At 74.5% G+C, this 54,593-nt stretch carries 53 protein-coding genes and 1 riboswitch (1 of these 54 running past the window's edge); of the genes, 30 read left to right on the top strand and 23 right to left on the bottom strand.

The annotated features are described in order from the left end of the window. Nucleotides 1-427, top strand: the 3' portion of a protein-coding gene (locus ACIP5O_RS26885) for an Ig-like domain-containing protein (RefSeq protein ID WP_401297457.1). 977 nt of this gene lie to the left of the window's left edge; 427 of the gene's 1,404 nt are visible here — the last part of the coding sequence; the start codon falls outside the window, past its left edge; it ends in the stop codon at nt 425-427. A gap of 37 nt (nt 428-464) precedes the next feature. On the opposite strand, the gene ACIP5O_RS26880 is transcribed toward ACIP5O_RS26885, so the two are convergent. Next, complete coding sequence (locus ACIP5O_RS26880; protein ID WP_401297455.1) at nt 465-2,072, bottom strand: poly(3-hydroxybutyrate) depolymerase; 1,608 nt, start codon at nt 2,070-2,072, stop codon at nt 465-467. 170 nt (nt 2,073-2,242) lie between these two features. On the opposite strand from ACIP5O_RS26880, the gene ACIP5O_RS26875 reads away from it, so the two are divergent. After that, entirely contained in the window at nt 2,243-2,752 is a 510-nt protein-coding gene (locus ACIP5O_RS26875; protein ID WP_401297454.1) for a tetratricopeptide repeat protein, read from the top strand. Nucleotides 2,753-2,773: 21 nt separating this feature from the next. On the opposite strand, the gene ACIP5O_RS26870 is transcribed toward ACIP5O_RS26875, so the two are convergent. The 5 genes from ACIP5O_RS26870 to ACIP5O_RS26850 form a co-directional block, all read right to left on the bottom strand. Further along, nucleotides 2,774-3,091: a cupin gene (locus tag ACIP5O_RS26870; RefSeq protein WP_401297787.1), complete on the bottom strand. Its 318-nt coding sequence runs from the start codon at nt 3,089-3,091 to the stop codon at nt 2,774-2,776. Between the two features lie 124 nt (nt 3,092-3,215). Next, nucleotides 3,216-4,562 carry a M20 family metallopeptidase gene (locus ACIP5O_RS26865; RefSeq protein ID WP_401297452.1) on the bottom strand — a complete coding sequence of 449 codons (1,347 nt, stop codon included), beginning with the start codon at nt 4,560-4,562 and terminating at the stop codon, nt 3,216-3,218. A 90-nt stretch (nt 4,563-4,652) separates the two neighbouring features. Then, complete coding sequence (locus tag ACIP5O_RS26860) at nt 4,653-6,302, bottom strand: acyl-CoA dehydrogenase family protein (RefSeq protein WP_401297450.1); 1,650 nt, start codon at nt 6,300-6,302, stop codon at nt 4,653-4,655. Further along, entirely contained in the window at nt 6,286-6,903 is a 618-nt protein-coding gene (locus ACIP5O_RS26855) for a TetR/AcrR family transcriptional regulator (protein WP_356545323.1), read from the bottom strand. The genes ACIP5O_RS26860 and ACIP5O_RS26855 overlap by 17 nt, the downstream gene beginning before the upstream one ends. A 123-nt stretch (nt 6,904-7,026) precedes the next feature. After that, on the bottom strand, nt 7,027-7,611 hold the full coding sequence (locus tag ACIP5O_RS26850; RefSeq protein WP_401297448.1) for a TMEM165/GDT1 family protein: 585 nt from the start codon (nt 7,609-7,611) through the stop codon (nt 7,027-7,029). A gap of 442 nt (nt 7,612-8,053) precedes the next feature. On the opposite strand from ACIP5O_RS26850, the gene ACIP5O_RS26845 reads away from it, so the two are divergent. From ACIP5O_RS26845 to ACIP5O_RS26835, 3 genes are read left to right on the top strand one after another with little or no spacing between them, the layout of a single operon-like run. After that, nucleotides 8,054-8,653 carry a TetR/AcrR family transcriptional regulator gene (locus ACIP5O_RS26845; RefSeq protein ID WP_401297784.1) on the top strand — a complete coding sequence of 200 codons (600 nt, stop codon included), beginning with the start codon at nt 8,054-8,056 and terminating at the stop codon, nt 8,651-8,653. Next, nucleotides 8,650-10,086 carry an MFS transporter gene (locus ACIP5O_RS26840; protein ID WP_401297446.1) on the top strand — a complete coding sequence of 479 codons (1,437 nt, stop codon included), beginning with the start codon at nt 8,650-8,652 and terminating at the stop codon, nt 10,084-10,086. Before ACIP5O_RS26845 ends, ACIP5O_RS26840 begins: the two co-directional genes overlap by 4 nt. Before the next feature lies 1 nt (nt 10,087). Further along, nucleotides 10,088-11,200 (top strand): PP2C family protein-serine/threonine phosphatase, encoded by a 1,113-nt coding sequence (locus ACIP5O_RS26835; RefSeq protein WP_401297444.1) that lies wholly within the window; start codon nt 10,088-10,090, stop codon nt 11,198-11,200. A gap of 28 nt (nt 11,201-11,228) precedes the next feature. Here the strand turns inward: ACIP5O_RS26835 and ACIP5O_RS26830 are convergent, their stop codons facing one another. Beyond that, nucleotides 11,229-12,593 (bottom strand): NtaA/DmoA family FMN-dependent monooxygenase, encoded by a 1,365-nt coding sequence (locus ACIP5O_RS26830; protein ID WP_401297442.1) that lies wholly within the window; start codon nt 12,591-12,593, stop codon nt 11,229-11,231. After that, complete coding sequence (locus ACIP5O_RS26825; RefSeq protein WP_401297440.1) at nt 12,590-13,714, bottom strand: LLM class flavin-dependent oxidoreductase; 1,125 nt, start codon at nt 13,712-13,714, stop codon at nt 12,590-12,592. The genes ACIP5O_RS26830 and ACIP5O_RS26825 overlap by 4 nt, the downstream gene beginning before the upstream one ends. A 767-nt stretch (nt 13,715-14,481) precedes the next feature. Here ACIP5O_RS26825 and ACIP5O_RS26820 point away from each other — a divergent pair. Then, nucleotides 14,482-15,663, top strand: coding sequence for an alpha/beta hydrolase family protein (locus tag ACIP5O_RS26820; protein ID WP_401297439.1), 1,182 nt, complete (start codon nt 14,482-14,484; stop codon nt 15,661-15,663). Between the two features lie 15 nt (nt 15,664-15,678). On the opposite strand, the gene ACIP5O_RS26815 is transcribed toward ACIP5O_RS26820, so the two are convergent. After that, complete coding sequence (locus tag ACIP5O_RS26815) at nt 15,679-16,263, bottom strand: nucleosidase (RefSeq protein ID WP_401297437.1); 585 nt, start codon at nt 16,261-16,263, stop codon at nt 15,679-15,681. Nucleotides 16,264-16,497: 234 nt separating this feature from the next. Between ACIP5O_RS26815 and ACIP5O_RS26810 the strand changes: the two genes are divergently transcribed. Next, nucleotides 16,498-16,863: a luciferase family protein gene (locus ACIP5O_RS26810; RefSeq protein ID WP_356545310.1), complete on the top strand. Its 366-nt coding sequence runs from the start codon at nt 16,498-16,500 to the stop codon at nt 16,861-16,863. Between the two features lie 40 nt (nt 16,864-16,903). On the opposite strand, the gene ACIP5O_RS26805 is transcribed toward ACIP5O_RS26810, so the two are convergent. Then, nucleotides 16,904-17,395 (bottom strand): PaaI family thioesterase, encoded by a 492-nt coding sequence (locus ACIP5O_RS26805; protein WP_401297435.1) that lies wholly within the window; start codon nt 17,393-17,395, stop codon nt 16,904-16,906. A gap of 101 nt (nt 17,396-17,496) precedes the next feature. Here ACIP5O_RS26805 and ACIP5O_RS26800 point away from each other — a divergent pair, with 101 nt between their 5' ends. The 6 genes from ACIP5O_RS26800 to ACIP5O_RS26775 all read left to right on the top strand — a co-directional run bounded on the left by ACIP5O_RS26800 (nt 17,497) and on the right by ACIP5O_RS26775 (nt 21,535). After that, nucleotides 17,497-17,970 (top strand): helix-turn-helix domain-containing protein, encoded by a 474-nt coding sequence (locus ACIP5O_RS26800; protein ID WP_365543647.1) that lies wholly within the window; start codon nt 17,497-17,499, stop codon nt 17,968-17,970. Nucleotides 17,971-18,097: 127 nt separating this feature from the next. Then, on the top strand, nt 18,098-18,967 hold the full coding sequence (locus tag ACIP5O_RS26795; RefSeq protein WP_401297433.1) for a YhjD/YihY/BrkB family envelope integrity protein: 870 nt from the start codon (nt 18,098-18,100) through the stop codon (nt 18,965-18,967). A 132-nt stretch (nt 18,968-19,099) separates the two neighbouring features. Continuing rightward, nucleotides 19,100-19,603, top strand: coding sequence for an NUDIX domain-containing protein (locus ACIP5O_RS26790; protein WP_401297431.1), 504 nt, complete (start codon nt 19,100-19,102; stop codon nt 19,601-19,603). Between the two features lie 402 nt (nt 19,604-20,005). Then, the gene (locus tag ACIP5O_RS26785) at nt 20,006-20,647 is read left to right on the top strand and encodes a DUF6629 family protein (protein WP_401297429.1); all 642 of its coding nucleotides are present in this window, start codon (nt 20,006-20,008) and stop codon (nt 20,645-20,647) included. A 30-nt stretch (nt 20,648-20,677) separates the two neighbouring features. Continuing rightward, nucleotides 20,678-20,899 carry a hypothetical protein gene (locus ACIP5O_RS26780; protein ID WP_401297427.1) on the top strand — a complete coding sequence of 74 codons (222 nt, stop codon included), beginning with the start codon at nt 20,678-20,680 and terminating at the stop codon, nt 20,897-20,899. A gap of 138 nt (nt 20,900-21,037) precedes the next feature. Beyond that, nucleotides 21,038-21,535, top strand: a complete 498-nt coding sequence (locus ACIP5O_RS26775; protein WP_401297425.1) for a peptidylprolyl isomerase — start codon at nt 21,038-21,040, stop codon at nt 21,533-21,535. Nucleotides 21,536-21,655: 120 nt separating this feature from the next. On the opposite strand, the gene ACIP5O_RS26770 is transcribed toward ACIP5O_RS26775, so the two are convergent. The 3 genes from ACIP5O_RS26770 to ACIP5O_RS26760 form a co-directional block, all read right to left on the bottom strand. After that, the gene (locus ACIP5O_RS26770) at nt 21,656-22,492 is read right to left on the bottom strand and encodes an NAD(P)H-binding protein (protein ID WP_401297423.1); all 837 of its coding nucleotides are present in this window, start codon (nt 22,490-22,492) and stop codon (nt 21,656-21,658) included. A gap of 153 nt (nt 22,493-22,645) precedes the next feature. Further along, complete coding sequence (locus tag ACIP5O_RS26765) at nt 22,646-22,906, bottom strand: type B 50S ribosomal protein L31 (RefSeq protein WP_030212502.1); 261 nt, start codon at nt 22,904-22,906, stop codon at nt 22,646-22,648. A gap of 214 nt (nt 22,907-23,120) precedes the next feature. After that, complete coding sequence (locus ACIP5O_RS26760) at nt 23,121-25,640, bottom strand: SpoIIE family protein phosphatase (RefSeq protein WP_401297421.1); 2,520 nt, start codon at nt 25,638-25,640, stop codon at nt 23,121-23,123. 152 nt (nt 25,641-25,792) lie between these two features. Here ACIP5O_RS26760 and ACIP5O_RS26755 point away from each other — a divergent pair, with 152 nt between their 5' ends. Together ACIP5O_RS26755 and ACIP5O_RS26750 are read left to right on the top strand one after the other, a co-directional pair. Next, entirely contained in the window at nt 25,793-26,557 is a 765-nt protein-coding gene (locus ACIP5O_RS26755; RefSeq protein ID WP_401297419.1) for an alpha/beta fold hydrolase, read from the top strand. Nucleotides 26,558-26,678: 121 nt separating this feature from the next. Beyond that, a complete protein-coding gene (locus tag ACIP5O_RS26750; protein WP_401297417.1) occupies nt 26,679-27,992 on the top strand; it encodes a phosphoribosyltransferase family protein in 1,314 nt (437 codons plus the stop codon). Here the strand turns inward: ACIP5O_RS26750 and ACIP5O_RS26745 are convergent. Continuing rightward, on the bottom strand, nt 27,989-28,909 hold the full coding sequence (locus tag ACIP5O_RS26745) for a transglycosylase SLT domain-containing protein (RefSeq protein WP_401297415.1): 921 nt from the start codon (nt 28,907-28,909) through the stop codon (nt 27,989-27,991). The genes ACIP5O_RS26750 and ACIP5O_RS26745 overlap by 4 nt on opposite strands. Nucleotides 28,910-28,914: 5 nt before the next feature. Beyond that, nucleotides 28,915-29,098, bottom strand: a riboswitch (cyclic di-AMP (ydaO/yuaA leader). 373 nt (nt 29,099-29,471) lie between these two features. Between ACIP5O_RS26745 and ACIP5O_RS26740 the strand changes: the two genes are divergently transcribed. Further along, nucleotides 29,472-30,128, top strand: coding sequence for a hypothetical protein (locus ACIP5O_RS26740; RefSeq protein ID WP_401297413.1), 657 nt, complete (start codon nt 29,472-29,474; stop codon nt 30,126-30,128). A 54-nt stretch (nt 30,129-30,182) separates the two neighbouring features. Here the strand turns inward: ACIP5O_RS26740 and ACIP5O_RS26735 are convergent, their stop codons facing one another. Then, a complete protein-coding gene (locus ACIP5O_RS26735; RefSeq protein WP_401297411.1) occupies nt 30,183-32,207 on the bottom strand; it encodes a phosphocholine-specific phospholipase C in 2,025 nt (674 codons plus the stop codon). Nucleotides 32,208-32,375: 168 nt separating this feature from the next. Then, nucleotides 32,376-33,185, bottom strand: coding sequence for a DeoR/GlpR family DNA-binding transcription regulator (locus tag ACIP5O_RS26730; protein ID WP_401297409.1), 810 nt, complete (start codon nt 33,183-33,185; stop codon nt 32,376-32,378). Between the two features lie 149 nt (nt 33,186-33,334). On the opposite strand from ACIP5O_RS26730, the gene ACIP5O_RS26725 reads away from it, so the two are divergent. Both ACIP5O_RS26725 and ACIP5O_RS26720 read left to right on the top strand, forming a co-directional pair. Continuing rightward, on the top strand, nt 33,335-34,258 hold the full coding sequence (locus ACIP5O_RS26725; protein WP_401297407.1) for an SIS domain-containing protein: 924 nt from the start codon (nt 33,335-33,337) through the stop codon (nt 34,256-34,258). Nucleotides 34,259-34,330: 72 nt separating this feature from the next. Continuing rightward, nucleotides 34,331-35,167: a class II fructose-bisphosphate aldolase gene (locus ACIP5O_RS26720; RefSeq protein ID WP_125663195.1), complete on the top strand. Its 837-nt coding sequence runs from the start codon at nt 34,331-34,333 to the stop codon at nt 35,165-35,167. 19 nt (nt 35,168-35,186) lie between these two features. On the opposite strand, the gene ACIP5O_RS26715 is transcribed toward ACIP5O_RS26720, so the two are convergent. Then, nucleotides 35,187-36,062, bottom strand: coding sequence for a LysR substrate-binding domain-containing protein (locus ACIP5O_RS26715; protein ID WP_401297406.1), 876 nt, complete (start codon nt 36,060-36,062; stop codon nt 35,187-35,189). 72 nt (nt 36,063-36,134) lie between these two features. Here ACIP5O_RS26715 and ACIP5O_RS26710 point away from each other — a divergent pair, with 72 nt between their 5' ends. Both ACIP5O_RS26710 and ACIP5O_RS26705 read left to right on the top strand, forming a co-directional pair. Continuing rightward, on the top strand, nt 36,135-37,052 hold the full coding sequence (locus ACIP5O_RS26710; protein WP_401297404.1) for a DMT family transporter: 918 nt from the start codon (nt 36,135-36,137) through the stop codon (nt 37,050-37,052). Nucleotides 37,053-37,235: 183 nt separating this feature from the next. Beyond that, on the top strand, nt 37,236-38,348 hold the full coding sequence (locus ACIP5O_RS26705) for an ABC transporter substrate-binding protein (protein ID WP_401297402.1): 1,113 nt from the start codon (nt 37,236-37,238) through the stop codon (nt 38,346-38,348). A gap of 40 nt (nt 38,349-38,388) precedes the next feature. Here the strand turns inward: ACIP5O_RS26705 and ACIP5O_RS26700 are convergent, their stop codons facing one another. Beyond that, nucleotides 38,389-38,826: a nitroreductase family deazaflavin-dependent oxidoreductase gene (locus ACIP5O_RS26700; RefSeq protein WP_356545274.1), complete on the bottom strand. Its 438-nt coding sequence runs from the start codon at nt 38,824-38,826 to the stop codon at nt 38,389-38,391. A 212-nt stretch (nt 38,827-39,038) separates the two neighbouring features. On the opposite strand from ACIP5O_RS26700, the gene ACIP5O_RS26695 reads away from it, so the two are divergent. From ACIP5O_RS26695 to ACIP5O_RS26685, 3 genes are all read left to right on the top strand, one after another. Continuing rightward, nucleotides 39,039-39,905: an alpha/beta fold hydrolase gene (locus tag ACIP5O_RS26695; protein WP_401297400.1), complete on the top strand. Its 867-nt coding sequence runs from the start codon at nt 39,039-39,041 to the stop codon at nt 39,903-39,905. 228 nt (nt 39,906-40,133) lie between these two features. After that, nucleotides 40,134-41,348: a S8 family peptidase gene (locus tag ACIP5O_RS26690; protein WP_401297398.1), complete on the top strand. Its 1,215-nt coding sequence runs from the start codon at nt 40,134-40,136 to the stop codon at nt 41,346-41,348. Between the two features lie 182 nt (nt 41,349-41,530). Further along, complete coding sequence (locus ACIP5O_RS26685; RefSeq protein ID WP_401297396.1) at nt 41,531-42,064, top strand: GNAT family N-acetyltransferase; 534 nt, start codon at nt 41,531-41,533, stop codon at nt 42,062-42,064. A gap of 52 nt (nt 42,065-42,116) precedes the next feature. On the opposite strand, the gene ACIP5O_RS26680 is transcribed toward ACIP5O_RS26685, so the two are convergent. Beyond that, complete coding sequence (locus tag ACIP5O_RS26680; protein WP_401297394.1) at nt 42,117-43,415, bottom strand: serine hydrolase domain-containing protein; 1,299 nt, start codon at nt 43,413-43,415, stop codon at nt 42,117-42,119. 286 nt (nt 43,416-43,701) lie between these two features. On the opposite strand from ACIP5O_RS26680, the gene ACIP5O_RS26675 reads away from it, so the two are divergent. Both ACIP5O_RS26675 and gap read left to right on the top strand, forming a co-directional pair. Next, a complete protein-coding gene (locus tag ACIP5O_RS26675; protein ID WP_356545266.1) occupies nt 43,702-44,658 on the top strand; it encodes a helix-turn-helix domain-containing protein in 957 nt (318 codons plus the stop codon). Nucleotides 44,659-44,768: 110 nt separating this feature from the next. Further along, nucleotides 44,769-45,764, top strand: coding sequence for a type I glyceraldehyde-3-phosphate dehydrogenase (gene gap / locus ACIP5O_RS26670; RefSeq protein WP_356545264.1), 996 nt, complete (start codon nt 44,769-44,771; stop codon nt 45,762-45,764). 161 nt (nt 45,765-45,925) lie between these two features. Here gap and ACIP5O_RS26665 read toward each other — a convergent pair whose 3' ends face one another. Beyond that, the gene (locus ACIP5O_RS26665; protein WP_356545262.1) at nt 45,926-46,657 is read right to left on the bottom strand and encodes a TetR/AcrR family transcriptional regulator; all 732 of its coding nucleotides are present in this window, start codon (nt 46,655-46,657) and stop codon (nt 45,926-45,928) included. A gap of 185 nt (nt 46,658-46,842) precedes the next feature. Here ACIP5O_RS26665 and ACIP5O_RS26660 point away from each other — a divergent pair, with 185 nt between their 5' ends. The 4 genes from ACIP5O_RS26660 to ACIP5O_RS26645 all read left to right on the top strand — a co-directional run bounded on the left by ACIP5O_RS26660 (nt 46,843) and on the right by ACIP5O_RS26645 (nt 51,697). After that, nucleotides 46,843-48,357: a flavin-containing monooxygenase gene (locus ACIP5O_RS26660; protein WP_401297391.1), complete on the top strand. Its 1,515-nt coding sequence runs from the start codon at nt 46,843-46,845 to the stop codon at nt 48,355-48,357. Between the two features lie 50 nt (nt 48,358-48,407). Next, nucleotides 48,408-49,370 (top strand): diiron oxygenase, encoded by a 963-nt coding sequence (locus ACIP5O_RS26655; protein WP_401297389.1) that lies wholly within the window; start codon nt 48,408-48,410, stop codon nt 49,368-49,370. 128 nt (nt 49,371-49,498) lie between these two features. Further along, nucleotides 49,499-51,106: an FAD-dependent oxidoreductase gene (locus ACIP5O_RS26650; protein WP_401297387.1), complete on the top strand. Its 1,608-nt coding sequence runs from the start codon at nt 49,499-49,501 to the stop codon at nt 51,104-51,106. A gap of 90 nt (nt 51,107-51,196) precedes the next feature. Next, on the top strand, nt 51,197-51,697 hold the full coding sequence (locus ACIP5O_RS26645) for a hemerythrin domain-containing protein (RefSeq protein WP_401297385.1): 501 nt from the start codon (nt 51,197-51,199) through the stop codon (nt 51,695-51,697). A 55-nt stretch (nt 51,698-51,752) separates the two neighbouring features. On the opposite strand, the gene ACIP5O_RS26640 is transcribed toward ACIP5O_RS26645, so the two are convergent. After that, on the bottom strand, nt 51,753-52,775 hold the full coding sequence (locus ACIP5O_RS26640; RefSeq protein WP_401297384.1) for an NAD-dependent epimerase/dehydratase family protein: 1,023 nt from the start codon (nt 52,773-52,775) through the stop codon (nt 51,753-51,755). Between the two features lie 125 nt (nt 52,776-52,900). Further along, entirely contained in the window at nt 52,901-53,338 is a 438-nt protein-coding gene (locus ACIP5O_RS26635; protein ID WP_401297383.1) for an ATP-binding protein, read from the bottom strand. A gap of 390 nt (nt 53,339-53,728) precedes the next feature. On the opposite strand from ACIP5O_RS26635, the gene ACIP5O_RS26630 reads away from it, so the two are divergent. Beyond that, nucleotides 53,729-54,127, top strand: coding sequence for an ATP-binding protein (locus ACIP5O_RS26630; RefSeq protein WP_401297381.1), 399 nt, complete (start codon nt 53,729-53,731; stop codon nt 54,125-54,127). On the opposite strand, the gene ACIP5O_RS26625 is transcribed toward ACIP5O_RS26630, so the two are convergent. Next, nucleotides 54,105-54,593: sigma-70 family RNA polymerase sigma factor (locus ACIP5O_RS26625; protein WP_401297380.1), on the bottom strand; the 489-nt coding region annotated here is incomplete at its 5' end. The genes ACIP5O_RS26630 and ACIP5O_RS26625 overlap by 23 nt on opposite strands.

Raw genomic sequence — 54,593 nt, 5'->3', positions numbered from 1 at the left:
CGGCACCAAGGTCGTCCTGGGCAAGGAGCCGGTGGTCCGCATGCGGGGCGACTCCATCGGCATCGACCGGGGCAGCGACGACTTCTACGACCTGAAGGTCCGCTGGGCCACCCGGGTGACCTGGAGCGGCGAGTACCTGCACGCCGCCCCCTGGTCCCTCGACGCGCAGGGCAGCGAGGACGTCAGCCACGGCTGCACCGGCATGAGCACCGAGGACGCCGCCTGGCTGTTCCGCACCGTCCGCGAGGGTGACCTCGTCCGGGTGGTCAACGGCCGCGGGGAGCCCATGACCCCCTTCGGCAACGGCTTCGGCGACTGGAACCTGGACTGGTCCGAGTGGCTGCGGGGCAGCGCCTTCGGGCCGGGCCCCTCCCGCCCCGCCGCGGATCCCGGACCCGCGGCGGGCGGTCTCGATCCGGCCCTCTGAACGAACCGGCACACTCCCGTCCGTCACCGGTGCCCGGTCACCGGTACTCGACCGTCAGCGTCACCGGCGCGTCCCGGTTCGCGAAGAGGTACGCCGTGCCGGTCGGCGCCGACGCGAACCCGAGGCGGAACTGCGTGGTCCCGCCCCGGTTCAGGGCCGCGACCGCCTCCGCCGACAGGTCCGTCGACACCGCGCTCCCGGACGAGAACGCGTCGATCCGCGCGCCGCCCGCCACCGTGGCAGGCGCCGACCAGTCCGCCGGCTCGACCGCGCACCCGCCGAAGCAGCCCGTCCGCACGTCCACCAGGAGCCGGTTCCCGGCGGGCGAGGCCCAGGGGTCGCCCGAGCCGCTCGACCGCGTGACGGTCAGCCAGGCCCGGGAGACCTCCTTGCCGGCCGGGATCCGCGAGGTGTCGAAGGAGACCACCGTACGGTTCACCTTCCCGTCCGTCCCCCGGCCGAGCGCCAGCCCGGACACGTCCTCCAGGGTGCCGACCGCCGCCCCCGAACCGTCCGCCGCCTTGACGTAACCGTCCTCGGCGTCCGTGCTGCTCAGGACCGTCCGGTCGGACGAGGGCGGCGGCGTGCCGGTGCCGCGCAGCGCCCGCACCATGCCCATGATCGCCTCGATCTGCTTCCCGCCGTGCCGGGCGTAGGCCGTGTCACCGAGGTAACCCCACCAGTTCCAGCAGCCGTTCGGGTTCTCCAGGGTCCCCGTGGCCGCCGCCTGCGGGTACAGCACGATCATGTCGTTGGTGTCGGCGTACTCGTTGAGGTACGCGCCCTCGACGAACCGGGTCCCGAAGCCCTGGTACGCGTACCCCTGCTTGCAGCCGTGCAGCGCCACGAGCAGACGGCAGCGCGCCCCGTCGGAGCAGGACTTCGGCACGTACGCGAAGCCCTCCGCCCCCATCGAGATCGCCGAGGCCGAACCGCCGGGCGCGTACGCGTTCTGGTCGAAGCGGATCAGCGAACCGCCCGTCCCCGAACCGGGCGCCGCGACCGACCCGAGGAGGTGCCCGAGCAGCGCCCCCTCCGCGTCGGTCCCGCACCTGTTCAGGAACGGGGTCTGCGTCACCCCGCAGGAGTTGGGGCCGAGCGGGGTGATCCAGGCGTGCCCCGCCGCCGTGGACCGGTCGTAGAGGACCCGGGCGCCGAACCGCCCGTAGTAGTCGGAGAGCGCGTTCACCACCGGCCGCTTCACCGTGCTGTCCGCCGACCCGCTGAAGACGTACACCGGGTCGCCGGACAGGTTCGCCACCGGGTCGACCTGCCCCTGCGCCGACCGGTCGCGGGTGGCCTGCTCCAGGGTGGCGAGCTGGAGGTCCTGGATGGTGTCCATACAGGCGTTGAGCGCCGTGGCGAGCTGGCCCCGGGCACAGTCGTACGGCCCCGAGGCGAACACCGCGGAGCCCTCGAACGTCCCCGAGTACGCCACGTGCAACTGCGTGGCCATGTACCCGCCGGACGAGACGCCCGCGCTGAACACGGAACCGATGTCGTACCCCTGGAGCGTGCCGGGCACGGGCGGGGGAGCGGCGGCCCCGGCGGGGCTCGCGGTCGGGAAGAGGCTCGCGGCGGCGCACAGCAGCAGCGCCGCGAGACGGCGCGGCCCGCGCAAGCGGGTGGGACGGGGTGAACGCATGGGGGGCTCCCGGGCGGCTCGTTCCTGACGGGGGATCGGCCGGGACGCTACGGCCTTTCCGGAGCGGTCCTCCATGGGTGAGGACGCCACAATCCGGCCCGCCCGCTATGGCGCCCCGTCACCTGGCAGCCGGAGCACGGGCGTCCGGCGCGAGCTGCGAGGATGGCGCCATGGAGCACCACGAGGAGAGGGACGGCCTGCTGGCCGAGGCGGTCGCGCTGCGCGAAGGGGGCCGGAGGGAGGAGGCCCGCGAGCGGCTCGCCGGGCTCGCCGCCCGGTGGCCGGACGATCCCGAGGTCGCCTACCAGACGGCCTGGGCGCACGACGTCCTGGGCCTGGAGGCGGAGGCCGTGCCGCACTACGAACGGGCCCTCGCCGACGCCACCGGCCGGCTCGCGCCCGACGACCGGCGCGGCGCCCTCCTCGGCCTCGGCAGCACCTACCGGGTGCTCGGCCGGTACGAGGAGGCGGTCGCCCTCCTGACCCGCGCGGTCGGGGAGTTCCCCGAGGACGGCTCCCTGCGCGCCTTCCTCGCGATGGCCCTCTACAACACGGGCCGGCACCACGAGTCGGTCGCCCTGCTGCTGCGCCTGCTCGCCGCGACCAGCGAGGACCCGTCCGTCCGCGCGTACAGGGCGGCCGTCGAGCACTACGCGGAGGACCTCGACGCGACCGGGTGACCGGGTGCGGGGAGGGGCGGGTCAGTCGTTCACGGCGGTCAGGAGGACCACCGCGTCCTCCAGGGCGGTGAGCCCGTGCCGCTCCTTGGGGATCATGCGGAGCGTGCCCGCCCGCAGCTCCTCCGTCCGGTCGGCCGCCGTCAGGTTCACCCGGCCCCGCAGCACCTGGAGGCTCGCGGCCGGCGGCGCGTTGTGCTCGTCCAGGGACGTGCCCGCCGTCAGGGCGATGACGGTCTGCCGGAGCACTCCGTCGTGCATCACCAGATGGGCGCTCCGCCCGTGCGGCGCGGTGCGGGCCGCGGCCAGGTGCTCGTCGGCGAGGGCGGTGAGGTCCAGCATCATGTCTCTCCCTGCGGGGTGCGCGGGCGGATACCCCCAGCCTCCCGTGTGACGACGGGGACGCAAGTCGGGGCCGCCGGTCGCGCCCGCACCACCACCGGGACGTCCGCCGGCTCCGCCCCGCTCAGGGCCTTCGTGACGGCGGTCGCCGCGCCGGAAGCCGCCCGCCCGCGTCGGGACTCTCCTCCCGGGGCACGAGGGCTCCCCTCAGATGGTCGTACGCCACGTGCGCGTGCAGCCGGACGCCGGTGACGAGGGCGGAGTCGTCGGCGTAGAAGCCGGGGTTGTGGTTGGTCACCAGACCGCGCCCGCCCTCCACGGGGACCGGCCGGCCCGACGCGTCCAGGGCCGCGTCCTGGACGCCGAGCGTCACGTACAGGCCGCCGAACCGCCGCACGAACTCGGAGACGTCGTCGTACCCGAGCGTCCCGCCCGTCTCCACCACGCGGCCCTCGCCGGCCACCCGGCGGAAGGTCGGGAGCCCGGCCGCCACCCACGGCCCGCTGTTGTGCACGGGCGGCACGGGCTGGAGGTACTCCGCCGTGGCCGTCGCCCCGTACGCCGCCGCCGAGTGCTCCACGAGCGTCGTGAGCCGCCGCCGCACCTCCGCCATGTCCGACTCGACGGCGGTGCGGATCGTGCCCCACAGCGTCACCGTCTCCCCGACGATGTTGAAGCGGCCGACGTCCTCCACGTGCCCGATGGACACCGTGACCGGGTCGAAGGCCGAGACCTGCCGGTACAACTGCCCGATGCCCGTCAGGATCGCGCCGGCCGCCGGCATCGGATCGACGCCCTGCCAGGGCGTGGAGCCGTGCGTCTGCCGGCCGGTGACGACGATCCGGACGAGCGTGGACGCGCCGTACTGGTTGCCGATCCTGTACCCCACGTATCCCACCGGGGACGGCGTCACGTGCATCCCGAAGACCATCGTCGGCACCGGATCGGCGAAGGCGCCCGCCTCGACCATCGCCCGCGCCCCGCCCTCCTCGGTCACCGGCGGGCCCTCCTCGGCGGGCTGGAAGACGAACAGGACGGTCCCCGGCAGCCGGTCGCGGACCTCCGAGAGGACCGTCGCCGCGCCGAGCAGCATCGCCGTGTGGCAGTCGTGGCCGCAGGCGTGCGACACCGGGAACGGGCCGCCCGGATAGTCGGCGTCCACCACCTCGGAGGCGAAGTCCGCCCCGCACAGGTCCCGCACCGGCAGCGCGTCCGTGTCCGCCCGCAGCGCCACGACCCGTTCGCCCGCCGCGCCGCCGCGCAGGACCCCCACGACCCCGTGGCCCGCGATGCCCGTACGGACCTCGTCGAGCCCGAGGCCGCGCAGGTGGTCCGCCACCAGACGGGCCGTGTCCACCTCGCGGTTGGACAGCTCCGGATGCCGGTGCAGACGGCGCCGCCAGGCCACCACCCGCTCCGCGACCCCGGCCGCCCGCGCGTCCAGCTCCTCGTGCGTCGCCTCGCCGTCCAACGGGACTCCTCCCTCGTGCTCCGACGTGCCCCTCAGCCTGCCACCGGAAGGCGGAGGGGGCACAGCAGGGAGCCGGGGGAGGAGGTTCCGTCAGACCGCCGCCTCCGGGCCGCTCCGCTCGATGATCGACGCCGTGTCCACGCCCGCCGGAAGCGTGCCGAAGGCCAGGCCCCGGTCGCCGTCGAGCCGTGAGGCGCAGAACGCGTCCGCCACCGCCGGGTTCCCGTGCCGGACCAGCAGCGAGCCCTGGAGCACGAGCGCGAGCCGCTCCACGAGCCGTCGCGCCCCGTACGCCACCGCGTCCGGGTCGCCGAGCCCCGCGATCTCCTTGCGGAGCCCGGCGACCGCCGCGTCCAGGCGCCGGTCGGCGCCCGCGCCCCGGTCGACCTCCGCGAAGTACGCCTCCACCGCCTGCGGCTGGCGCGCCATCGCCCGCAGCACGTCGAGCGCGGCCACGTTCCCCGAGCCCTCCCAGATCGAGGGCAGCGGCGACTCCCGGTAGAGCCTGGGCAGGCCGGAGTCCTCCACGTAGCCGTTGCCGCCCAGGCACTCCAGGGCCTCGGCCGCGTGCGCGGGCGCCCGCTTGCACACCCAGTACTTGGTGACCGCGAGCCCGAGCCGCCGCAGCTGCTCCTCCTCCGCGTCGCCGCGCGCCGCCCGGTCCACCGCCCCGGCGAGCCGCAGCGCCGCCAGCGTGGCCGCCTCCGCCTCCACCGCCAGGTCGGCCAGGACGTTCCGCATCAGCGGCTGGTCGACGAGCCGCGCCCCGAACGCGCTCCGGTGCGTGGCGTGGTGGACGGCGTGCACGAGCCCGAGGCGCATCCCGGACGCCGAGCTGACGGCGCAGTCGAGCCGCGTCATGTTGACCATCCGGATGATGGTCGCCACCCCGCGCCCCTCCTCGCCGACCAGCCGGCCGAGGGCGCCCTCGTACTCGATCTCGGAGGAGGCGTTCGACCGGTTGCCCAGCTTGTCCTTCAGGCGCTGGAGGCGGATCGCGTTGCGGGTGCCGTCCGGCAGGACGCGCGGCACCAGGAAGCAGGAGAGCCCGCCGGGCGCCTGCGCGAGGGTGAGGAAGACGTCGGACATGGGGGCCGAGGTGAACCACTTGTGACCGGTCAGCGCGTACAGACCGGGCTCGCCCGCCGGGACCGCCCGCGTCGTGTTCGCCCGGACGTCCGAACCGCCCTGCTTCTCGGTCATCGACATCCCGGCGATGATCCCGCGCTTCTCCGTCGGCACCCGCAGCCCGAAGTCGTACGACCGGGAGGTGAGCAGCGGCTCGTACACCTCGGCGAGGTCCGGCTGGGCGCGCAGCGCGGGCACGGCGGCGTACGTCATCGAGACCGGGCACAGATGACCGGCGTCGGCCTGACCCCACACGAACACCTTGGCCGCGCGCGCCACGTGGGCGCCGGGCCGCTCGTCGGCCCAGGGCGCGCCGTGCAGCCCGTGCCGCACGGCCACGTCCATCAGGGAGTGCCAGTAAGGGTGGAACTCGACCTCGTCGATCCGGTGGCCGTACCGGTCGTGGGTGTGCAGGACGGGGGAGTGGCGCTCGGCGAGCCGCCCCCACTCCTGGGCCTCGGCGCCGCCGGCCCGTACGCCCAGCTCGCGGACCTCCGCCTCGGCCCAGCCGGCGCCCTCCCGGCGCAGCGCCTCCAGGAGGGCGGGGTCGGCGGAGACGTCGTGGCCGGTCAGCGGGGGGACCTGGTTGGTGACCTCATGCGTGGTCGGCATCGGGGACTCCCAGTGCTCGCAGGGTGAAGGTGACGAGTGCGGGTACGGTGCCGGGCCCGACGGACCCCTCCGCCAGCGGGCCGACGAGCGCCTCGGCGCCCGCCCCGACCAGCGCCGAGGCCGTCAGGACGGGGTCCTGGGGCGGCAGTTCGCCCGAACGGACGCCCTCCTCGACGCGGGCGGCGAACACGTCCCGGAACGCGCGCCGGAAGACGAGCCGCTCGGCGTCCACGGCCGGGTCGACGGGCTCGGCGAGCAGCGCGTAGGCGAGGCGGGGCGACTTCAGGGCGCGCAGGGCGAAGGTCTCGACGACGGCGACCACCCGCTCGGCGGCCGAACGGTGTCCGGGGTGCCCGGCCGCCTCGGAGACGGCCGCGACCTCCCTTCCCACCACGGTCCGGAAGAGCTCGACGGCGAGTTCGGACTTGCCGTCGAAGTGGCGGTACACGCTGCCCGTGGCGATCCCGGCCCGGGCGGCGACGGCCGCCACGGTGCACCCCGCGTACCCCTGCTCGGCGAGCAGCCCGAGGGCCGCCTCGACGACGGAGGCGCGCTGGGCGTCGAGCCGGGCCTGGACGGCGGGGGTGCGACGGTAGGGCATGGAAGGAGTGAAGCAGTGATTCACTGCTTCATCAAGGGTCCGGACGGGCGCGGGCGAACGGACTGCCCCGCCGTCCTCCGGAGGGCGGCGGGGCAGGGGGCGACGGGAGCGACGAGGAGGGCGTCAGCCGGTGAAGACCTCGATCAGGGACCAGATCGCGAGGCCCGCCATGCACACACCGCCGACGCGCTGGACGGTCTTGAGGGGGACGCGCTTCGCGATGAAGCGGCCCGCGACCAGGGCGAGGGCGGAGACGCTCGTCAGGGCGGCGAACGAACCGATCGCCGTCGACCAGGTGCCGTTGGCGGCGGCCAGGTTGGCGGTGGTGATCTGGGTCAGGTCGCCCCATTCGCTGATGAACACGGCCGTGAAGGCGGTCGAGAACACGGGCCAGAAGCCGGTGACCGTCCGGCCGCCCGTGTCGTCGCCCTCGTCGTCGTCCCCGCCGCGCAGCAGCATGAAGGCGCCGAAGCCGAACAGGAGCGCCGAGACGAGCGTGACGATCCAGCCCGGGAGCAGCCCGAGCAGGCTGCCGGCGCCCACCGCGATGGCGACGTGGGCCAGGAAGGCGGTGGAGGTGCCGATCCACACGTACAGGGGACGCATGCGCGTGCCCATGGCGAGGGACGCGAACATCGTCTTGTCGGGAAGCTCGGCGAGGAAGATCAGCCCGAAGGCGGTGAGGATCGCCAAGGGGTCGAGGTGCATACCGGGGCTCTCTGCTCGGTCCGGGCCTCCGGGCCCCGCACGGCACCTCGGTGGGCGACGGGAGGACCACTCGGCCCGGCATGACGGACCGCGCCCACGGATGCGCGGACGCGGTTGATGCCTGGCCGAAGGTCTCGCCCGTCCACGTCGTCCGTGGACCCGGTCACCGGGAACCCGGGGGTTCCAGTGTGTCGACGACCGGTTCGCAGGGCTACTCCCCTTCGCTGCCACCCAGTGTAACGGATCGGGGCGCGAGAGCGGGTAGACAGTGTCTACTCGGGCTTGGTAGACAGTGTCCATGAGTGAAGATCACGAGGGTGGCGAGGGACGCGGTCGGGAAGACGGCGGGTCGCGCGACGGGCACGCGGACGCCGGAACGTACGACGGCCGTACGGGTGGCGGGTCGCGCGACGGCGACACCGGTGACGGTGGTACGGGCGGCATGAGCGACGGGTCGCGCGACGACCACGCGGGTGACGGGCTGCGCGGGCGGCTCGTCCGGGTCGGCGTCGCGCTCGTCGACGCCGAGGGCGCCCAGGCCCTCTCGCTGCGCGAGATCGCCCGTCGCGCCGGCGTCTCCCACGGCGCCCCCCGCCGCCACTTCCCCACCCACCTCGACCTCCTGTCGGCCATCGCCCGGCAGGGCTTCGCCGAACTGGCCGCCCGCGTCGCCGCCGAGGACCGCGAGAGCGCCGGGCCGCGCGAGCGGATCGAGCTCCTCGCCCGCGTCTACCTCGCCTACGCCGGGTCGCGGCGCGGCATGTACGAACTGATGTTCCGGCACGACCTGCTGGAGAGCGGGCGGCTCGGACTGCGCGAGACGAGCCTCCCGCTCTTCGCCCGGCTCGCCGAGCTGGTCGCCCGCGTCCGCCCCGGCGCCGACCCCGTCGTCGTCGCGGGCGCCCTCTGGGCCAATCTGCATGGCATCGCCCAGCTCTGGCACTGGGGCAGCCTCCCGCTCGCGACCGGCGGCACCGATCCCGCCCCGCTGCTCGCGGCCGCCCTCGACGCCCACCTCGGGCCCGCGGAGCCCGCCCCGTGAACCGGAGCCGCACCCCCGTCCTCGCGTGCAGCGTCGTCGGGGCCGCCGTCGTCGCCCTCGACGGCACGGTCCTGACCGTCGCCCAGCCCGCCCTCCAGCGCGACCTGCACGCCGACGTCGGCCAGGTCCAGTGGACCGGCACCGGCTACCTCGTGGCCGTCGCGAGCCTCCTGGTCTTCGCGGGCCGTCTCGGCGACCGCCACGGCCACCGCCGGATCTTCGCCGTCGGCGCCCTCGGCTTCGCCCTCGCCTCCGCCGGTGTCGCCCTGGCCCCCGGCATCGGAGCCGTGGTCGCGCTGCGCGTGCTCCAGGGGGTGTGCGGAGCCCTGCTCCAGCCCGCCACCCTCGGCATGCTGCGCACCGCCTTCCCGCCCGACCGGCTCGCGACCCCGATCGCCGTCCGCACCGCCGTCATCGGCCTCGCGGCCGCCGCCGGACCGCTCGTGGGCGGCGCCCTTGTCTCCGCGTACGGCTGGCGCTCCGTCTTCCTCCTGAGCGTCCCGCCGACCCTCGCCATCGGCCTCCTGGCCCTCACGACCCGGGAACCGGGAGCCGGAGAAACCGGCACCCCCGGCCGCCGGACCGCCCCCGGCCTCGCCGCCCTCGACCCGGCCGGTGCCCTGCTGCTCGCCGTGACCCTGGGGCTGCTGGTCCACGGGCTCGTCGAGACGGCCCGCCCCGGCGGCGCCGGATCCGGCGCGCTCGCGTGCGCCGGGGCGGCCGCCGCCGCAGTCGTCCTCGCCCGGCACGAACGCCGCGCGGCACACCCCCTGCTGCCCCCGGAGCTGCTCCGGAGCGTGCCCGTCGTCGCGGGGGTCGCCGCGCTCCTCGCCGCCTCGGCGGCCCTCTTCGGCTCGCTGTTCGTGGCGACGTACTTCCTCCAGGACGTCCAGCGGCTCGACCCCCTCGCCTGTGCGCTGCGCGTCCTGCCGCTCGCCCTCCTCATGGTGCTCGGCGCGCCCCTCTGCCCGCCCCTCCAGCGCCGCTTCGGCCCCCGCCGCACGGCGACGGCCGGCGCCGCCCTGCTCACGCTCGGCGTCCTGCTGCTCTCCCGCCTGGACGCCACGGCCGGTGCCCTCCCCGTCGGCGGTTGCGCCGCCCTCCTCGGCGCCGGCTTCGTCACGCTCATGGTCACCGCCACCTCCGTCGTCGTGCACCGCGCCCCCGAGGCCCACGCCGGGGTCGCCGGAGGCCTCCAGCAGACCGCGATGAACGTCGGTCCGGCGCTCGGCGTCGCCACCGCGACCCTCCTGCTCACCCTCGTACCGGACGGAGGGTTCGTCCCGGCCCGGGGCGCCGCGCTCCCGGTCCTGGCGGCGATCGCCGCCCTCGCGCTGCCCGCCGCCCTCGCCCTGCCCGGCGCCGCCCGCCGGGGGACACGCCCGGATCCGGCGGCGCCCCGGCCCGGCCGACGGTTCTGCGTACGATCATGAAATGCCCACAGCCGGTTCCCGAAGCCGCGCAGGCGCGGCGGCACGCGCCCAGCTGGTCATCGGCCGGACCCTGCCCTTCCTGGTCGTGCTCCTGACGGCCCTCGCCGATGTGTTCACCCCCGACCGGGAGCGCTTCGACCGCCTCCTCGTCGCCGCGCCCCCGCTCGCCGCCGTCACCTGGGGCGTGCGCGGGACGATCGGCATCGGACTGCTCGCGATGGCGGTCCGCGTGCTGCTCAGTTTCAACCGGGGCGGGGACCCCCTGCCGGAGCCCTTCGCGAGCGAGACCGTCCTCGCGATCGTGACCGCCGCCTCGGCCTGGGCCAGCAGGGTCCGCACCCGCCGCGAACAGGAGCTGCGGGACCTCACCGCCGTCGCCGAGGTCGTCCAGCGGGTCGTGCTGCGCCCCCTGCCCCACCGCCTCGGCCGGTTCGAACTCCACCTGCTGTACGTCGCGGCCGCGGCCAAGGCGCAGGTCGGCGGCGACTTCTACGAGGCCGTCAGGATCCCCGGCGCCGTGCGCGTCATGCTCGGCGACGTCCAGGGCATGGGCCTCGGCGCCGTCGAGACCGCCTCCGTCCTGCTCGGCGCGTTCCGCGCAGCCGTCCACGACGCCCCGGACCTGGCCGCCCTCGCGGACCGGCTCGACGCGGGCCTCGCCCGCCACGACCCTCGCGACCCCGGCTCCGACGCGGCGGAACGCTTCGCCACCGTCGTCCTCGTGGAACTCCCCGACGACCGGGACGTCGCACGGTTCCTCAGCCTCGGGCACCCCACCCCGTTCCTCCAGCACGGGAACGAGGTGGAGGCCGTGCGCTTCGCCGCCCCCTCGCTCCCCGTCAACCTCACGGGCCTCGCCGACAGCCGCCACCGGATCGAGGAGGTCCCCTTCGGCCCGGGGGACCGGATGCTCCTCTACACCGACGGCGTCAGCGAGGCCCGCGACCGGAACGGCGTCTTCTACCCGGTGGAGACCCGCATGCGGGAAGGGAGCCGCGAGCCCGCCCCGGAGTTCCTGGCCCGTCTCCACCGCGACCTCGTCGCCCACAGCGCCGGGGGCCTCGGCGACGACGTGGCCGCCCTCCTGGTGGTCCGCCCCGCCGACGCCCCCTGAGCGCCGAACGGGCCCCGGGGGCCCGGCGTCACGCCACCGGGGCGAGTCCCAGGTGCTCCCGGAGCGTCGTCCCCGTGTACGCGGTCCGGTACACGCCCCGCTCCTGGAGCTCCGGGACGAGCAGCTCCACGATGTCGTCGAGCCCGTCCGGCACCAGGTACGGCGAGACGTTGAAACCGTCCAGCGCCCCGTGCCGCACGAACCGCGCGAACTTCTCGGCGAGCCCGGCCGGGGTGCCGACGTGCCCGCGCTGCGGACCCAGCTCGATCACCGTCTCGCGCAGCGACCAGCCGTTGGCGTCGGCCTTCGCCCGCCACTCGGCCACCACCGCCCGGGGGTCGTCCACCCAGCGCGTGCCGAACTTCCCCTGGTACTCGGCGACCACCGGGTCCTCGGCGGGCAGCGGCCCGTCGGCGTCCCGCCCGGCCAGGTCGAAGCCCCACAGCCGGCTCGCGATGCCGAGCGCCACCGCGGGCGTGACCTGTTCGAGCCGCACCCAGCGGGCCTTCTCCTCCGCCTCCTTCTCGGTCGCCCCGACGACGATCTCCGTGCCCGGCAGGATCCGCAGCGCGTCCTCGGCCCGGCCGACCGCCCGCAGCCGCCGCCGGATGTCCCCGGCGAAGGCGAGGGCGTCGTCGAAGTCCGTACCGTGGGCGGAGAAGATGACGTCCGCGTTGCGGGCCGCGAAGTCCCGGCCGTCCCCCGAGTCGCCCGCCTGGAAGATCACCGGACGGCCCTGGGCGCTGCGCGGCAGGGTCGGCGCCAGGTCGACGTCGAAGTGGGCGCCCTCCGCCCGTACGCGCCCCACCGCCCCCGGGACCGACCAGGAGCGGGCCTCGGTGGAGTCCGCCACCGCTTCCTGTGCCCAGCCGTTCCACACGGCCCGCGCGACGGACAGGAACTCCTCGGCGCGCCGGTAGCGGTCGGCGTGGTCGAGGAACCCGCCGCGCCGGAAGTTCTCGCCGGTCCAGGCGTTGTGCGTGGTCACCACGTTCCAGCCGGCCCGGCCGCCGGAGAGCAGGTCGAGACCGGCGAGCCGCCGGGCGAGGTCGCCCGGCTCGTTGAAGGTGGTGTTGGAGGTGGAGACGAGCCCGATCCGCTCGGTCGCGGCGGCGAGCGCCGACAGCTGGGTGATCGAGTCGGGCCGGCCCGCCACGTCCAGCTCGTGGACGCCTCCCTCCGACTCGCGCAGCCGCAGGCCGTCGCCGAGGAAGAAGGCGTCGAAGAGGCCGCGTTCGGCGGTCCTGGCCACCCGCAGGAAGGAGGCGGGGTCGATCTGCGAGCCGCTGGACGGGTCCGACCAGATCGTCCAGTGGTTGACCCCCTGGAAGAACACCCCGAAGTGCAGCCGCGCGTCCGGGCGCGGGACGTCGTTCGGGTCGGTGCGGGTCATCGGGTTTCCTCCGGGACGGGCGTGGCGGCGGCGCCGGTGGTCGTGAAGCGGCTGAGGGGCCGGGGGAGGCCCAGGGAGGTGCGGAGGGTGGTGCCCGGCAGGGGCCGGGCCGCGAGCCGCCGCACGAACAGCTCGGGCAGGACGAGCCGGGAGAGCACGGCGAGGTCCTCGTCCAGGACGAGCGGACGCAGCCGAACCCCGTCGACGTACCGGCCGAGCTCCGTGAGCAGTTCCACCAGACCGGCTGCCGGACCGGTGTACCGCAGCCGGTCGGGGCGGCCCTCCCACGGCGCGTGCCGCTCCAGGTCGGCGATCCGCTCCCGCGCCGTCTCGCGCGGGGTGTCGAGGGCCACCTCGACCTCGGCGAAGGCGAGCGGCGCGCCGGCCGCCGAGGCCGCCGCGCCCGCCTCGGCCGGGGTCGAACCGCCGACGAGCGCCACGTCGGTCAGTTCCGCCGGGACGAGACCGGCGGGGGCCAGGACCACGGGCCGGCCCTGCGGCGGACGCGGCACGATCGCGGGCCCCTTCACGGAGTACGTCTCGCCCGCGAAGTCCACGTAGTGCAGCCGCGACCGGTCCAGGTAGCGGCTGGTGGCCACCGACCGGATCACCGCGTCGTCCTCCCACGAGTCCCACAGGTCCCGTACGACCCGGAGGCCGTCACGGGCCTCGCGGGCGATCGCGTCGGCACCCTCGACGACCGGCCGTCCCCAGGCGCGCGCGGCGGCCGGGTCCTCCTCGGTCCCCACCACCCAGCCGGCCCGGCCGGCCGAGACGTGGTCGAGCGAGGCGATCTGCGAGGAGACGTGGAACGGCTCGGCGTACGTGGTCGCCAGGACGGGGGCGACGCCGAGGACGCTCGTCGACGCGGCCGCGAACGCGGCCCGTTCCACCGCCCCGATCCGGCCCACCGGCCCGGTGCCGTCGGCGGAACCGGGCGGCAGGATCGAGTCCTCCAAGGTGATCAGGGTGAACCCGGCGTTCTCGGCGGCGGCAGCGGTCCGGGCGAGCCGGCGCGGGCTCAGCAGCTCTCCGGGGGCGTGCGCGGCGCGGCGCCACGCGGCGGGATGGGCACCGTCGCCGTCGATCTCGACGGCCAGGTGCAGGGCGGGGCGGGGCATGGGAGTCCTTCCGAACGGCGGGGGCGCACGGCGGCACGGCAGCGGCACGGGGGCACGGCTGCGCGGGGCCGGGCGGCGGGGCGTCACGGGACGCGCGGACCCGGGCGCGGCGGGATCGCCGCGGCGTCCCGCGCCGGGTGGGCGACGGGAGGCGCGGGCCCGCGGGGCGGGGTCAGACGCGCGGGGAAGGACAGATGGCCGACGCGGTGCGGCAGAAGTCGACGTGCCGACGGCAGACGAGCCGGGCACCCGTCCGGGCCGGGGCGTGCGGCGCCGTGGTCGCTGTGAGCACGTGCGCCTCCCCCGGGTCCCGGTCCCGCCCGGACGCGGGCGGGGACTCCTCACCATAGGCAGGCGTCCTTCCACGCTGTCAAGGTCGTCTCGCCGCACGGATCCCCTGGTCGTCCGGTACGTCAGGACGCGGACGGGGGCGGGGAGTTGAAGGACCGCCGGAGACCGGAACCCGCGGTCACCGGACGCCGGCACTCACGGACGGCGGCACGGGCGCCCGCGGGCACCGGACGGGGGTAGTCACGGGCGGCGACACGGGCACCCGCAGGGATCGGACAGGGGGTACGCACAGGCGGCGGCACGGGCACCCGCGGGCGGCGGACAGGAGTACTCACGGGCGGCGGACAGGAGTACTAGCGGGCGGCGGGCCGGATCCCGTCTCAGACCCGAGGTTGATCGGACTCAGACCCGAGGTTGATCGAAAGTGGGCCCACGGGCGGACGCACGGCGCCGTCCCCGGCGCCTAGCGTGCCCGCATGACCCAATTCACCAGGGCCGTCGCGGCCACCGTCCTCACCTGTTCCCTCGCCTTGACGACCGGAGTCGCCACCGCGGCCGTCCCCGGTGCCCCCGTCCCCGGCGCGCGCACGGCGGCCGAGCAGCCGGCGCGGCCCGCCGTCCTCCCCGCGCCCACCGGACCGCACGCCGTCGGCAGCACGGTCCTGCCGCTGGTCGACCGGTCCCGCACCGACCCCTGGGTGCCCACCGCCGACGGGCGGGCGCTCATGGTCACGCTCCACTACCCGGCCGCGCGCTCCGGCGGCGGCGACCCCGCCCCGTACGCCACCCGGGAGGAGGCGCGGCTGCTCGCCGAGCAGCTCGGGCCCGGCGTCTCCGGCGACGTGCTCGCCCGGACCCGCACCCACAGCGGGACCGACGCGCGGCCCGCGCCGGGCCGCCACCCCCTGGTGCTCCTGTCCCCGGGCTTCAGCGTCTCCCGCTGGACGCTCACCTCCCTCGCCGAGGACCTCGCCTCGCGCGGCTACGTCGTCGCCTCCGTCGACCACGCCTACGAGTCGTACGGCATCAGCCTCCCCGGCGGCCGCACCCTCACCTGCGTCGCCTGCACGGCCCTCGACGAGGGCGGGGTGCACGGGAGCGTGGTCACCTCGACCCGCGCCGCCGACATGACGTACGTCCTGGACCGGCTCGTCGGCCCCCGGTCCGTCTGGCGGCACGCCGACGTCATCGACGCGCGCCGGATCGGCATGGCGGGCCACTCCATCGGAGGGGCGAGCGCGGCCACCGCGATGGCGGCCGACCGGCGCATCGACGCCGGGATCAACATGGACGGCGCCTTCTGGGAGAACCTTCCGGCGGAGGGCCTGCGGGGCCGTCCGTTCATGATGCTCGGGACCCACGACGAGACGCACCTGCCCGGCGGGGCCGACGCCAGCTGGGACCGGACGTGGTCCGCGCTCGACGGCTGGAAGCGCTGGATCACGCTGGCCGGGTCGGACCACTTCTCCTTCTCGGACGGCCCCGTGATCTCGCGTCACTTCGGCCTGCCCGAGACGGAGCTGCCCGCCGACCGGGCCGTCGCCCTCACCCGGACGTACGTCGCCGCCTTCTTCGACCGGCACCTGCGCGGACTCGCGCGACCGGTCCTGGACGGCCCGTCCGCGGCGAACCCGGAGGCGCACTTCCAGAACCCCTGACCGGGGCCGTGGCCCTCAGGAGCGGTACGGAACGTTCGCCGCCGCCCAGTCGGCCAGCACCCGCGCGCACCCGGCGACCGATTCGCGCCAGGTGCGCGCGGCGCCCTCGCCGGCCTCGTCGCTGACGTGCTTCACGATGCGCAGCGGCACCCCGGTGACCGCGGCGACGTGCGCGAGGGCGTACCCCTCCATGTCGACGAGGGCGGCCTGCTCCGCGAGCCGGGCGCGGGCGACCTCGTCCGAGATGAAGGTGTCGCCGGTGGCCAGGACCACGTCACCGCCGTCCGGCAGCGTCAGCGGCGCCCCGTAGGACTCGCCCGTCAGCATCGCGAGCAGCCGGCCGTCGAAGTCGTGCTGCACCACGGTGCCGACGACGTGCGTCCCGGTCAGTCCCGGCCGCAGTGCCCCGGCGGTTCCCAGGTTCACGATCCCGGACGGCCGGGGCCCCCGGCCGAGCACGGTCGCCAGTGCGGCCGAGGCGTTCACCTTGCCCATGCCGGTGAGCAGCACCGGCAGCCCCTTGTCGAGGAACTGCGCCTCTTCCTTGACGGCGAGTACCAGCAGGGGGCGGTCGCCCGTGATCTCTCCCAAGAGTTCCATGGGGGCCACGCTAGTTCGACGACCCGCCCGCCGTACAACCGGGAGGGGCCCCGGAACCGCCCGCCGGACAGGCACCGATCGCGCCCCGCGGGCCGTGACACAGGGTCACCTCCCTCCCACGCGCCGCCGTGACGCACGGTCGCGAGGACCCTCCCGGTGGCTTGTTCCGCGTGTCGGCCGGATTCTTTCCGCAGGACGCTTGTGCGCGGCCCCGGCGCCCGGCACGCTCCTCGTATGAACACGGCCAGGCATGCCAGTGAACGTCTGATGAGCTGGCCCTCGCTGACCCCCGGCCGTGCCCACTGCGGCGCCGAGGTCGGACTGGGCACCGCGACGCAGGAGATCGTGCACTTCCACGGTGAACACGAGGCCGACGTCCACCTGACCCGCGCCATGATCGCCAGACTGCGCCCGGCCCTCCTCGGATCGAGCGCCGTCCGGCTGCGCGCCGGATCCGGGTGGGTGACGGTCCGTCTGGACATGGGGTCCGACATCGACCTCCTCGCCACCCTGGTGAGCGCCGCCCTCCAGGCCAGCGGCTTCCCCGACGCCGTCCCGGACGGCTGCACCCGCACCCGCCCGGTCCCCGGCGTCCGCTGAGCCCCGGCCCCGCGTCACGCCCGCGCGACGCGGACAGGCCCTACGCCGGGACCGGGAACAGCAGGCACGTGCTGGTCGCGTGACCGAGCAGCCGGTCCTCCGCGTCGTACAGCCCCGCCTCCGCGAGCGCCGTGCGGCGCCCCCGGGTCAGCACCGTGCCGACCGCCCTGACCTTGCCGGTGGCGATCGTGACCGGACGGAGGAAACGGGTCGACAGGTCGAGCGAGGTGTACGCCGTGCCCCGGGGGAGCGTGGAGTGCACCGCGCACCCGGCCGCCGAGTCGAGCAGCGTCGCGTACACGCCGCCGTGCACGCTCCCGATCGGGTTGTAGTGCTCCTCGGCCGGCTCGAAGGAGAACACCACCCGCCCGTCCTCCACCTCTTCGAGGTCGAAGCCGAGGAGCGAGGCGATCGGCGGCCCCGGCAGCCGCCCGGCGGCGATCTCCCGCAGGAAGTCCAGCCCCGCCATCGTCCCCGCGGCCCGCGCGGAAGCCGCGGGGTCCTCCCACTCGACCGTGCGCGTCCGCCCCATGACCACTCTCCGCCCGACTCGACCTGCTGACTCTTTCCGGCGAAGCTAGCCGTCCTGAAAGCTGACTGTCAACGACGCAGTCAGGTGGCTAGAGTGTGACGATGAAGTGGCTGGAGACGGACACGGAGAACTGCTCGGTCCGGCGCACCCTGGACCTGGTCGGCGAGAAGTGGACCCTGCTGATCCTGCGGGACGCCTTCAACGGCGTACGCCGGTACGACGAGTTCCGCCGGCACCTCGGCCTCTCCGAGGCCGTCCTCGCCGACCGCCTCCGCAAGCTGGTCGCGGCGGAGGTCCTGCGCGCCGAGCCCTACCGCGAACCCGGCGCCCGCACGCGGTACGAGTACCGGCTCACCCCCAAGGGCGTCGACCTCTGGCCCGTGCTCCTCGCGCTCAAGCAGTGGGGCGACACCCACGCGGAGGTTCCCGAGGGCCCCGTCCTCGACATCCGCCACACCGACTGCGGAGCCCCCGTCCGCGTGGTCGTCCAGTGCGAGGGCGAGGAGCGGGCCGCCCTCTCCGTCCGCGACGTCACCGTCCGCCCCGGCCCCGGCGCCCGCCCCCTCCGCACCTGACCCCGCTCCGGGAACCCGGCGCCCGCGCCCCCCGCTCCACGAGTCCGCCCCGGCGCCCATACCCCGCGCCCACCCGTTCGGCCGTACTCCGCGATGCCGCGCCGCCGGGCCGGGTACCTCACGAGGCATGCCCTCCACATCCGGTCCGCCGCACGACGGTGCCCCCACCGAACACGGCCACTGGTTCCGGCGGCTCCACGACCGCGTCGCCGCCTCCTCCGTCGGCCTCGCGTGGAACCGCGGCCGCGCCATGGAACTCATGCACCGCGCCATGGGCTTCGCGGCGCTCAGCCTGCTCACCCTCGTGCCCCTCCTCATCGTCGTCGCGGCGGCCGACCTCGCCAGGGGACAGGGCTTCGCCCGCTGGCTCGTCCAGGGCCTCGGCGTCACCGAGGTCTCCCAGGAGGAGGTCGAGCAGCTCTTCGGCCGGCCGGGGCAGGCCCTGCAACGCACCACCGCCTTCGGCCTCGCCGCCCTCGCCGCCTTCGGCGTCACCTTCGGATCCGCCGTGCAGACCGGGTACGAACGGGTCTGGGACCTCCCCACGGCCCGCTGGCACACCATGTGGCGGCACGTCGTCTGGCTCGCCGTCCTCGTCGCGGCCCTCCTCGTCTTCGTCGCCTTCCCCGCCCCCGAGAACGCCCCGGCCCTCACCACCGCCGTCATCGCCCTCGGCGACACCCTGGGCACCTTCCTCTTCTTCTGGTGGTCCCAGCGCTTCCTGCTCTGCGGACGCATCCGCTGGCGCGCCCTCCTCCCCGGGGCCGTCCTCACCGCGCTCGGCCTCCTCGGGCTGCGGATCTTCTCCCAGCTCGTCTTCTCCCCCCTCATCGCCTCGAACGCGGTGACCTACGGCCAGTTCGGCACCGTCCTCGTCCTCCAGTCCTGGCTCGTCGGCGTCGGCTTCGTCGTCTACGGGGGCGCCCTCGTCGGCCGCCTCGTCCACGAACACCTCGTCCGCCGCCGTCTGCGCCGTCTCCGACCGAACGGCGTCTGACCCCGTGCCCCCCCGCCCGCGCGAAGGACGTGGTCACACGATCCGGTGATCCACCGGCGAGCGGCCGGGCCGCGCCTCCCGGGCCGCTTGGATGGAGGCGATCCCATCGGCCCGTCGAGAGAGAGCCGCCCCATGGCGAACACCTGGCTGCCGCCCGCCGAGTACGTAACGACCCTCCCGAGAGCGACGGCCTACGCCTGCCTCTACTTCACCGACACCGGGGGCCGCCCCTTCCAGATGCGCGCCACCTACCACTCCGGGACGTGGCAGTGGCCCGGCGGCAACATGGACCCGGGGGAGACCCCCTGGGAGACGGCGGTGCGCGAGTGCCACGAGGAGACCGGGATCGTCTTCACCGGAGAGCCCCGGCTGCTCGGCACCCACTTCACGACCGACCGGGGCGACGACTGGCCCGCCAACCACATCGGCTTCGTCTTCGACGGCGGCGAACTGACGGACGAGCAGATCGCCGCCGTCGTCCTCGACCCCGAGGAGCACAGCGAGTACGCCCTGCGCACGCTGGAGGAGTGGGGGCGGGAGATGGACCCGGCCGAGTTCGGCCGCCTCGCGGCGGTCGACCGCGCCCGCAGGACCGGGATCCCCGTGTACCTGGAGGCCGCCCCGGGGGAGCACTGACCGCGCCCCCGCGGGACCGCCCGGACGGGCGGTCCCGCGGGCGGCACGTCTCAGGGCCGGGGCCCACCGGGTGGGGGATGTCGGCCACGAGGCGCTCCGGAGTGTGCAGACGGAAGGTCTTGGGGACGGGCTTGGCGCCGAAGGCGGCTCCGACGGTGACCACGCCCTCGAAGTCACCGGTCAGCGCGCCCCCTCGAGCGCGGGCGGCGAGACCTCGACCGGCCGGGGCCCCGGTACAGGGACCTCCCGGCGCCGTCGTGGGCGGCGGCGGGGGGAGAGCCCGATCTCCGGGAAACACCTCCCCGCCGGGGGGACCTTCCGGCCCGGCCCGCTCCGGGACGGAGCGCCGGCCGCGCCCGCCACGACCGTACGGTTCCAACCGATGTGCGGTAAAAGTGCGCTATGTGCTGGAGTGCGACGGCCGACCTCTGGGCGGGCCTCGGGATCGGCGCCGTGGGCGTGGCCTGCCTCGCCTCCGTACGCCGCCCCGGGGACGCGCCGCTCGCCGCCCTGCCCCTGCTCCTGGGCGCCCACCAGGTCGTCGAGGCCGCCGTCTGGCACACCGGCGGCGGAGCCGGGCCCGCCACCCTCGCCTGGGCCGTCATCGCCCTGACCCTGCTGCCCCTCTGGCTGCCCGTCGGCGTCCTGACCGCCGCCCGCCCCGCCGACCGGCCGCGCCTGCTCGTCCCGCTCGCCGCCGGCCTCGCGACCGCCGGCGTCCTCGCCCACCGGCTCGCCACCCGCCCCGTCACCGCCGAGGTCCGCGGCCGCACCCTCGGCTACGTCGTCGACCTGCCGCACGCGCCGCTGGTCCTCGTCGCGTACCTCCTCGCCACCGTCGGCGCCCTGCTCCTCGCCCGCGACCGGCTCCTGCGGCTCCTCGGGCTCCTGACCGGGGCCGGAGCCGTCGTCTGCGCCCTCCTGTGGAGCACCGAGTTCGTCTCCACCTGGTGCGCCCTCGCTGCCGTCGCCTCCCTGCTACTGCTCGTCCGGGTGCGCGCCCGGGCGGGGCCCGATCCGCGTCCGATCCGGGGAAGCCCGTAACCCCCCGGCCGTTCAGCAGTTGACCAGGGCATGAAGAAGCGCAGCATGCTCGCCATCGCCTCCCTCGCCGCCGGTGTCGTCACCGCCCTCGTCACGCCTCCGCCGCAGGCGAACGCCGTCGTCGGGGACAACCCCATCGGCAGCCCCCTCGGCCTCCTCCAGCCGGACCACGGCGTCGGGAGCATCGTCCAGGACACCGTCCAGGGCGCCGGGGGCGGCCTCCAGTCCCCGGAGACCGGCGGACTGCTCTAGCCGGCCCCGTCCGTCCCCCGTGTCCGACGGCACGAACCGTGCCCCGCACCCCTACGGGCGGCGGGGCACCGGCGTGCCGAGACACGGCCGGAGGCAGCCCGTGCGCACCCGGTGCGCGAGTAATGACAGGATGTCCCCATGAGCGACAACGTTTACTTCGACATCACCATCAACGACGAGCCCGCGGGCCGCATCGTCTTCCAGCTGTTCGACGACGTCGTGCCGAAGACCGCGCAGAACTTCCGCGAGCTCGCCACCGGCCAGCACGGCTTCGGCTACGCCGGTTCCCCGTTCCACCGCGTCATCCCGAACTTCATGCTCCAGGGCGGTGACTTCACCAACGGCAACGGCACCGGCGGCAAGAGCATCTACGGCGAGAAGTTCGCGGACGAGAACTTCCAGCTGAAGCACGACCGCCCGTTCCTGCTCTCGATGGCCAACGCCGGCAAGAACACCAACGGCTCGCAGTTCTTCATCACCACGATCGTCACCGACTGGCTCGACGGCAAGCACGTCGTCTTCGGCGAGGTCGTCGAGGGCCAGGACCTGGTCAAGAAGATCGAGGGCCTCGGCTCCGGCTCCGGCGCCACCAAGGCCTCCATCAAGGTCGCCGACTCCGGCGTCGTGAAGGCCTGATCGCCTTCCGGAGCTGAGCGGAGGGCCCCGGGCCCCGCTCACAGACCCCGGCCGGGGCGGGAACGCGGTCCCACGGACCCGCGTCCCCGCCCCGCCGCGTGCGCCGGCCCGGTCCCGGGCTCAGGCGAACGCGCCCGCGTGGCGCTCCGCCCACGCCGAGAACGGCCGCGGCGCGCGCCCGAGGACCCGCTCCACGTCCGGGCTCACCCGCCGCTCCTCCTCGCCGGGATCGCCCATCACCGACAGCATCCCGTCGACGGCCTCCTCCGGCAGGAACCGCACCATCCGCTCCCGGGCCTCGCCCGCGCCCAGCGCCACGAACCCCACCGGAGCACCCACCGCCTCCGCCAGCGCCCGCACCTGCTCACGCGGCGTCACCGCGACCGGACCCGTGAGCACGTACGTCCGCCCCGCGTGCGCCGGACCGCGCAGCGCGGCGGCCGCGACCTCCGCGATGTCCGCCGGATCCACGACGGGCAGGGCCACGTCGGCGAAGGGGGCCGCCACCGTACGGGCCGAGCGCACCCGTTCGGCCCAGAGGAAGGCGTTGGAGGCGAAGCCGCCCGGACGCAGGACCGTCCACTCCAGGCCCGACCCCCGTACCGCCTCCTCGCACGCGCGCAGCGGCGCGTGCGACACCGATTCGGGTCGCGTCCCCACCAGTTGCGAGGACTGGAGCACGATCCGCCGCACCCCGCGGGCCACCGCCGCCGCCACGATCTCGCGCGGACGCAGGTCGTGTCCGAGCCCCGCGACGAGCAGGTACACCGCCCCGGCCCCCTCGAACAACCCCTCGAGACCGTCGACATCCGCCAGGTCGCCCCGCCGGTGCGTCACCCCGGCGGGCAGCTCCCCGGCCTCGCGGCGGCTCACCGCCACGACCTCCTCGCCGGCCGCGGCCAGCGCCTCCACCAGCGGTCGCCCGACGTTCCCGGTCGCTCCGGTCACCACGATCACGACTGTTCCCCTCCAGGAAGTCCGCGGCGGGGCGTGGGCGCCCCGCCGTCCTCGTGACCCCATCCTGGAAGTCGAACAGGCCATCTTCCGGCCGGTTCGGGAAGCCGGTTCCGCAAGCCGTTCCGACAGGTCCGGAACGGCCCGGGGGAGGGCTCAGCCCTCGGAGGAGCCCTGCTCGCCGAAACGCCGTTCGAACCGGGCGATCCGGCCCTCGGTGTCCACGGTCCGCGCCTTGCCCGTGTAGAAGGGGTGGCTCTCGGAGGAGATCTCGACGTCGATCACGGGGTACGTGTTGCCGTCGTCCCACTCGATGGTCCGGTCGCTGGTCGCGGTGGAGCGGGTCAGAAACGCGTACCCGGCCGAGCGGTCGCGGAAGACCACCGGGCCGTACTCGGGCTGCTTGTCCTGCTGCACGTGTCCTCCTCGGGCTGCCGCCCTGACTCGTCCGGCCTGATCGGCACGGCACTCCCAGCCTCCCCGGGGCCGCGGCCGCCGACCAGTGCCACGGGCCCGACCGGGTGACGGGCCCCACGCGCGCGTACCCCTCGACAGGGGGCGCCAACCGATGCCGACGGGCAACGCGGCCACCCCTTGCGGCCGTCCGACCGACAAGGAACCTCCGTACGGCTCAGCCGCCCTCCGGCCACCGTGCCGCGAGCAGCAGGGCGATGTCGTCCGGCCGGGACGTGGCCTGCCGGGCCTCCCTGGTCAGCCGGTCGGCCGTCTCCGAGAGCGGCAGGGAGGCCGTCGCGGCGAGCGCCCGGCGCAGCCGCTCGATCCCCTCGTCGATGTCCCTCCCCGGCCGCTCCACGAGACCGTCCGTGAACAGCGCGAGGACCGCCCCCGGGGCCAGTCGCAGCCGGGACACCGGGTACGAGGCCCCGTCGTCGATCCCCAGGACCATCCCGCCCGCCAGCTCCACCTGCTCGGCCGTCCCGTCCGGCCGCAGCAGCAGCGGCTGCGGATGCCCCGCCCGCACCGCCCGCGCCTCGCCCGTCTCCGGATCGAGCAGGACGTAGCAGCAGCTCGCGAACTGCCCCGGGTCCAGGTCGATCAGCAGCCGGTTGGTGCCCCGCATGACGTCCTGCGGCCGGTGGCCCCCGAGCGCGAACGCGCGCACCGCGCTGCGCAGCTGACCCATCGTGGCGGCGGCCGCCACCCCGTGGCCCTGCACGTCGCCGATGACCAGGGCGAGCCGCCCCTGACCCGTCTCGATCACGTCGTACCAGTCCCCGCCCACGTCCATGCCCTGTGTGCCCGGCAGGTAGCGGCCCACCGTGTCCACCCCGACCCGGACCGGCAGCCGGTGCGGCAGCAGCGCGTCCTGGAGCCCCCGCGCGACCGCCGACTCCGTGTCGTACCGCTGCGCCCGCTCCAGGGCCTGCGCGATCAGCCCCGCGAGCGCCGTGAGCACGGTCCGCTCCTCCGGGCCGAAGCCGCGGGGCTGGTCGAAGCCGAGGATGCAGGAGCCCACCGGCCGGCCCGAGGCGATCAGCGGCAGGAACGCCCGGGCCCCCGACTCCGCGTCCAGCGGAAGGTCCGGATAGGCCCGGCCCAACTGCTCCATCGACTCGAAGAAAAGCGGTCTGCCCGTCGTCAGCGTCTCCACCCCCGGCACCCGCGCGTCGAGCCCCACCCCGTCGAAGGGTTCGAGGAAGCCCTGCGGGAAACCCGTCTCCCACGCCAGGTAGAGGCGCCGGTCGCTCAGCAGGTAGATCGCGAGCTGCCGCCCGCCGAACGCCGGCAGCAGCTCCTCCGTCACCACCGCCGACACCTGGCGCGCCGTCACCGCCTCGGTGAGCGCGATCGCGAGCGCCACCGGCCGGTACAGGTCCGCCGCCCGGTCCCCGGGCGAGGCGAGGCCGTCCGTGAAGCGCCGGCCCGTCCCGGCCCTGTGCGCGAGGCCCGCCGGACCCTCCTCGGGGAGGAGCACCATCGTCACCCCGTCCCGCCCCGGGTGCAGGGAGACGGACAGCCACGTGCCCCCCTCCGGGCGGGCCAGGAAGCGCACCGGCTCCCCGGAGAGGAGGGCGGCCCGCATCTGCTCCTTGTGGAAGGTGTGTCCGAACCAGGGCAGCGCCTCCCACAGCGGCCGCCCGGCCAGGTCCCTGCGCGGCCGGCCGAGGAGCTGTTCCGTGCGCTCGTTGACGTACGTGACGCGGCCGAGCCGGTCGACGGCCAGGATCGCCTGCGGCAGCCGGTCGGTGGCGCCCGAGCCGATCAGACCGGTGCCGAGGTCGACGAGGGTGCCCACGAGCCGGGACCCGTTCTCGGTGCCGGTCCGCCGCGCGCGTGCGGACACCTCCAGGAGGTGCAGCCCGCCGTCCGGGCCCTTCAGCCGGAGCCTGCGCACCAGGGGGCGCCCGCCGGCGCCCGCCGCGTGCCGGGCCGCCGCCCACAGCGCGTACCCGTCCTCCGGCTCCAGGAGGGACGTGAGGAGTTCGATCGTGCAGGGCGAGGTCACGCCCGCCCCGAGGATCCTCAGGAGCCCGTCGTCCATCGTGACGGTGCCCGAGAGCAGGTCCCAGTCGAAGGAGCCGAACCGCACCGGGGGCCCCGAACCGGTCGGCAGCTGCACGCACACGGGATCGCCCGCCCACTCGACCGCCGTCCCCTGGCGGGACAGCTCGGTCAGGGCCTCGCCGAGCCGGAGCGCGCCCCGTGTCATCCGGCTCCGGTCCCGCGCGTCCACCGGTATGCCCGGGGTGGGCGCGCGCAGCGCCACGAGCACGCCGAAGCGCTCGCGGCCCGCGAGGACCGGCGCGTACAGCGAGGCGAAGGGGAACGGCAGGCTCGCCACCAGTTGGGGGAAGCGCCGCATCGCCTCCTCGACGTCGGCGAGGTGGACGGCCTGGCCCGAACGATGGACCTCGGCCACCGGGAACGGGCGGTTGGCGTGCATCCGCCACCACGGACGGAACAACGGCCCCGGCAGCCCCACGAGGATCGCGAGCCGCAGCAACCCCGGTGTCTCGGAGCGCAGGTACACCCCGCCCGCGTAGCCGCCGACCTCCTCCACGGCCCCGAGCGCCGCCTCCGCGAGCGCCCACGTCAGGGCGCCGGAAGCGGGCTCGTCGCCGGCTCCGCTCCCGGACGGACGCCCGGTACCGCCCGCCGGGCCGGGGCCGGAAGCGTCGCGCGAGGTCACACAGCCAGCATGCCCCCGGGGCCGAAGCCCCCGCATCCCGGAAGGCTCCCCGCCGAATGGAGTCGTTGACCGTTCGCGTCCGGGCCGTCACACTCGGTGGTCGACCGCCGCCGTCGACGCGCGGCGGCGCCACCGCGCGACCAGGGGGCACGATGACCGGCCGGGTTCTTCCGTACGACGTCCACGGCGAAGGGCCGGGCAGGGCCCTCGTCCTCCACGGCTGGTTCGGCGACCGCACCGGCTTCGTCCCGCTCCGCGCCCACCTGGACGCCTCCGTCGGCACCTACGCCTTCGTCGACTGCCGGGGCTACGGCGAGGCCCTCGACCACGAGGGCGCCTACACGATGGAGGAGGTGGCGGCCGACGCCCTGGCGGTCGCCGACGACCTCGGCTGGGACTCCTTCTCCGTCATCGGCCACTCGATGGGCGGCAAGGCGGCCCAGCTGGTGCTCCTCGAAGCCCCCGACCGGGTCCGCTCGCTCATCGGCGTCTCGCCGGTCTCCGCCGCCGGGTTCCCCCTCGACGAGGCGTCCTGGGACCTCTTCGCCGGGGCCGCGGGGGAGCCGGCCAACCGGCGCGCGATCATCGACCGCACCACCGGCGGCCGGTACGACGACGCCTGGCTGGGCGCGCTCGTCGACCGCTCCCTCAACCGCTCCTCCGCCACGGCCTTCCGCGCCTACCTGGACTCCTGGTCCCGCGCCGACTTCCACGAGCGCGTCCGCGACAACCCCACGCCCGTCCTCCTCGTCGTCGGCGCGCACGACCCGGCGCTCGGCACCGAGGCGATGGAGGGCACCTGGCTGCGCTGGTACCCCAACGCGCGCCTCGAAGTCATCGAGGACGCCGGGCACTACGCCCCCGAGGAGACCCCGCGGGCCCTCGCCGAGGCCATCGAGGCCTTCCTCGCCGCCTGAAGCGGGGGACGCCCGGGGCCCGCTCGCCTCGCCGAGCGGGCCTGCGTGCCTACCCTGGAGGGACGTGGTCGTCCGTCCCGGGCCCGCCCGGACGGGCGCACAGGCGGAAGGGCGTCGGACCATGGTCTTCAGCGATCGCAGCGACGCGGGACGGCGGCTCGCCGCCCGGCTCGCCCACCTCGAGGGCCAGGACGTCGTGGTCCTCGGTCTTCCGCGCGGCGGCGTGCCGGTGGCCGTCGAGGTCGCCGACGCCCTCGACGCCCCCCTCGACATCTGTCTCGTCCGGAAGCTGGGCGTGCCCCACCGGCCGGAGGTCGCGATGGGCGCGATCGGCGAGGGCGGGGTCCGGGTGCTCAACGAGCAGGTGCTCCACGAGGCCGGTGTGGACGCCCGGGCGCTCGCCGCCGTGGAGGAGCGCGAGCTGGCCGAGCTGGAGCAGCGCGCCCGCCGCTACCGGGGCAGCCGGACGCCCGTACCCCTGGAAGGGCGGACGGTCCTCGTCGTCGACGACGGGCTCGCCACCGGCGCCACGGCCCTGGCGGCCTGCCGGGTGGTCCGCGCCCGGGGCGCGGCCCGGATCGTCCTCGCGGTGCCGGTCGCGCCGCCCGGCTGGACGGCCCGGCTCGGCGGCGAGGCCGACGAGACCGTCGGCGTCGACACCCCGGAGGGGTTCTACGCGGTCGGCCAGTTCTACCGGGACTTCCCGCAGACGCCGGACGACGAGGTGATCGCCTGTCTGGACCGGAGCCGGGCCGCGCGCGACCCCGTCGTCCGGGACGAGGAGGTGCGGATCCCGGTCGAGGGCGCCACCCTCGCGGGGAGGCTCGCCGTGCCCGAGGGGGCCGCCGGCCTCGTCCTGTTCGCCCACGGCAGCGGCAGCAGCCGCCACAGCCCCCGGAACCGGGCGGTCGCCGCGGAGCTGAACCGGGCCGGACTCGGGACCCTGCTGTTCGACCTGCTGAGCGAGGCGGAGGCGACCGACCGGGCGCACGTCTTCGACACCCCGCTCCTCGCGGGCCGGCTCGCCGGGGTCACGAAGCGGCTGGCCGGGCGGCCCGGCGTCGCGGGGCTCCCGCTCGGCTACTTCGGGGCGAGCACGGGAGCGGCGGCCGCGCTGTGGGCGGCGGGCGACCCCGCGTCCCCCGTCGCCGCCGTCGTCTCGCGCGGCGGCCGGCCGGACCTCGCGGCCGACCGGCTCGCCGGGGTGCGGGCCCCGACCCTCTTGGTGGTGGGCGGCGACGACCCGCTGGTCCTGGACCTCAACCGGCGGGCCGGGGCGCTGCTGCGCTGCGAGAACCGGCTGGCCGTGGTGGAGGGCGCCACCCACCTCTTCGAGGAGCCCGGCGCCCTGGAGGAGGTGGCGGAGCTCGCCACCTCCTGGTTCACCGCGCACTTCCGGGGCCGGGGCGCCCCGGAAGCGTCCGGTGCGGACTAGTACGCGCTGTCGACGTTGTCGATGGAGCCGTAGCGGTCGGCCGCGTAGTTGCAGGCGGCGGTGATGTTGGCGACCGGGTCGTACATGTCCATCGACGTGCCGGGCACGTGGTAGGCCAGGAAGGTCGGCTCGATGACCTGGAGGAGGCCCTTCGAGGGGGTGCCATTGACGGCGTTGATGTCCCAGTTGTTGATGGCCAGCGGGTTCCCGGAGGACTCGCGCATGATGTTGCGGTGGATGCCCTCGTAGGAACCGGGGATGCCGTGCTGGGCCATGACGTCCAGCGACTGCCGGATCCAGCCGTCCAGGTTGTCGGCGTACTGGGTGGCGGCGACCGGGGCGGCCTCGACCGGGGTGGCCGGAGCGGCGACGGCCGGGGCGGCGGCGGAGGCCCCCGTGCCGGTGTCGGCGGACGGGGCGGCCGCGCGGCGCTCGGAGCGGTTCGCCCGGTCGGTCGAAGTGGACTTCTCCGCCTTCGCGGTGGCCTTCCGCTCCGCCTTTTCCTGCGTCTTCGGCTGCGCCGGGGCAGCCTTGGCGGCGCCCCGATGAATCGTCAGTTCCAGACCCGGGTGGATGAGTGACGGATTGTCACCCACGGCGCTCTGGTTGGCACGGTAAAGGCTCTTCCAGCCCCCCTGAATTCCCTTCTTGTGGGCGATCAGGGAAAGCGAGTCACCGCTCACGACGGTGTACGTGCGCGTGGCCTCCGGAGCGGCCGGAGCCTTGGCGGCGGCCGGGGCGGCGGGGGCGGTGAAGGCCTTGGCGGCGATCTCCGGGGCCGGGGCGGCGGGCGCGGCGCCGGCCGTGGCGGGGGCGATCAGGGGCAGGGACAGCGCGGCCCCACCCGTGCCGACCAGGGCGAGTCCACGGGAGATGTGGTTGCGGCGGGGGCGGCGGTGCTTACCGTGTGCAGGCATGACGGGATTCCTCTCCGGCGCCTACGAGGTGAGCTGTCGGGTTCGGACGGGAGATGTCCGGCCGCGCGCACGCGGCTGCACCCCGAGCCGTTCCGGATTCCGGACCGGCGTATTCGTGGGTCCCCCGCTCCTGCCGTCGGGTGAAAAGGGAGGTTTCCGAGCGGTGGCAGGATTAGGCGTTCCGCTCGAATGGGGGTGACCGTAGGCCAGTAATACGGCGAATAACAAGAGGATCAGAGCGGCGGCCCCGGTAAATGGATCACCGAATTCGGGGAATTCAAGATCGGCCGGGCTCCGGAAGCGCCGAACTTCCTTGTGCGGTACGGGGTGGGGGAGGGCGGCGCCGTGCGGCGGGCCGTGCGGAGTGAGTCGCGTCACCCGGTGAGTTATGTCCGAATATGCGACGTAATTCCATTGATGGGGAAATAAGGCGAAAATCGATGGAGTGGGGCCTCTGGGGCATGAAGAGCCGTTGTAGCGGCATTCGGGGGCACTCAAGGGCAAAGCAGGCAAAGCCGACATTCTTCTTGAAGGATGGAGTGACCGACCCAGGAGCCGCCCGATGCCCCCCGCCGCCCCCCAGCTCACCCCCGCCGCCCCCGCCGCCCCCGACGTCCTCGACCGTGAGGCGGCCGCCCTCTACGAGAGCGCCGTCTGGCAGCGGATCGTCACCGACTGGCCCGCCCCCGCCCCCGTACCGCTCGCGCCCGCGCCCGCCCCCGCCCCGCTGCCGCCGGGCGAGGAGGGGAGCTGGCGGGACCTGCTCAGCGTGCCCGTCGAGCGGCTCGTGGCCGAGGCGCTCGACGCGCTCCCGGCGCCGGGCCCCGCCGAGCGCCGCCTCCCCGGCCGGATCGGAGCCGTCCTGCCGGACCGCCTCCACGTCTGGCGCCGCGTCGGCCGGGCCGAGCTGCGCCCCTCGGTCCACCTCGGCTACGCGCGCCTCGTCCTGACCGAGTGGGGCTGGCAGAACGCCCCGTACAAGCTGCGCGACAGGCGGGGGGCCCGCTGTGTCTGCGGGGCGCTCCTCGCCGCCCACCGCCTCGGCTACGGCGGCGCGGACACCATGAACGAGGCGGCCGCCTGGATCATGACCGAGCTGCGGTCGCGGGGGTGGCGGGACCTCATCGGGCCGTGGAACCGGGCCCCCGGGCGCACGGCCGACGACGCCCTCGCCCTCCTCGACGCCACGATCCACCGCGCCGCGCACGCCGGCCGCTGACGGCGCCGCCCGGGCGCGGGGCCCCCGTACGCCCCCGCGCCCGGGCCGCCGTGATCAGCCGCTGACGCTCGGGGCGCCGTTCTCGATGTGGCCGGTGTACCGGCGCGACCAGGTCCCGTCGACGCCGGTGGTGATCGTGAAGTCGTACCAGCCCTTGTGGTAGGCCACGGCGTTGAAGAAGTCCTCGGTGCCGGAGTTCGCCGGCACCGTGTACGTCCACGGTCCGTCCGTCCGGTAGGCGTTGGAGCGGATCGTGAAGGTGACGGGCCCGCCGGAGGCGTTGGTCATCCTGAACCAGAGGGCCGTCTTGCCCGTCCCCGGCTCGGTCGCGAACCGGGCCGCCACCTCGACGTCCTTGCCCGCCTTGGAGGCGTCGCCGATGAACCGGCGCAGGAAGCGGTTGGGCCCCATCATCGAGATGTCGTACTTCCCGGACCCCGAGCCGGTGCCGATGTTGAAGAAGTCGGTGGCCGTGCCGCCGGGGTCCACGGTGTACTGCCAGGCGGCCGTGTCGCGGTGCTGGTGCGGGTGGATCGAGAAGTGCGCGGCCCGCCTGGCCTCCGCCCCCTGGTTCGTCATCGAGAACCAGGCCAGGATCTTGCCGCCGGAGCCGAACTCGAAGCGGTCCAGGTTGCCGTTCACCTGGTACGGCAGGGCGCGCGCCGGCCGGGTGCCGGACTCCTGCGCGGGCAGGGCGTTGTTCTGCGGGACCGGGTTCGGCAGCGGCCCGCAGGTGCTCTGGCCGATGACCTTCGCCGTGGACGGAAGCCCGGCGGGCACTCCGTACACCGGGTGGGCGAAGTCGAAGACGCCGGTCAGGTCGCCCGTCACCCTCCGCCGCCAGGCGCTGATGTTCGGGCAGGCGGCCGGGGTGCCGAGGGCCGTCGTCCAGGTCTCCAGGAAGCGCAGCACGGAGGTGTGGTCGAAGACCTCGGAGCTCACCCAGCCGCCCCGGGTCCACGGGGACATGACGAGCATGGGGACGCGGAAGCCCAGGCCGATCGGCACGCCGTCGAGGTACTCGCCCGGGGTGCCCGGCGGGGCGACCGGCGGCGGCACGTGGTCGAAGAAGCCGTCGTTCTCGTCGTAGTTGAGGAACAGCACCGTCGAGTCGAACACCTCGGCGTCGGCGGCGAGCGCGCGGTGGACGAGGTCGACGAAGTGCGCGCCGTCGCCGGGCGGGGCGTAGGGGTGCTCGGAGAACGCCTCGCTCGCGACCACCCACGACACCTGCGGCAGGGTCCCCGCGAGCACGTCCGCGCGGATCGCCGCCGCGATGTCGTCCGGGGTCGAGCCGGTCACCTTCGGGACCGAGCCCATGCCCCGGTCGTACAGCGGGTCGCCGGGCCGCGCGTCGGTGAACCTCTTGAAGTACGCGAGGCCGTTGTCGCCGTAGTTGTCCTGGGCGTTCTGGTAGACCTTCCAGCTCACCCCGGCGCGCTGGAGCGCCTCCGCGTACGTCTCCCAGGTCAGGCCCCGCTCCTCGCCGCCGTCCTTGCTGGAGGCGTCGATCTTCCCGCTCCACAGGAAGGTGCGGTTGGGGCCGGTGGCGCTGAGCGCCGAGCAGAAGTACGCGTCGCAGATCGTGTAGTGGTCGGCGAGCGCGTGGTGGAAGGGGATGTCCTCGCGGTCGAGGTGGCCGAGGGTGCGGACGTTGCCCACGCCCGTCACCCAGTTGTCGAGGCGTCCCTTGTTCCAGGCCGCGTGCTGCGAGGTCCAGCTGTGCGGCAGGTCGCCGCTGCACTGTGCGAGGGTCTCCCCGTCCGCTCCGCCGGCCGGCGGGGTGTCGCTGAGCTTCCACGGGTACTGACGGCCGCCCAGATGGGGCTGGTTGAACGTCCCCCAGCCGCCGGGCAGGTTGCCCGCCGCGCGGTCGGCGAAGCCCCGCACCCCGCGCAGGGTGCCGAAGTAGTGGTCGAAGCTGCGGTTCTCCTGCATGAGGATCACCACGTGGCGGACGTCGGTGAGGGTGCCGGTCGCGGCCCGCGCGGCGGCCGACGCGGGTGCCGGCGGCAGCGCCGCCCCCGCCACGAGCCCCGCGCCGATGCCGACGAACCCCCTGCGGCTGATGGGAATCATGCCCCGCCTCTCGTGTCACGGTGTGCCCCGGCGGCACGTCGGACACATGATGGAGGCGGGGGCGGCCAAAGGTATACGCCCGTGCGGTAATTACTGGGTTAACAGCCGGGATTCCCGGGATCCTGGACCGATGATTGGTCCGACTGCGTACCAATGGCGACGGGTGGGTCAGACGGTGACGACCTTCACCCCGGCCTCGGTGAGCTGGGCGGCCGTCTCCGGCGCGATGCCCGTGTCGGTCACCAGGGTGTCGATCCGGTCCAGACCACAGATCCGCGCGAACGCCCGGCGGCCCATCTTCGAGGAGTCGGTCACCACGACGACCCGGCTCGCCCGCTCCGCGAAGAGGCGGCTGATGCTCGCCTCGTCCTCGTGGTGCGCCATCACGCCCAGCTCGGCGTCGACCCCGTCGACCCCGAGCACCACCACGTCGAGCACCACCTCGCTGAGCACCCCGACCGTCAGCGGGCCGACCAGTTCGTAGGTCTGGGGACGGGCGACGCCGCCCGTCGTGACGATCTTGATCTGCGGGCGCACCGCCAACTCGCCCGCGATGTTCAGCGCGTTGGTGACCACGGTCAGCGCCGGCCCCGCGGACGCCGTCACCGGCCCCGGGACCTCGGCGCGCCCGCTCGCGAACCGCAGCGCCAGCGCCCGCGCCACCTCCGTCGTCGTCGTGCCGCCGTTGAGTCCGACGACCTCGCCGGGCGCGACCAGATCGGCCGCGGCCTCCGCGATCCGCTTCTTCTCCGGCGCGTGCCGCGTCGACTTGTACCGCAGGGGGAGTTCGTACGACACGCCGTGTGCGACCGCGCCGCCCCGCGTCCGTACGAGAAGCTGCTGCTCGGCGAGTTCGTCGAGGTCCCGGCGGATCGTGGCCGCGGAGACGTCGAGCGTCGTCGCCGCCTCCTCCACCTCGATCTTTCCCGAGGCCGCCAGTAGTTCGAGGAGCGTGTTCCACCGCTCGTGCTTGGACATGGGTCCCTCCCTCCCGGTCGTGCGAGCGTCCGATTCTAGCCTCCGACGGGCGGGGGATCTGGAAACAGCGTGCATGTTTCTGCTTGAATGGCTTCGAATTCAAGCATGTTCATTCAATATCGCGCAGTCTTTCTTGCAAGGAGATCGGGATGAGCACCACTCGCACCGCCGTGGAGATCGCCTCTCAGCCGGCGACCTGGCGCCAGGCGGCCCGCACCCTGCCCCGGCACGTCGCCGCCCTGCCCCGCCGGGGCGAGCGGGTCGCGGTCGTCGGCTGCGGCACCTCCTGGTTCATGGCCCTGGCCTACGCCGAGCTGCGCGAGTCCGGCGGCCACGGCGAGACCGACGCCTTCGCGGCCTCCGAGTTCCCCCACGGACGCCGCTACGACCGGGTCGTGGCGATCACCCGCTCCGGCACCACCAGCGAGGTCCTCGCCGTGCTCTCCCGGCTGCGCGGCACCGTGCCCACGGGCGCGGTCACGGCCGACCCCGCCACCCCGGTGATGGACCTCGCCGACGAGGTCGCCGTCCTCGACTTCGCGGACGAGGAGTCGGTCGTCCAGACCCGCTTCGCCACCACCGCGCTCGCCCTCTTCCGCGCGCACCTGGAGGCCGAGGACGCCCTCCCCGAGGGCACGGCCACCGTCGAGGACGCGGCGCGGGACGCCGAACAGGCCCTCTCCTCCCCGCTGGACGAGAACGTCCTCACGGCCGAACAGTTCACCTTCCTCGGCAGCGGCTGGACCTACGGACTCGCCCTGGAGGCCGGACTCAAGATGCGCGAGGCGGCGGGCGCGTGGACGGAGGCGTACCCCGCGATGGAGTACCGCCACGGCCCGATCAGCATCACCGGCCCCGGCCGGGTCGCCTGGGGCTTCGGCGCCCTGCCCGCCGGACTCGCGGACGACGTGCGGAAGGTCGGCGGCATCCTCTCCGAGAGCGGCCTCGACCCCCTCGCGGACCTGGTCCGCGCCCAGCGCCTCGCCGTCGCCGTCGCCGAGGCCCAGGGACTGAACCCGGACACCCCCCGCAACCTGACCCGCTCCGTGGTCCTCTCCGACGTCCATGCCTGACGAGCCGGTGTCCATGCCCGACCGCCGCCTCGACCGCCGCCCCGTTCGCCGCACCCCGGAAGAAGACGTGCCATGCCGCTGACGCCGACCGACGAGATCGCCCGCCGCGCCCGCGCGGCGGGCACCGGAGTGGGGGCCTTCAACGTCCTCCAGCTCGAACACGCCCAGGCCATCGTGGCCGGCGCCGAGAACGCCGACCGGCCGGTCGTCCTCCAGATCAGCGAGAACACCGTCCGCTACCACGGCGCCCTGGAGCCGGTCGCCCTCGCCTCCCTGGCGGTCGCCCGCGCCGCCAAGGTGCCCGTCGCCGTCCACCTCGACCACGCCGAGAACCCCGACCTCGTCCGCGAGGCCGTCGGACTCGGCCTGGGCTCGGTCATGTTCGACGCCTCGAAGCTCCCCTACGACGAGAACGTCGCCGCGACCCGGGAGGTCGTGGAGGAGTGCCACCGCCACGGCGTCTGGGTCGAGGCCGAACTCGGCGAGGTCGGCGGCAAGGGCGGCGCCCACACCCCGGGCGTGCGCACGGACCCGGAGGAGGCCCGCGCCTTCGTCGCCGCCACCGGCGTCGACGCCCTCGCCGTCGCCGTCGGCAGCTCCCACCAGATGCTGACCCGGGACGCGGTCCTCGACTTCGACCTGATCGCCCGGCTGCGCGTCGCGGTCGACGTCCCCCTGGTCCTGCACGGCTCCTCGGGGGTCTCGAACGCGGACCTCGCCACCGCCGTCACCGCCGGCATGACCAAGGTGAACGTCTCCACCCACCTGAACAAGGCCTTCACCCGGGCGGTCCGCGACCACCTCGCCGACCACCCCGACGCGGTCGACCCCCGCCACTACCTGACCCCGGCCCGCGCGGCCGTGGCCCGGGAGGTCGCCCACCTCCTGACGGTCCTGGCCCCGGCCTGACCGGCGCGGGCGCGGCCCCTCACACCTCCCGGAGCGCGGTGAGGAGGCCGCGCACGGCGGGCAGGGCGAGCGAGGACTCCCGCACCGCCGCGTGGATCGCGCGCACCGGCTCCGGACCGCGGACCCTGCGGACGACCACGCCCGGGTGGCGGCTGCCCAGACCCATCAGCGGAACCAGGCTGACGCCGAGACCGGCCGCGACGAAACCCTGCGCGGTGGCGTACTCCTCGCACTCCACCGCCACGTCCGGACTGAACCCGGCCGCCGCGCAGGCCTCCAGGACCGCGTCGAGGCAGGGCCCCGGACGCTCGCTGCCGACCCACGGTTCGGTGGCGAGCTCCGCCAGCTCGACCGCGGCGCGGCGGCCGGCGAGCGGATGCCCCTTCGGCAGCACGGCCCGGTACGGGTCGTCGACCAGATGGACGAGCCGGAGTCCCTCGCCGTACGCGTCCGGGCCGCCCCGGGGCCGTACGACGAGGGTGAGGTCCGCGTCCGGGTCGGGCGCGCCCTCCGCGATCCTCAGATCGACCCGCACACCGGGGTGTTCGGCACGGAAGCGGGCCAGGGCGGGGGCGACGAGGTCGGCGCCCGCCGTGGCGAAGTAGCGGACCGAGATCCGCCCCGTACGTCCCGCCCGCAGGTCCGCGAGGGCGGTCTCGGCCTCCGCCACCCGGCGGCCGATGGCGGCGGCGTGCTCGGTGAGCAGCCGCCCGGCGGCGGTCGGCCGCACGCCCCGGCCGAAGCGTTCGAGCAGCGCGATGCCCGCCTCCTTCTCCAGGACGGCGATCTGCTGACTCACGGCGGAAGGGGTGTAACCCAGGTGCGCGGCGGCGCCCGTGACGGAGCCGCTGGCGACGACGGCCCGGAGCACCTGCATGCGTCTCACGTCCAGCATGTAGCAGAGCTTAACGCCGGGTGCACGATTCTTCGCTTGTCCTGCACGGCGGGGACGGGAGAGCGTGAGGGCATGACTTCGGCGATACGCATGGGCGTCCTCGCCCTGCTCTGGGGCTCGGGCTTCCTCTGGATCAAGATCTCCCTCAACGAGGGCCTCACTCCGGGGTGGATCACCTTCGTACGGTGCCTCCTCGGCGCGGCGGTGCTCCTGGCGCTCGCGCTCGGGGCCGGGCAGCGGCTGCCGCGCGACCGGGGCACCTGGGGGCGCCTCGCCGTCGCCGCCCTCTTCTGCAACGCGCTGCCGTTCCTGCTCTTCTCGGTCGGCGAGCAGACCGTCGACAGCGGAGTGGCGGGCGTCCTGAACGCCACCACCCCGCTCTGGTCCCTCCTCATCGGTCTGGGCCTGGGCACGGAACGCCCGCTCCGCGCCGCCCGCCTCGGCGGCCTCGTCCTCGGCTTCGCCGGCGTCCTGCTGATCTTCGCGCCCTGGAGCGCGGGCTCCGGCCTCCTGAGCGGAGGCGCGCTCGCCCTGCTCGGCGCGTCCGCGAGCTACGCGGTGGCCTTCGCGTACATGGCCCGCCGGCTCACCGGCCGGGGCACCGCCCCGCTGGCCCTCTCCGCCGCACAGCTCCTGGCGGCGGCCGTCCTGAGCGCGCCGGCCCCGGCGGCCGGCGGTCCGGCGACGGTGACCTGGACCGGAGTGCTCGCGGTCGGCGTCCTCGGCGTCCTCGCGACCGGGGTCACCTTCCACCTGAACTACCGCATGATCGCGGAGGAGGGACCCACCAGCGCCGCGACGGTCGGCTACCTGCTGCCGGTGGTGTCCGTGGCCCTGGGCGCCCTCGTCCTCGACGAGCCGCTGACCGTACGGGTGGTGACGGGCATGGCGGTCGTCCTGGCGGGGGTCGGACTGACCCGCGTGCCGATGGCGTCGACCCCCGGCGCGAAGACCGGTGGCGAGCGGCCGAAGGCGGGCGACCGGCGGTGAGACCCGGCGCTCGGGCGAAGAGATAATCGCTTGCCCACCGGCCCCGGCGCCGGATCCCATGACCGGAGCGAGCGTCCAAGCGCGCCCGTCGGGACGGGACACGGAGCGCACGGACCGCCGGTTCCGGTCGGCGCGCGACCCGGACGGACCGCGACCGCATCGCCCCAGGGAGGACACCACCCGATGAACACGTCACCGCCCTCGTCCGGAACGGACCGCGCGGACGGGCGGCCCGTCCGCCTGGGCGCGCTCGCCCCGCTGACCCGGCCCGGCTGGACCGAGGCGGGCCGGCACCTGCTCGCGGGACTCGACCTGGCCGTCCACGAGGTCAACGCCACCGGCGGGATCGACGGCCGGCCGCTGGAACTCCTCGTCCGGGACACCGCGGCCGACCCGGAGCGGGCCGCGGCGGCCGTGGACGAACTGGCGGGTCTGGGCGTGACCGCCGTGGTCGGCGAGTACCACAGCGTCGTCGCCCGCGCCGCCGCCGCCCGGGCCGACGCCCTCGGCGTGCCGTTCCTCTGCTCGTCCGCCGTGCTCGACGCGCTCACCGGGGAACCGACGGAGTGGGTCGCGCGCCTGGCCCCGGCCCAGTCCCACGGCTGGCGGCTCTACGCGGACTTCCTCCTCGACGCGGGTCACGGCCGCGTCGCCGTGGCGACCCAGCCGAGCGTCTACTGGGCGTCGGGGACCCGGATCCTGCGGGACCACCTCACCCCCCGCGGCGGCACCGTCGTCGAACTCGACGCGAACGCGCTCGCCCCCGGGGCCCTGTGCGACGCGCTCGTCGAGCACGGCGCGACGGCGCTCCTCCTCCTGGTCGGCCATCCGGAGCCGGCGGTGCCGATCGTCCGGGCCGTCCGGGGCGACCGGCGGCTCGCGGAGATCCTGATCGGCGCCCCGGCGGGACAGCCGGAGTTCGCCGAATGGGCCGCGGAGCTGGGCGGGGCCGGGGCCGGGATCCCGTTCCTGCGCTACCTGCCCGAGCGGCTCGGCCCGCTCGGCGAACGCGTCGGGAAGGAGCTCCGCGAACGGCTGGGCGGAGCGCCCTCCTTCGTCGCCTTCGAGGGCTGGGACGCCGTCACCTTCCTCGCCGCCGCCCTGCGTTCCCACGGCACGGACCGGGCGGCCGTCGCCGCCTCGTGGCCGCGCGTGGAGGCCGAGGGCACCCGGGGGCCGATCCGGTTCTCCCGCGCGCCGGGCATCGGCGTACGGCAGTGGACCTGGGCGCCGGTCCAGGTCGCCGACCGGGACCCGGCGCGGCCCGGCCGCTTCCGGGTCCTCCGCACCGGCTGAGGGGCGGCGCGGGGGCCGGGCCCCCGGCGGGCCGCGCCGGTCAGCCGGTCCGCTCCACCACGAACACGGGGATCTCCCGGTCCGTCCTGCGCTGGTAGTCGGCGTAGTCCGGGAAGGCGGCGACGGCCCGCTCCCACCACTCCCGGCGCTCCTCGCCGGTGACGACGCGGGCCCTCATGTCCCACACCTCGGTGCCGTCGCGCAGTTCGACCTCCGGCGAGGCGACGAGGTTGTGGTACCAGACGGGGTGCTTCACGGCGCCGCCGTTCGACGCCACGAGCGCGTACGCCCCGTCGTGCTCGACCCGCATCAGAGGGGTCTTGCGGAGCTTGCCGCTCTTCGCGCCGCGGTTGGTCACCAGGACCACCGGCAGGCCGCGCATGGTCGTGCCCTTCGTGCCGCCGGACGACTCGTAGAGCTCGACCTGGTTCCGCACCCACGCCTCCGGGCTGGGCTCGTACTCACCTTCGAGGGGCATGCGTGTCCTTCCGGGTCGGATCGGGCCGGCACCGGCACCGTCGGCCCGGTGCCGGAGCCGGCGCTCGTCGGACCCGACGCTATCCGACCGCCCGCGCGCCCGGCGACAGGCCGCTCCGGCGGGCGTTGTCAGTGGCGGCTCGTAGGGTGGCGCCCGACGACACGACGGCGCGACGGCGGCACGGCGGTGGCACGGCCCAGGGGAGTGGTGGCATGCGGGAGTTGTTCCTGACGGGGGAGCGGGCGCACATCCGGTGGATCGACCTGCCGGGCGAAGGGTCCGTACGGGTCTTCCTCCACGGCCTCGGGTGCACGGCCGCCTCGGACTTCGCCCACATCGCCACCCGTCCCGCGTTCCGCGGCGGCCGGGCGCTCCTGGTGGACCTCCTCGGCCACGGACTCAGCGACCGGCCCGCGGACTTCGACTACCGGATGGAGTCCCAGGCGGCGGCGGTGGCCGCCGTCCTCGACCACCTCGGCGTGACGGGAGCGGACCTCGTCGGGCACTCGATGGGCGGCGCCGTGGCGATCCACCTGGCGGCGGCCCGCCCCGACCTGATCGCCCGGCTCGTGGTGGCGGAGCCCAACCTGTACGCGGGCGGGGGCGCGTTCAGCTCGCCGGTGGCCGCCCAGAGCGAGGAGGCGTTCGTGACGAGGGGGTTCTCCCGCATGCTCGCCCTCGCCGGCCGCGCCGACTACGCCGCCCGGCTGCGCCTGGCCGATCCGCTGGCGGTGCACCGCAGCGCGGTGGCGCTGGTCGGGGGCAGCACGCCCGCCGCGGGGGACCTGCTGGCCGGGCTCGCGATGCCCCGCACCTTCCTGGTCGGGGAGTCGAGCCTGCCGGACGCCGACGCGGAGAAGGCCGCCGCGTTCGGGATCCCGGTGATCGAGGTCCCCGGCGCGGGACACAACCTCATGCTGGACAACCCGGACGGCTTCACCGCGGCGCTCGCCCGCTCCCTCGCGGAAGCCCCGGGGGAGCGGGCGGATCCGACGGAGCCGGCCGACTCCACGCGCCCGGCGAACCCGGCGGGCCGGGCGGGCCGGGCAGACCCGGTTTCCGGCCACCGGCACGCCTGATCAGGCCACCCCAGGAGGCTTCCGAGGGAGTTCGATTGCAGGCGTGTGGCAGATGCATGACAAGGCGTCAAGTCGCTTGAGCCGCACCCGTGGAAGCCGCCAGGCTGCTGATCACGCCGGGACCGGACACACCCGGTCCCGACCGTGTACGTGGCCCCGCGTGCACCCCCCCACGGTCGTGCCGCCCCACCCCCCGGGCACGACGTCGACGAGGAGGACTCCCTCGCAATGGCACTCCCGAAGAGCACCAGGACCCGCTTCGCCGTGACGGCCTCCGCCGCCACCGCGGCCGCCCTGCTCGGCACCTTCGCCGCCGTCCCCGCGCAGGCGGCCCCGGCCGAGGGCACCGTCCTCGCGGCGGGCTCGGCCGACGCCGTTCCCGGCAGCTATATCGTCACCCTGAAGCAGGGCGCGGGCTTCAAGGCAGGCTCCGACAAGGGCCGGAAGCTGATATCCGCCTACGGCGGCACCGTCCGCAAGACGTTCGGCTCCGCCCTCAACGGCTACGCGGCCTCCCTCGACGCGACGGCGGCCCGCCGCCTCGCCGCCGACCCGGCCGTCGCCTCCGTCGAGCAGAACCAGGTGGTCCGCTCCGACGCGACGCAGACCAACGCCCCCTGGGGCCTGGACCGCATCGACCAGGCGAACCTGCCGCTCTCCGGCACGTACACCTACCCCGACGGCGCGGGCGGCGGCGTCACGGCCTACGTCATCGACACCGGGGTCCGCATCAGCCACTCCGAGCTCGCCGGACGCGCCGTGAACGGCTACGACGCGGTCGAGGGCGACACGGTCGCCCAGGACGGCAACGGACACGGCACCCACGTCGCCACGACCATCGCCGGAACCACCTACGGCGTCGCCAAGAAGGCGAAGGTCGTCGCCGTCCGCGTCCTCGACAACAACGGCTCCGGCACCACCGCCGGCGTCATCGCGGGCATCGACTGGGTCACCTCCCACCACACCGCCGGCACCCCGGCCGTGGCCAACCTCTCCCTCGGCGGCGGCGCCTCCACCACCCTCGACAACGCGGTGAAGCGGTCCATCGCCGACGGCGTCACCTACGCCGTCGCGGCCGGCAACTCCGGGGTCAACGCCTCCTCCTCGTCCCCCGCCCGGGTCACCGAGGCCCTCACGGTCGGCGCCACGAGCAACACCGACGCCAAGGCGAGCTGGTCCAACTACGGCTCGGTCCTCGACCTCTTCGCCCCCGGCGTGTCGATCACGGCGGGCTGGAACACCGGCGACAGCGCCACCAACACCATCTCGGGCACCTCGATGGCCACCCCGCACGTGGCGGGCGCCGCCGCGGTCCACCTCGCCGGGCACCCCTCCGCCACCCCGGCCCAGGTCGCCACGGCCCTCGTCAACGGCGCCACGCCCAACAAGGTCACCAGCCCGGGCAGCGGCTCCCCGAACCGCCTCCTGCGGATCGTCCCGTAACGAGGCCGTCGGCGAGGTCCGTCACGAGATCCGTGCCGCGGGCCCCCGCACGGCCCGCGGCACCACGAGACCGTCCGGCCGCGCGCGGCCGGTACGGAACCGCCCCGGAGGCGGCCGGCGCCTCCGGGGCGGCCCCGTGCCCGGTGGCGCGGACGGTCCGCCGCGTGCGTCAGGATGGGGACATGACCGAGATCCGCACCCCCCGCCTCGTCCTCCGCCGCTGGAGCGACGACGACCTCGTCCCGCTGTCCGAGATCAACGCCGACCCCGAGGTCATGCGCTGGACCGGCGACGGCTCGGTCCGCGACCTGGAGGAGACCGCCGAGGACATCGAGCGGTACGAGGAGGAGTGGGACGAGGAGGGCTTCGGCCCCTTCGCCGTGGAGCTCATCGGCTCCGGCGAGCTGATCGGCTTCGCGGGGCTCTCCGTGACGGAGTTCCTGTCGGAGCCGACCCACGACATCGGGATCGGCTGGCGCCTCGGCCGGCAGTTCTGGGGCCAGGGCTACGCCTCCGAGGCCGCCCACGCGGTCCTGGAGTGGGCCCTCCAGGACCGTGGACTCGACCGGGTCGTCGCCGTCACGCACCTCGCCGACCACGCGTCCGGGAACGTCGCCGCCAAGCTCGGCATGGAGCCCGAGCGGGAAGTGGAGCACCCGGCCCTCGGCGTGCCCCTGCGCGTCCACGCCATCGACCTCACCGAGTACCAGGCGTGAACCCGGGGGGCGTCCGGCCGGTGGAGACCCCGGACGCCCCCCGGGAAACCGGTCAGTGCCGCTCGGGCAGGTCCCGCTCCGCCGGCAGCGACGAGAAGTCGCGGGCCGCGGGTGAGGCGGAGCGTGCGGCCGGGGCCGGCTTCTTGCCGCAGAACGCCGCTTCGAGCGTTCCGCCGAGCGCCGTGTTGACCGCGCCGCGGTTCGTGGAGTTGGCCACGGCCGAGAGGCTGCGGCGGCCGTCGCGCGTCGAGAAGGCGTACGTGTAGAAGCCCTGCACGGTGCCGGTGTGCCCGTACACCCGGGTGCCGCACGACAGGTCGTAGCGGCGCAGGCCGAGCCCGTAGAACCGGGTGTTCGTGGTGTCCGTCGGCGTCACCGTCGTCATCTCCGCCATCATCGCCGGGGACAGCAGACGGCCCCGCACGAGCGCCCTGGTGAAGGTGTTCAGGTCGGCGGCGTCGGAGATGACGGCCCCGGCGGACTGCGCCCAGGACACGGTCTGCTCCGTGGAGTCCACCAGCGGCTCGCCGGCCGCGTCGGGGTACAGGTAGCCGCGCACGTGCCGGCCCGCGATGCGGGTGCCGGGGTGCACGTACGAGGTGTGGCGCAGCCCCAGCGGCCTGAAGATCCGGCGCTGGTACGCGTCCGCCACCGGCCTGCCCGTGAGCTTCTCGATGAGCATCCCGACCACCACGAAGTTGGCGTTCGAGTACTTGTAGGACACGCCGGGCTCGGTGGTCCGGGGCAGCGCCAGGGAGAGGTCCACGAGCTCCTGGTAGCCGAACACCTTGTTCCGCACGGACTCGAAGCCCGGCACCGTGTGGGCGAACATCGGGTCGGTGTAGTCGGCGAGCCCGCTGCGGTGGGTGAGCAGGTGACGGACCGTGATGCGGTCGTCGGGGAGCAGACCGGGCAGGTACGTGTCGACCGGCGCGTCCAGCGTCAGCCGTCCCTCCTGCACCAACTGGAGGAGCACGACGGTGGAGAACGTCTTGCTGACGCTGCCGATCCGGAACCGCGACCCGATGTTCATGGGCGTGCCGTTCACCCGGTCCTGGACGCCGACCGTACGGCTCCGGACGCCGCCGGGTCCGGAGAAGCGGGCCATCGCCCCCGGCGCGCCGTTGGCCACGGCGGCGTTCAGCGCGGCGACCACGCCCTCCATGTCGGGGGCGGGAACGGCGGTCGTCGCCGCCCGGGCGGCGGGACCCTCGGGGACGGCGGCCGAGGCCTGCCGGGCGGCGGTGGGGGCGTCGGCGGCGGACGCACCGGTGGCGGGGGCGACCCCCGCGGCGAGTGCGGCGATCATGGTGGCGCTCACGACCAGGCGTCGGTGCGACGTCAGGGGCACGGTGGTTTCCTCGACTTCGTCGGAATCGTCCGGCGCGGCGCACGACAGCGGTGCGCCGCGGGGCACGGGGGGACGCCACCGTCACGGCGCGGCCCCGGGCCCATTGATCATGAGTGTCAACGTCCGGGAAGGGTTCCTGACACGGGCCGCGTGATGCGGACGACGCGATTCCGGACCCCGGCGGCCGGGCCCGCGCCACCGCTTCCGGGCGCCCGTTCCCCGAGGCCCGGGCCCGCCGTCGGGCGCCCGTGCCCGCCGGCCGAAGCGCCCCGCGTACCCTCGTGACGTGCCCGTTTCCCGTCTGCATCGCGTCGCCGTCCTCGTCCTCGAAGGGGCGAAGCCCCTCGACGTCGGCATCCCCGCGCAGGTGTTCACGACCCGCGCGAGCATGCCGTACGACGTACGGGTGTGCGGCGCCGAACCCGGTGTCGTCGCCGGTGGTGACGGCCTGTCGTACCAGGTCGCCCACGGCCTGGACGCGCTCGCGTGGGCCGACATCGTCTTCGTCCCCGGCTACCGCTTCCCCGACCGCGAGGACCCGCCCGGGGCCGTCGTCGACGCGCTGGTCGCCGCCCACGACCGGGGCGCGCGGCTCGCCGCGATCTCGACGGGCGCCTTCGCGCTGGCCGCCACGGGACTCCTCGACGGCAAGCGCGCCACCACGCACTGGCACTACGCGCGGGCGCTGGCCGCGAAGCGCCCCCTGATCCGGGTCGACGAGAACGTGCTCTTCGTCGACGAGGGCAGCGTCCTGACCTCCGCCGGCGCCGCCTCGGGCATCGACCTGTGCCTGCACATCCTGCGCGGGGACCTCGGGGTGGCCGCGTCCAACCACGCGGCCCGGCGCCTGGTCGCCGCCCCGTACCGCAGCGGCGGCCAGGCGCAGTACGTGCCGCGCAGCGTGCCCGAACCGCTCGGCGAGCGGTTCGCCGCCACCCGCGAGTGGGCGCTGCACCGGCTCGGCGAGCCCCTCACCCTCGACGTCCTGGCCCGGCACGCGGCGGTGTCGGCGCGCACGTTCTCGCGCCGGTTCGTCGAGGACACCGGGTACACCCCCATGCAGTGGGTCATGCGGGCCCGCGTCGACCGGGCCCGTGAACTGCTCGAACGCTCCGAGCGGGGCGTCGAGCAGATCGCCGCCGACGTGGGGCTCGGCACCGGGGCCAATCTGCGGCTGCACTTCCAGCGGATCCTGGGGACCACGCCGAGCGAGTACCGGCGCACCTTCGCCCAGGGCGAGTGAACCGGCCCCGGTGGCGCTCTGGCGCGATACTTGCGGACCGTGGCGATCACGCCGCTGTCACGGGCGTCCGCCGCGCACGAGCATGGGGGGCGAACCGAAGGGACATCGCCATGACTCGTATCGCCATCAACGGATTCGGCCGCATCGGACGCAACGTGCTGCGCGCGCTGCTCGAGCGCGACAGCAGCCTCGAGATCGTCGCCGTCAACGACCTCACCGAGCCCACCGCGCTCGCGCGGCTCCTCGCCTTCGACTCGACCTCCGGCCGTCTCGGCCGCCCGGTGAGCGTGGACGGCGACGTCCTGGTGGTCGACGGGCAGCGCATCAAGGTGCTCGCCGAGCGCGAGCCCGCGCAGCTTCCCTGGGCCGAGCTGGAGGTCGACATCGTCCTGGAGGCGACCGGTCGCTTCACGTCGGCCAAGGCGGCCCGCGCCCACATCGACGCGGGTGCCAAGAAGGTGCTCGTCAGCGCGCCCGCCGACGGCGCCGACGTCACCCTCGCGTACGGCGTCAACACCGACGCGTACGACGCGGAGCTGCACACGATCGTCTCGAACGCCTCGTGCACGACGAACGCGCTCGCTCCCCTGGCCAAGGTCCTCGACGACCTCGCCGGCATCGAGCACGGCTTCATGACGACGGTCCACGCCTACACGCAGGAGCAGAACCTGCAGGACGGCCCGCACCGCGACCCGCGCCGTGCCCGCGCCGCCGGCGTCAACATCGTCCCGACCTCGACGGGCGCCGCCAAGGCCATCGGCCTCGTGCTGCCCAACCTGGACGGCAAGCTGTCGGGCGACTCGATCCGCGTCCCGGTCCCGGTCGGCTCGATCGTCGAGCTGAACACGACCGTCTCCCGCGACGTGACCCGCGAGGACGTCCTGGAGGCCTACCGCGCCGCCGCCGGGGGCCCGCTCAAGGGCGTCCTGGAGTACTCGGAGGACGCGCTGGTCTCCTCCGACATCACGGGCAACCCGGCCTCCTCGATCTTCGACTCGGAGCTCACCCGCGTCGAGGGCCGTCACGTCAAGGTCGTCGCCTGGTACGACAACGAGTGGGGCTTCTCGAACCGTGTGATCGACACGCTCGAACTCCTCGCCGGCTGACGGGGAACACCGACGGTCCACGCGGCCGCCGTCCCCGGCAAGCGGACCTCCACGCGCCGATCCCGCCTCCGCGGGGTCGGCGCGTGCGCGTTCTGGGACCGTGCGGCGATCGACGGGCCTCCTGCCGGGCGCGCTCCGTCGACCGGACCGGCCCCACCGGGTCAGGGCCGGGGCCGCGCCGGCGGTTCCGGGGCCGTACCGATCGGCTGGTCCGGGTCGAGCGCGAGCCCGAGGCGCAGGGTGGACTGCGAGAGGACGCCCCACAGGGCGTCGCTCAGGAAATGGGTCAGGTCGTCGAGGGAGCTCCTCGACTCGGGGTGGGCGGCCCACTGGTTGACCACGCCGTCCACCAGGCCGACCATGCCGAACGCCAGGTTGAGGGTGAAGCCCGCGGGCGCCTTCCCGCCGTCGACCAGCTGCTCGGCGTACGCGTCGAGCAACTGCGCCAGGTGCAGGGCGATGGCCGTGCGGGTGCCCGCGACCACCCGGGAGCCGGCGGTGTGCTGCTCGGGCGAGCCGGCGCCGAGGAACCGGTAGAGCCGGGGGTGCTCCGCGACCCAGCCGACGTAGGTGGCGGCGGCGAGCTCGACGGCCTCCCGGACGGTGCCCTTCGGGTCGAGGGCCGGATACAGCGCGGCCATCAGGTCGTCGGCGATGCGCGCGCGGATCCGCTCGTCCAGGTCCTCGCGGCTGCGGAAGATCCGGTAGACCACCGAACGGGGCATCCCGGCCTCGGCGCCGATCGCCGCCACGCTGACCGAGGGGCCCTCCCGGCCGATGACGGCGAGGGCCGCGGCGAGGACCTGGTCGCGGCGCTCGGCCCGGTGGCCCGACCAGCGCGTGTCCCGGCCGTCGGGGCGTCCGTCACCGCGTGCATCTCTGTCCTCCGCCACGGCCTGGATCGTACCCGTCCCGATCAAGGGGCCGCGCGCGGTCGTCTCCCGGGGGTGGCGCACCACGTGTTACCGCCGGTACCTTGGACGCGGTGACACAGGTAAATTCCCGTACCGGCCGACGGCGTTCGGCGTCCGGTGCACCGGTGCGGAAGCACGCGGGACGGCGACAGAGGGGTATCGAGATGGAGCACCAGCACGTCGACGTGCTGATCATCGGCGCGGGGCTGTCCGGCATCAGTGCCGCCTGCCACCTGGCCGACGGCAACCCCGGCACCACGTACGCGATCCTCGAACGGCGCGCACGGGTCGGCGGCACCTGGGACCTGTTCCGCTACCCGGGCGTCCGCTCGGACTCGGACATGTACACCTTCGGCTACGGCTTCCGCGCCTGGCACGGCACCAGGATCCTCGCCGAGGGCACGGACATCCGCCGCTACGTCCAGGAGACCGCCGAGGAACGCGGCGTCACCGAGCACATCCGCTTCGGCCGCAAGGCCGTCCGCGCCGACTGGTCGAGCGACGAGGGGCGGTGGACCGTCGAGACCCTGGACGAGACCACCGGCGCGACCGAGGTCTGGAAGGCCCGCTTCCTCGTGGGCGCCACCGGCTACTACGACTACGACGCCGGCCACCGGCCGGAGTTCCCCGGCGAGGAGCGCTTCGGCGGCACCCTCGTGCACCCGCAGCACTGGCCCGAGGACCTCGACCACACCGGCAAGCGCGTGGTCGTCATCGGCAGCGGCGCCACCGCCATCACCCTGGTCCCCTCGATGGCCGACACCGCCGCCCACGTCACCATGCTCCAGCGCTCTCCCACGTACATCCTGGCGCTGCCCGCCGAGGACCCCGTCTCCACCGTCCTGCGCAAGCTCCACGTCCCCGCCGGACTCGTCCACCACGTGGGCCGCGCCCGCAACATCGCGCTCCAGCGCGGCCTGTACGCCCTGTGCCGCAAGGCCCCCCGGCTCATGCGCAAGGTGCTGCTCGGCGCCGTACGGGCCCGCCTCGGCAAGGGCGTCGACATGCGCCACTTCACCCCGGCGTACAAACCCTGGGACCAGCGGCTCTGCGTCGTCCCCGGCGGCGACCTCTTCAAGACCCTCAAGAGCGGCAGGGCCTCCGTGGTCACCGACCGCATCGAGACCTTCACCGAGAACGGGATCAGGGTGAAGTCCGGCGAGGAGATCCCGGCCGACATCGTCATCACGGCCACCGGCCTGAAGCTCCAGCTCGCCGGAGGCATGGAGATCGCGGTCGACGGCAAGCCCCTCGTCACCCGCGACCACCTCCTCTACAAGGGCGTGATGCTCGACGGCGTCCCCAACCTGGCGATGATCATCGGCTACACCAACGCCTCCTGGACGCTCAAGGCCGACCTCGCCTGCGCGTACGTCAGCCGCCTGATCGCCCACATGGACCGGCACGGCCTCACCAGCGCCACCCCCGTCGCCGCCGCGTCCGACCGCTCCGACGTGTCCGTCATGGGCGAGTCGCTCACCTCCGGCTACATCGCGCGCGGCGACGCGATCATGCCCCGCCAGGGAGTCCGGGACCCCTGGCGGATCTGGAACGACTACTACCGGGACCGCCGGGCCCTGCGGAGCTCCCCGATCGAGGACCCCGCCCTCCGCTTCGGACGGACCGCTCCCGGCACGCGGCCCGCCACCGACCGGCAGGACCACGCCCCGGCGGTCTGACGCCGCCCCCTTCCGCAACCGGACGCGAGAGCGAGAGAACGAGGACGACGATGACCATCAGCCAGGAGAGCTACCACGAAAGGCTCCGGACCCTGTCCGAGGCGTCGGTGCACATCCACTTCGACGCCTTCACCGACATCGACTGGGACAACCCGGACTTCGCCATCGACCCGAAGGACCCCCGCTGGGTGCTCCCCGCGGCCGACCCGCTCGGCGGCCACCCGTGGTACCAGGAGCAGCCGCTGGAGGTCCGGACGAAGATCGGCCTGTGGCGGTACGCCAACATCGTCAAGGTCGGCATGCAGTTCGAGAACGTCCTGATCCGCGGGGTGATGGACTACCTCTTCTCGCTGCCGAACCAGAACCCCGAGTTCCGCTACCTCACCCACGAGGCGACGGAGGAGTGCCACCACACCCAGATGTTCCAGGAGTTCGTCAACCGCGCGGGCGCCGACGTGCCCGGCGGCCGGCGCTCCTTCCGGGTGGTCAGCCGCTTCCTGCCGCTGGCCGGCTCCCTCATCCCCGAGTCGTTCTTCACCGGCGTCCTCGCCGGCGAGGAGCCCATCGACCACCTCCAGAAGGCGATCCTGCGCGGCGGCGAGGACATCCACCCGCTGATGCGGCGGCTCATGCAGATCCACGTCGCCGAGGAGGCCCGCCACATCTCCTTCGCCCACGAGTTCCTCCGCGTCAAGGTCCCCGGCTACGGGAAGTTCCGCAGGGGCGCCCTCTCGGTGGCCTTCCCGGTCATCATGCGCGTGCTCGGCGACGTCATCGTGGTCCCCGACCGGAAGACCGCCGAGAAGATCGGCGTCCCCCACTGGGTGATCAAGGACATCTTCTGGAAGTCGCCCGACGGCGAGAAGATGCTCCGCGACCTCTTCTCCGACGTGCGGATGCTCGCCGAGGACATCGGCCTGATGAACCGCGCCTCCCGGAAGGTGTGGCGGGCCCTGCGCATCGACGGGCGCCCCTCTCGCTTCCGCGGCGAACCCGCCCCGCACGCCGCCTGACGCACCGGCTCCTCGCCCGGCAGGCGCACGCCGCCCGAGCAGCAGCACACCCGCCCGCCCGCCGGGCGGGACCGCCGGCCGGGAACCGTCCCGGCGGCCCCGTGAACGTGAACGGAGAACCGCTCCCCATGCCCTACGTCGTCACCCGGTCGTGCTGCGCCGACGCGTCGTGTGTGCTGGCCTGCCCGGTCAACTGCATCCACCCCGCCCCCGGCGAACCGGGCTTCGGACAGACCGACATGCTGTACGTCGACCCCCGCACCTGCGTGGACTGCGGGGCCTGTACGACGGCCTGCCCGGTGGACGCCCTCAAGCCGCACACCAGACTCACCGAGGGCGAGCTGCCGTTCCTCGCACTCAACCGCGCCTACTACGACACCTCCCCGCACGCCGACCGCACCCCCATGGCCCTCGTGCCCCCGCAACGCCGGGCGGAGACCACCGGGTTGCGGGTGGCCGTGGTCGGCGCCGGACCGGCCGGACTCTTCGCCGCCGACGAACTGCTCCGGCACCCCGGCGTGGGCGTCACCGTGTACGACCGGCTGCCCACCCCGTACGGACTCGCGCGGGCCGGAGTGGCCCCCGACCACCAGGACACCAAGCGGGTCACCGAGCTCTTCCGGGCCATCGAGGGCCAGCCCGGCTTCTCGTACCGCCTCAACACCCGGATCGGCCACGACCTGCACCACGAGGACCTGGTCCGCGACCACCACGCCGTCGTCTACGCCGTGGGCGCCGCCACCGACCGGCGCCTCGGCGTCGAGGGCGAGGACCTGCCCGGCAGCGCCTCCGCCACCGACTTCGTCGCCTGGTACAACGGCCACCCCGACCACGACGGCGCCGCCCATCCGCTGGACGCCGAACGGGCCGTCGTCGTCGGCAACGGCAACGTGGCACTGGACGTGGCCCGGATCCTGACCGCCGACCCCGACGCCCTCGCCCGTACCGACATCTCCGACCGGGCCCTGGCCGCACTGCGCGCGAGCCGGGTCCGCGAGGTCGTCGTCCTCGGCCGGCGCGGACCGGCCGAGGCAGCCTTCACCCTGCCCGAGCTGATCGCGCTCGCCGCCCTCGACGGCGTCGACGTCCTCGTGGAGGGGTGGCCCGAGGACGTCCCGGCGGACGCCACGCCCAAAACGGCGGTCCTCGCCGAACTCGCCGCCCGCACCTCCGTCCCGGGCCGCCGCCGGATCGTCCTGCGCTTCCTGACCGGCCCGGCGCGGATCGAGGGCGACGACCGGGTCACCGGCCTGACCGTCGTACGGAACGAGCTGCGCCGCGCCGACGACGGCACCGTGCGGGCCGTCCCCACCACCGACACCGAGACCATCGGGACGTCCCTGGTCCTGCGCGCCGTCGGCTACCGCGCCGAACCGGTCCCGGGCCTGCCGTTCGACCCCGGCACCGGCACGGTGCCGCACGAGCGGGGCCGGGTCGCACCGGGCGTCTACGTCACCGGCTGGATCAAGCGCGGCCCCACCGGATTCATCGGCACCAACAAGTCCTGCGCCCAGGAGACCGTCACCACCCTCCTCGACGACCTCGAAGCCGGCCTCCTGACCGCTCCCGCCGGCCCGCCGGTCACCACGGCCCGCCCCGACGCCGTCGACCTCGACGGCTGGCGGGCGATCGACGCCGCCGAGCGCGCCGAGGGCCGCGCCCAGGACCGCCCCCGCGTCAAGCTCGTCGACCGGAAGGACCTGCTCGCCGCCGCGCGCCGCCCGGTCTCCCCCTGACGGGCGCGATTGGTTCTCCCCGGCAGGGGTACCCGCCGAACGCGTCGGAGCGCCGCGCGACGGAGGACGAGTCGAGGAGGAGACAGCACGATGGCCGGTAGCAAGGAGAACGAGGACGTGGTCGCGGCCATTCTGGAGGACCACCGCACGATGGAGGACCTCTTCCGCCGGATGCGGAGCGTCGAGGCGGACCGGGCCGCGGCCCTGAAGGAGTTCTCGGCCCTGCTCATCGCGCACGGCGAGGCCGAGGAGGCCGAGGTCTACGGGGCGCTCAAGCGTTTCAAGAACGTCGACAACGAGGAAGTGGACCACGGCACGGAGGAGCACGAGGAGGGGAACGAGGCACTCCTCGCCCTCCTCGAAGTGGACGAGGTCGGCTCCGACGAGTGGGACGAGCGCCTGGAGAAGCTGGTCGAGGCGGTCACCCACCACCTCGACGAGGAGGAGCGCACCATCCTCAACGGAGCCCGGGAGAGCGTCCCCGACGAGCGCAGGGCCGAGCTGGGCGCCGCCTTCCTGAAGGAGCGCGCCCGACTGCTCGCCTCGGACTGCGGCCGTGTGGAGAACGTGCGCGAGGTCGTACGGGGCTGAGCCCGGCCCGTGTACCGCGGACGGCCCCGTGACGGGGCCGTCCGCACGCACGTCCTCAGGCCTTCGCCGGTGCCGCGTCGGCGGCCAGGGGCGGAGTACGGAGCCCGGCCCCCCGGCCGAGGCCCACGAGGAACTCGCCGATGGCCTCCTCCGACGTCCACGACGGCGTCCAGTCCAGCTCCTCGCGGGCCCGTGAGGAGTCCAGCAGGGGCAGCCGAAGGACCGCGTCGAACAGGCCCGGCGCGGCGGGCACGAGACGCAGCCGCCACGCGGCGGCGAGCGCGGTGCGGACCGCTCCCGCAGGCACCGGGACGGCGCGGGCCTTCAGGAGGCGGGCGATTACGTCAGTGTCGAGCACCGGATCGGCCGCCAGGTTGAACGCTCCCCGGACCTGCCGCACCACGGCCGCCCGGTACGCCTGGGCGGCGTCGTCGGTGTGCAGGGCCTGGAAGCGCAGCCCCTTGACGGAGGGCAGCACGGGCAGCACGCCCGGCCGTACGGCGCGCCACGGCAGGAGAGGGCCCGCGAAGATGCGGCGCTGCTCGCTCGCCGCCCCCTCCTTGAACAGGAACGCCGGCCTCATCCGTACGACCCGCAGGTCCGGGTGGTCGAGCTGGAACCCGTCCAGGTAGCGCTCCAGATAGGCCTTCTCCCGGGTGTAGGCCGCGTCGGGCCAGCCGTGGGTGGACCACGACTCGTCGACGGGACGCCCGTCGGAGGGCCCGGGGGAGTAGGCGCCGACCGAGGAGGCGTGCACCAGACAGGAGACCCCCGCCCGGGCGCACGCCTCGAAGACCCTGATGCTGCCCAGGACGTTGGTGCGCCAGGTCTCGACCGGGTCGTGCGTGGGCTGGAACTTCCAGGCGAGGTGGACGACCGCGTCGGCCCCCGCGAACAGCCCGGCCAGGTCGGCGCCACCGGGATCCACGTCCGCCGCCGCCCAGCGGACCCCGCCGATCCGGAGGTCGGGGACGCGGCGGGCGACGCCGAGCACGTCCGTGACCGCGGGATCGCGGTCGAGGGCCCGGACCACGCTGGTCCCGACGTTTCCGGTGGCTCCTGTGACGACGACCCTCATGGTTGCTGTCCAATCGCGGGGGACGGGTGGGAGCGGTGGGGACGTGCGCACCGCCGGTCCGGCCGGGGAAACGGCCGCCCCCTGCGAGTGACCGCGCGGCGCACCCCGTAAACGCCGGGCGCCGGTCACCCCTCCGACGGCGGACGGTCGGGAGACCCGGGCACGGGCGGCACCTCCACCTCGAACCAGACGGCCTTGCCGCCGTCCCTCGGGACGCAGCCCCAGGCTGCCGAGAGGCGCTCCAGGAGGTGGAGGCCGTGCCCGGAGGAGCGGCTGGGGCGGTGCGGGCCGTGGGGCCGGGGCCGTACCGGGCTCGTGTCGCTGACCTGGACCCACAACCGGCCCCGGGTGTGATCGAGCCGCAGTTCGTAGGGGGCGCCTCCGTGGACGCACGCGTTGGTGACGACCTCGGAGACCAGCAGCAGGGCGTCCACAGCGGCGATCCGTCCGGGCGCGCCGGCGGCCCCGAACCATTCGCTCAGGGCCCGCTGCGTCAGGTCCCGGCACGCGCCCACCACTCCGGGGACCTCCGCCAGTTCGTAACGACGGGTGCCGGCGGCCACGGGTTGTACGTGCTGTGCGCGGCGACCGTTCATACGCATGCGGGTTCCCAGACCGCCCGGCCCGAACCGTGTCCGTTCCGGTCTCTCCTCGGCGGCCCCGACAGTGCCCCCGTCCGGGACGGGCGGTCGCAGCGTTTGCCCCGAACTCCCTTTCGTAATCCCGCATATCTCAGGAATGTGACCACAGTTCCCGGAAAGAGGTAAAAGGAGCAAAAGGTGTGAGAGGACCGGTGAAAACCATGAAGCCCGTGGAATCCGTGAAGCCCGTGAAACTCGTGACGTCCGCGCCGAAAGAGCGGAAAGAGGGACCGGGGGACGAGAATCCCGGTCTCCGACAGGGCCATGGCTGACGGCGAGAGCGGGGGAGGTGGTGTTCAGGTGCGGAGGTTGATGTTGCGCGGGGCGCGGCGGGTGGTGTCGCGTTGCCGGGACTTCACGGCGGAGGCGCTGGCGGACTGGGGGTGGATTCCGGCGCAGAGCGAGGCGGGGGAGGAACGGGTGGAGGACGTGCTGCTGCTGGTGTCGGAGGTGGTGACCAATGCCTGTCTGCACGCCGGGGGTCCCGAGGAGCTCGTCCTGCGGCACGGCCGGGAGGGATTGCGGGTGGAGGTCGCCGACGCCAGTTCCGAGCCGCCCCGGGTCCGTGCGCCCCGCTCGCCCGCGCTGCCGGGAGGGCACGGCCTGATGGTCCTGGACAAGCTGGCGGGGGCCTGGGGGTACGAGGTCAGGGGGCCGGGGGCGGTGGGCAAGGTGGTGTGGCTGGAGGTCAGCCTGCCGTCCCGTCCGTAGTCGCGTGCGCGGGCTTGTCCGTGGGCGCGTCCATGGGATCGTCCGAGGGGTCGCCGTCGTCGTTGAGGCCCTCCCTGAGCTCACCGAGGATGCGGGTGAGCAGCCGCGAGACGTGCATCTGGGAGAGGCCGATGCGCCGGCCGATCTCGGCCTGGGTGAGCTCTTCGCCGAAGCGGAGTTCGAGGATGTGCCGGTCGCGTTCGTCGAGCCGGTCGAGCAGGGGGCGCAGCGCGGTGAGGGACTCGATCAGCTCGTAGGCGGGTTCGGCGGTCGCCAGGTGGCGGGGGTCCGCGCCGGAAACGTTGCCTTCGTCGCCGACCGGGGTGTCGAGGGAGCGGGTGGCGTAGCCGTGGGCGGCGAGCTGTCCTTCGGCGATTTCTTCTTCGGTGAGGTGGAGGTGGTGGGCGAGTTCGGTGCGGGTGGGGCGGCGGCCGAGGTGTTGTTCGAGGTGGTCGGCGGTTTTGGC

Source organism: Streptomyces sp. NPDC088915, assembly GCF_044749825.1.
Classification (GTDB): domain Bacteria; phylum Actinomycetota; class Actinomycetes; order Streptomycetales; family Streptomycetaceae; genus Streptomyces.
The sequence above is the reverse complement of the archived record's forward strand: the minus strand, read 5'-3'. Positions and strand labels throughout refer to the sequence as shown.

Excerpts from the sequence above, each read along its gene's own strand:
- ACIP5O_RS26880 (WP_401297455.1), bottom strand. The coding sequence starts at position 2,072 with ATGCGTTCACCCCGTCCCACCCGCTTGCGCGGGCCGCGCCGTCTCGCG.
- ACIP5O_RS26875 (WP_401297454.1), top strand. The coding sequence starts at position 2,243 with ATGGAGCACCACGAGGAGAGGGACGGCCTGCTGGCCGAGGCGGTCGCG.
- ACIP5O_RS26870 (WP_401297787.1), bottom strand. The coding sequence starts at position 3,091 with ATGCTGGACCTCACCGCCCTCGCCGACGAGCACCTGGCCGCGGCCCGC.
- ACIP5O_RS26860 (WP_401297450.1), bottom strand. The coding sequence starts at position 6,302 with ATGCCGACCACGCATGAGGTCACCAACCAGGTCCCCCCGCTGACCGGC.
- ACIP5O_RS26855 (WP_356545323.1), bottom strand. The coding sequence starts at position 6,903 with ATGCCCTACCGTCGCACCCCCGCCGTCCAGGCCCGGCTCGACGCCCAG.
- ACIP5O_RS26850 (WP_401297448.1), bottom strand. The coding sequence starts at position 7,611 with ATGCACCTCGACCCCTTGGCGATCCTCACCGCCTTCGGGCTGATCTTC.
- ACIP5O_RS26845 (WP_401297784.1), top strand. The coding sequence starts at position 8,054 with ATGAGCGACGGGTCGCGCGACGACCACGCGGGTGACGGGCTGCGCGGG.
- ACIP5O_RS26835 (WP_401297444.1), top strand. The coding sequence starts at position 10,088 with ATGCCCACAGCCGGTTCCCGAAGCCGCGCAGGCGCGGCGGCACGCGCC.
- ACIP5O_RS26830 (WP_401297442.1), bottom strand. The coding sequence starts at position 12,593 with ATGACCCGCACCGACCCGAACGACGTCCCGCGCCCGGACGCGCGGCTG.
- ACIP5O_RS26825 (WP_401297440.1), bottom strand. The coding sequence starts at position 13,714 with ATGCCCCGCCCCGCCCTGCACCTGGCCGTCGAGATCGACGGCGACGGT.
- ACIP5O_RS26820 (WP_401297439.1), top strand. The coding sequence starts at position 14,482 with ATGACCCAATTCACCAGGGCCGTCGCGGCCACCGTCCTCACCTGTTCC.
- ACIP5O_RS26815 (WP_401297437.1), bottom strand. The coding sequence starts at position 16,263 with ATGGAACTCTTGGGAGAGATCACGGGCGACCGCCCCCTGCTGGTACTC.
- ACIP5O_RS26810 (WP_356545310.1), top strand. The coding sequence starts at position 16,498 with ATGAACACGGCCAGGCATGCCAGTGAACGTCTGATGAGCTGGCCCTCG.
- ACIP5O_RS26805 (WP_401297435.1), bottom strand. The coding sequence starts at position 17,395 with ATGGGGCGGACGCGCACGGTCGAGTGGGAGGACCCCGCGGCTTCCGCG.
- ACIP5O_RS26800 (WP_365543647.1), top strand. The coding sequence starts at position 17,497 with ATGAAGTGGCTGGAGACGGACACGGAGAACTGCTCGGTCCGGCGCACC.
- ACIP5O_RS26795 (WP_401297433.1), top strand. The coding sequence starts at position 18,098 with ATGCCCTCCACATCCGGTCCGCCGCACGACGGTGCCCCCACCGAACAC.
- ACIP5O_RS26790 (WP_401297431.1), top strand. The coding sequence starts at position 19,100 with ATGGCGAACACCTGGCTGCCGCCCGCCGAGTACGTAACGACCCTCCCG.
- ACIP5O_RS26785 (WP_401297429.1), top strand. The coding sequence starts at position 20,006 with ATGTGCTGGAGTGCGACGGCCGACCTCTGGGCGGGCCTCGGGATCGGC.
- ACIP5O_RS26780 (WP_401297427.1), top strand. The coding sequence starts at position 20,678 with ATGAAGAAGCGCAGCATGCTCGCCATCGCCTCCCTCGCCGCCGGTGTC.
- ACIP5O_RS26775 (WP_401297425.1), top strand. The coding sequence starts at position 21,038 with ATGAGCGACAACGTTTACTTCGACATCACCATCAACGACGAGCCCGCG.
- ACIP5O_RS26755 (WP_401297419.1), top strand. The coding sequence starts at position 25,793 with ATGACCGGCCGGGTTCTTCCGTACGACGTCCACGGCGAAGGGCCGGGC.
- ACIP5O_RS26750 (WP_401297417.1), top strand. The coding sequence starts at position 26,679 with ATGGTCTTCAGCGATCGCAGCGACGCGGGACGGCGGCTCGCCGCCCGG.
- ACIP5O_RS26745 (WP_401297415.1), bottom strand. The coding sequence starts at position 28,909 with ATGCCTGCACACGGTAAGCACCGCCGCCCCCGCCGCAACCACATCTCC.
- ACIP5O_RS26740 (WP_401297413.1), top strand. The coding sequence starts at position 29,472 with ATGCCCCCCGCCGCCCCCCAGCTCACCCCCGCCGCCCCCGCCGCCCCC.
- ACIP5O_RS26735 (WP_401297411.1), bottom strand. The coding sequence starts at position 32,207 with ATGATTCCCATCAGCCGCAGGGGGTTCGTCGGCATCGGCGCGGGGCTC.
- ACIP5O_RS26730 (WP_401297409.1), bottom strand. The coding sequence starts at position 33,185 with ATGTCCAAGCACGAGCGGTGGAACACGCTCCTCGAACTACTGGCGGCC.
- ACIP5O_RS26725 (WP_401297407.1), top strand. The coding sequence starts at position 33,335 with ATGAGCACCACTCGCACCGCCGTGGAGATCGCCTCTCAGCCGGCGACC.
- ACIP5O_RS26720 (WP_125663195.1), top strand. The coding sequence starts at position 34,331 with ATGCCGCTGACGCCGACCGACGAGATCGCCCGCCGCGCCCGCGCGGCG.
- ACIP5O_RS26715 (WP_401297406.1), bottom strand. The coding sequence starts at position 36,062 with ATGCTGGACGTGAGACGCATGCAGGTGCTCCGGGCCGTCGTCGCCAGC.
- ACIP5O_RS26710 (WP_401297404.1), top strand. The coding sequence starts at position 36,135 with ATGACTTCGGCGATACGCATGGGCGTCCTCGCCCTGCTCTGGGGCTCG.
- ACIP5O_RS26705 (WP_401297402.1), top strand. The coding sequence starts at position 37,236 with ATGAACACGTCACCGCCCTCGTCCGGAACGGACCGCGCGGACGGGCGG.
- ACIP5O_RS26700 (WP_356545274.1), bottom strand. The coding sequence starts at position 38,826 with ATGCCCCTCGAAGGTGAGTACGAGCCCAGCCCGGAGGCGTGGGTGCGG.
- ACIP5O_RS26695 (WP_401297400.1), top strand. The coding sequence starts at position 39,039 with ATGCGGGAGTTGTTCCTGACGGGGGAGCGGGCGCACATCCGGTGGATC.
- ACIP5O_RS26690 (WP_401297398.1), top strand. The coding sequence starts at position 40,134 with ATGGCACTCCCGAAGAGCACCAGGACCCGCTTCGCCGTGACGGCCTCC.
- ACIP5O_RS26685 (WP_401297396.1), top strand. The coding sequence starts at position 41,531 with ATGACCGAGATCCGCACCCCCCGCCTCGTCCTCCGCCGCTGGAGCGAC.
- gap (WP_356545264.1), top strand. The coding sequence starts at position 44,769 with ATGACTCGTATCGCCATCAACGGATTCGGCCGCATCGGACGCAACGTG.
- ACIP5O_RS26660 (WP_401297391.1), top strand. The coding sequence starts at position 46,843 with ATGGAGCACCAGCACGTCGACGTGCTGATCATCGGCGCGGGGCTGTCC.
- ACIP5O_RS26655 (WP_401297389.1), top strand. The coding sequence starts at position 48,408 with ATGACCATCAGCCAGGAGAGCTACCACGAAAGGCTCCGGACCCTGTCC.
- ACIP5O_RS26650 (WP_401297387.1), top strand. The coding sequence starts at position 49,499 with ATGCCCTACGTCGTCACCCGGTCGTGCTGCGCCGACGCGTCGTGTGTG.
- ACIP5O_RS26645 (WP_401297385.1), top strand. The coding sequence starts at position 51,197 with ATGGCCGGTAGCAAGGAGAACGAGGACGTGGTCGCGGCCATTCTGGAG.
- ACIP5O_RS26640 (WP_401297384.1), bottom strand. The coding sequence starts at position 52,775 with ATGAGGGTCGTCGTCACAGGAGCCACCGGAAACGTCGGGACCAGCGTG.
- ACIP5O_RS26630 (WP_401297381.1), top strand. The coding sequence starts at position 53,729 with ATGTTGCGCGGGGCGCGGCGGGTGGTGTCGCGTTGCCGGGACTTCACG.